The 54,917-nt window shown below is 72.6% G+C and carries 62 protein-coding genes and 1 pseudogene (1 of these 63 running past the window's edge); 53 read left to right on the forward strand and 10 right to left on the reverse strand.

The window, feature by feature from the left end:
- From H1W00_RS13145 to H1W00_RS13310, 34 genes and pseudogenes are all read left to right on the forward strand, one after another.
- Positions 1–266 (forward strand): annotated as a pseudogene (locus H1W00_RS13145) (tetratricopeptide repeat protein); the annotation flags it as partial.
- Between the two features lie 91 nt (positions 267–357).
- The gene (locus tag H1W00_RS13150) at positions 358–705 is read left to right on the forward strand and encodes a single-stranded DNA-binding protein (protein ID WP_181756301.1); all 348 of its coding nucleotides are present in this window, start codon (positions 358–360) and stop codon (positions 703–705) included.
- The gene (locus H1W00_RS13155) at positions 702–1,697 is read left to right on the forward strand and encodes an HAD-IIA family hydrolase (RefSeq protein WP_181756302.1); all 996 of its coding nucleotides are present in this window, start codon (positions 702–704) and stop codon (positions 1,695–1,697) included. The genes H1W00_RS13150 and H1W00_RS13155 overlap by 4 nt, the downstream gene beginning before the upstream one ends.
- The gene (locus H1W00_RS13160) at positions 1,694–1,873 is read left to right on the forward strand and encodes a hypothetical protein (protein WP_181756303.1); all 180 of its coding nucleotides are present in this window, start codon (positions 1,694–1,696) and stop codon (positions 1,871–1,873) included. Before H1W00_RS13155 ends, H1W00_RS13160 begins: the two co-directional genes overlap by 4 nt.
- Positions 1,874–1,877: 4 nt before the next feature.
- Positions 1,878–2,714 (forward strand): TlyA family rRNA (cytidine-2'-O)-methyltransferase, encoded by an 837-nt coding sequence (locus H1W00_RS13165; protein ID WP_181756304.1) that lies wholly within the window; start codon positions 1,878–1,880, stop codon positions 2,712–2,714.
- Positions 2,711–3,634, forward strand: coding sequence for an NAD kinase (locus tag H1W00_RS13170; protein WP_181756305.1), 924 nt, complete (start codon positions 2,711–2,713; stop codon positions 3,632–3,634). The genes H1W00_RS13165 and H1W00_RS13170 overlap by 4 nt, the downstream gene beginning before the upstream one ends.
- Positions 3,634–5,298: a DNA repair protein RecN gene (gene recN / locus H1W00_RS13175; RefSeq protein WP_181756306.1), complete on the forward strand. Its 1,665-nt coding sequence runs from the start codon at positions 3,634–3,636 to the stop codon at positions 5,296–5,298. The genes H1W00_RS13170 and recN overlap by 1 nt, the downstream gene beginning before the upstream one ends.
- A 74-nt stretch (positions 5,299–5,372) precedes the next feature.
- Positions 5,373–6,539 (forward strand): putative cytokinetic ring protein SteA, encoded by a 1,167-nt coding sequence (gene steA, locus H1W00_RS13180; RefSeq protein ID WP_181756307.1) that lies wholly within the window; start codon positions 5,373–5,375, stop codon positions 6,537–6,539.
- The gene (locus tag H1W00_RS13185; RefSeq protein WP_181756308.1) at positions 6,536–7,402 is read left to right on the forward strand and encodes a copper transporter; all 867 of its coding nucleotides are present in this window, start codon (positions 6,536–6,538) and stop codon (positions 7,400–7,402) included. Before steA ends, H1W00_RS13185 begins: the two co-directional genes overlap by 4 nt.
- Before the next feature lie 176 nt (positions 7,403–7,578).
- Positions 7,579–9,243 (forward strand): CTP synthase, encoded by a 1,665-nt coding sequence (locus H1W00_RS13190; protein WP_181756309.1) that lies wholly within the window; start codon positions 7,579–7,581, stop codon positions 9,241–9,243.
- Complete coding sequence (locus H1W00_RS16635) at positions 9,240–9,836, forward strand: NUDIX domain-containing protein (protein WP_206680077.1); 597 nt, start codon at positions 9,240–9,242, stop codon at positions 9,834–9,836. Before H1W00_RS13190 ends, H1W00_RS16635 begins: the two co-directional genes overlap by 4 nt.
- Positions 9,833–10,765 carry a site-specific tyrosine recombinase XerD gene (gene xerD, locus H1W00_RS13200; protein WP_338072906.1) on the forward strand — a complete coding sequence of 311 codons (933 nt, stop codon included), beginning with the start codon at positions 9,833–9,835 and terminating at the stop codon, positions 10,763–10,765. The genes H1W00_RS16635 and xerD overlap by 4 nt, the downstream gene beginning before the upstream one ends.
- 17 nt (positions 10,766–10,782) lie before the next feature.
- A complete protein-coding gene (locus H1W00_RS13205; protein WP_181756310.1) occupies positions 10,783–11,634 on the forward strand; it encodes a ParA family protein in 852 nt (283 codons plus the stop codon).
- Complete coding sequence (locus H1W00_RS13210) at positions 11,619–11,933, forward strand: hypothetical protein (RefSeq protein WP_181756311.1); 315 nt, start codon at positions 11,619–11,621, stop codon at positions 11,931–11,933. Before H1W00_RS13205 ends, H1W00_RS13210 begins: the two co-directional genes overlap by 16 nt.
- Before the next feature lie 14 nt (positions 11,934–11,947).
- The gene (locus tag H1W00_RS13215; RefSeq protein WP_376785935.1) at positions 11,948–12,826 is read left to right on the forward strand and encodes a segregation and condensation protein A; all 879 of its coding nucleotides are present in this window, start codon (positions 11,948–11,950) and stop codon (positions 12,824–12,826) included.
- Positions 12,813–13,514: an SMC-Scp complex subunit ScpB gene (gene scpB / locus H1W00_RS13220; protein WP_181756313.1), complete on the forward strand. Its 702-nt coding sequence runs from the start codon at positions 12,813–12,815 to the stop codon at positions 13,512–13,514. The genes H1W00_RS13215 and scpB overlap by 14 nt, the downstream gene beginning before the upstream one ends.
- Positions 13,507–14,235: a pseudouridine synthase gene (locus H1W00_RS13225; protein ID WP_181756314.1), complete on the forward strand. Its 729-nt coding sequence runs from the start codon at positions 13,507–13,509 to the stop codon at positions 14,233–14,235. The genes scpB and H1W00_RS13225 overlap by 8 nt, the downstream gene beginning before the upstream one ends.
- Entirely contained in the window at positions 14,232–15,296 is a 1,065-nt protein-coding gene (locus H1W00_RS13230; RefSeq protein ID WP_181756315.1) for a prephenate dehydrogenase, read from the forward strand. The genes H1W00_RS13225 and H1W00_RS13230 overlap by 4 nt, the downstream gene beginning before the upstream one ends.
- A gap of 8 nt (positions 15,297–15,304) precedes the next feature.
- Complete coding sequence (gene cmk, locus H1W00_RS13235; RefSeq protein ID WP_181756316.1) at positions 15,305–15,958, forward strand: (d)CMP kinase; 654 nt, start codon at positions 15,305–15,307, stop codon at positions 15,956–15,958.
- Positions 15,959–16,142: 184 nt separating this feature from the next.
- Positions 16,143–16,607 (forward strand): 30S ribosomal protein S16, encoded by a 465-nt coding sequence (rpsP, locus tag H1W00_RS13240; protein WP_181756317.1) that lies wholly within the window; start codon positions 16,143–16,145, stop codon positions 16,605–16,607.
- A gap of 2 nt (positions 16,608–16,609) precedes the next feature.
- On the forward strand, positions 16,610–16,861 hold the full coding sequence (locus H1W00_RS13245) for an RNA-binding protein (RefSeq protein WP_181756318.1): 252 nt from the start codon (positions 16,610–16,612) through the stop codon (positions 16,859–16,861).
- 7 nt (positions 16,862–16,868) lie between these two features.
- Entirely contained in the window at positions 16,869–17,384 is a 516-nt protein-coding gene (rimM, locus tag H1W00_RS13250; RefSeq protein ID WP_181756319.1) for a ribosome maturation factor RimM, read from the forward strand.
- Entirely contained in the window at positions 17,384–18,073 is a 690-nt protein-coding gene (trmD, locus tag H1W00_RS13255) for a tRNA (guanosine(37)-N1)-methyltransferase TrmD (protein ID WP_181756320.1), read from the forward strand. Before rimM ends, trmD begins: the two co-directional genes overlap by 1 nt.
- Before the next feature lie 118 nt (positions 18,074–18,191).
- Positions 18,192–19,418 (forward strand): ammonium transporter, encoded by a 1,227-nt coding sequence (locus H1W00_RS13260; RefSeq protein WP_181756321.1) that lies wholly within the window; start codon positions 18,192–18,194, stop codon positions 19,416–19,418.
- Between the two features lie 263 nt (positions 19,419–19,681).
- Positions 19,682–20,032: a 50S ribosomal protein L19 gene (gene rplS / locus H1W00_RS13265; RefSeq protein ID WP_181756322.1), complete on the forward strand. Its 351-nt coding sequence runs from the start codon at positions 19,682–19,684 to the stop codon at positions 20,030–20,032.
- 74 nt (positions 20,033–20,106) lie between these two features.
- Complete coding sequence (gene lepB, locus H1W00_RS13270; RefSeq protein ID WP_181756323.1) at positions 20,107–20,772, forward strand: signal peptidase I; 666 nt, start codon at positions 20,107–20,109, stop codon at positions 20,770–20,772.
- A 49-nt stretch (positions 20,773–20,821) separates the two neighbouring features.
- On the forward strand, positions 20,822–21,475 hold the full coding sequence (lepB, locus tag H1W00_RS13275) for a signal peptidase I (RefSeq protein ID WP_181756324.1): 654 nt from the start codon (positions 20,822–20,824) through the stop codon (positions 21,473–21,475).
- Positions 21,472–22,182, forward strand: coding sequence for a ribonuclease HII (locus tag H1W00_RS13280; protein WP_338072907.1), 711 nt, complete (start codon positions 21,472–21,474; stop codon positions 22,180–22,182). The genes lepB (H1W00_RS13275) and H1W00_RS13280 overlap by 4 nt, the downstream gene beginning before the upstream one ends.
- Entirely contained in the window at positions 22,179–22,487 is a 309-nt protein-coding gene (locus H1W00_RS13285) for a DUF2469 domain-containing protein (protein WP_078700258.1), read from the forward strand. Before H1W00_RS13280 ends, H1W00_RS13285 begins: the two co-directional genes overlap by 4 nt.
- 6 nt (positions 22,488–22,493) lie before the next feature.
- Complete coding sequence (locus tag H1W00_RS13290) at positions 22,494–23,846, forward strand: MFS transporter (RefSeq protein WP_181756326.1); 1,353 nt, start codon at positions 22,494–22,496, stop codon at positions 23,844–23,846.
- A 93-nt stretch (positions 23,847–23,939) separates the two neighbouring features.
- Positions 23,940–24,302, forward strand: coding sequence for a YraN family protein (locus tag H1W00_RS13295; protein WP_181756327.1), 363 nt, complete (start codon positions 23,940–23,942; stop codon positions 24,300–24,302).
- The gene (locus tag H1W00_RS13300; protein ID WP_181756328.1) at positions 24,302–25,876 is read left to right on the forward strand and encodes a YifB family Mg chelatase-like AAA ATPase; all 1,575 of its coding nucleotides are present in this window, start codon (positions 24,302–24,304) and stop codon (positions 25,874–25,876) included. The genes H1W00_RS13295 and H1W00_RS13300 overlap by 1 nt, the downstream gene beginning before the upstream one ends.
- Complete coding sequence (gene dprA, locus H1W00_RS13305) at positions 25,873–26,988, forward strand: DNA-processing protein DprA (protein WP_206680078.1); 1,116 nt, start codon at positions 25,873–25,875, stop codon at positions 26,986–26,988. Before H1W00_RS13300 ends, dprA begins: the two co-directional genes overlap by 4 nt.
- A gap of 5 nt (positions 26,989–26,993) precedes the next feature.
- Complete coding sequence (locus tag H1W00_RS13310) at positions 26,994–27,659, forward strand: methyltransferase domain-containing protein (protein WP_206680079.1); 666 nt, start codon at positions 26,994–26,996, stop codon at positions 27,657–27,659.
- A 7-nt stretch (positions 27,660–27,666) separates the two neighbouring features.
- Here the strand turns inward: H1W00_RS13310 and H1W00_RS13315 are convergent, their stop codons facing one another.
- Genes H1W00_RS13315 through H1W00_RS13325 form a run of 3 tightly spaced genes read right to left on the reverse strand, consistent with a single transcriptional unit; the run spans position 27,667 to position 29,877 of the window.
- Entirely contained in the window at positions 27,667–28,173 is a 507-nt protein-coding gene (locus tag H1W00_RS13315; RefSeq protein ID WP_181756329.1) for a MogA/MoaB family molybdenum cofactor biosynthesis protein, read from the reverse strand.
- Positions 28,166–28,657, reverse strand: coding sequence for a cyclic pyranopterin monophosphate synthase MoaC (gene moaC, locus H1W00_RS13320; RefSeq protein WP_181756330.1), 492 nt, complete (start codon positions 28,655–28,657; stop codon positions 28,166–28,168). The genes H1W00_RS13315 and moaC overlap by 8 nt, the downstream gene beginning before the upstream one ends.
- Positions 28,654–29,877 (reverse strand): molybdopterin molybdotransferase MoeA, encoded by a 1,224-nt coding sequence (locus tag H1W00_RS13325; RefSeq protein WP_181756331.1) that lies wholly within the window; start codon positions 29,875–29,877, stop codon positions 28,654–28,656. Before H1W00_RS13325 ends, moaC begins: the two co-directional genes overlap by 4 nt.
- Before the next feature lie 45 nt (positions 29,878–29,922).
- Here H1W00_RS13325 and H1W00_RS13330 point away from each other — a divergent pair, with 45 nt between their 5' ends.
- From H1W00_RS13330 to H1W00_RS13350, 5 genes are read left to right on the forward strand one after another with little or no spacing between them, the layout of a single operon-like run.
- Positions 29,923–30,327: a TOBE domain-containing protein gene (locus H1W00_RS13330; protein ID WP_181756332.1), complete on the forward strand. Its 405-nt coding sequence runs from the start codon at positions 29,923–29,925 to the stop codon at positions 30,325–30,327.
- Positions 30,324–31,076, forward strand: a complete 753-nt coding sequence (gene modA, locus H1W00_RS13335) for a molybdate ABC transporter substrate-binding protein (RefSeq protein ID WP_181756333.1) — start codon at positions 30,324–30,326, stop codon at positions 31,074–31,076. Before H1W00_RS13330 ends, modA begins: the two co-directional genes overlap by 4 nt.
- Entirely contained in the window at positions 31,073–31,858 is a 786-nt protein-coding gene (locus tag H1W00_RS13340) for an ABC transporter permease (protein ID WP_181756334.1), read from the forward strand. The genes modA and H1W00_RS13340 overlap by 4 nt, the downstream gene beginning before the upstream one ends.
- Positions 31,855–32,883 (forward strand): ATP-binding cassette domain-containing protein, encoded by a 1,029-nt coding sequence (locus H1W00_RS13345; RefSeq protein ID WP_181756335.1) that lies wholly within the window; start codon positions 31,855–31,857, stop codon positions 32,881–32,883. Before H1W00_RS13340 ends, H1W00_RS13345 begins: the two co-directional genes overlap by 4 nt.
- A gap of 44 nt (positions 32,884–32,927) precedes the next feature.
- Positions 32,928–33,848: a tyrosine recombinase XerC gene (locus H1W00_RS13350; protein ID WP_338072908.1), complete on the forward strand. Its 921-nt coding sequence runs from the start codon at positions 32,928–32,930 to the stop codon at positions 33,846–33,848.
- Between the two features lie 5 nt (positions 33,849–33,853).
- On the opposite strand, the gene H1W00_RS17185 is transcribed toward H1W00_RS13350, so the two are convergent.
- Positions 33,854–34,729 carry a peptidoglycan DD-metalloendopeptidase family protein gene (locus H1W00_RS17185; RefSeq protein ID WP_181756337.1) on the reverse strand — a complete coding sequence of 292 codons (876 nt, stop codon included), beginning with the start codon at positions 34,727–34,729 and terminating at the stop codon, positions 33,854–33,856.
- 311 nt (positions 34,730–35,040) lie between these two features.
- On the opposite strand from H1W00_RS17185, the gene rpsB reads away from it, so the two are divergent.
- Together rpsB and tsf are read left to right on the forward strand one after the other, a co-directional pair.
- Positions 35,041–36,018, forward strand: coding sequence for a 30S ribosomal protein S2 (rpsB, locus tag H1W00_RS13360; protein WP_181756338.1), 978 nt, complete (start codon positions 35,041–35,043; stop codon positions 36,016–36,018).
- A 67-nt stretch (positions 36,019–36,085) separates the two neighbouring features.
- On the forward strand, positions 36,086–36,901 hold the full coding sequence (tsf, locus tag H1W00_RS13365; protein WP_181756339.1) for a translation elongation factor Ts: 816 nt from the start codon (positions 36,086–36,088) through the stop codon (positions 36,899–36,901).
- A gap of 73 nt (positions 36,902–36,974) precedes the next feature.
- Here the strand turns inward: tsf and H1W00_RS13370 are convergent, their stop codons facing one another.
- A complete protein-coding gene (locus tag H1W00_RS13370) occupies positions 36,975–37,781 on the reverse strand; it encodes a DNA-formamidopyrimidine glycosylase family protein (RefSeq protein ID WP_181756340.1) in 807 nt (268 codons plus the stop codon).
- A complete protein-coding gene (locus tag H1W00_RS13375; protein WP_338072909.1) occupies positions 37,774–42,309 on the reverse strand; it encodes an ATP-dependent helicase in 4,536 nt (1,511 codons plus the stop codon). Before H1W00_RS13375 ends, H1W00_RS13370 begins: the two co-directional genes overlap by 8 nt.
- A 111-nt stretch (positions 42,310–42,420) precedes the next feature.
- Here H1W00_RS13375 and H1W00_RS13380 point away from each other — a divergent pair, with 111 nt between their 5' ends.
- The gene (locus tag H1W00_RS13380) at positions 42,421–43,410 is read left to right on the forward strand and encodes a DUF3048 domain-containing protein (RefSeq protein WP_181756342.1); all 990 of its coding nucleotides are present in this window, start codon (positions 42,421–42,423) and stop codon (positions 43,408–43,410) included.
- Positions 43,411–43,416: 6 nt separating this feature from the next.
- On the opposite strand, the gene H1W00_RS13385 is transcribed toward H1W00_RS13380, so the two are convergent.
- Complete coding sequence (locus H1W00_RS13385) at positions 43,417–44,181, reverse strand: MerR family transcriptional regulator (RefSeq protein ID WP_181756343.1); 765 nt, start codon at positions 44,179–44,181, stop codon at positions 43,417–43,419.
- 48 nt (positions 44,182–44,229) lie between these two features.
- On the opposite strand from H1W00_RS13385, the gene H1W00_RS13390 reads away from it, so the two are divergent.
- From H1W00_RS13390 to H1W00_RS13410, 5 genes are read left to right on the forward strand one after another with little or no spacing between them, the layout of a single operon-like run.
- A complete protein-coding gene (locus tag H1W00_RS13390; protein WP_181756344.1) occupies positions 44,230–44,781 on the forward strand; it encodes a YqgE/AlgH family protein in 552 nt (183 codons plus the stop codon).
- A gap of 54 nt (positions 44,782–44,835) precedes the next feature.
- On the forward strand, positions 44,836–45,111 hold the full coding sequence (locus H1W00_RS13395) for a DUF3039 domain-containing protein (protein ID WP_078700277.1): 276 nt from the start codon (positions 44,836–44,838) through the stop codon (positions 45,109–45,111).
- Entirely contained in the window at positions 45,108–46,799 is a 1,692-nt protein-coding gene (locus H1W00_RS13400; RefSeq protein WP_181756345.1) for a DEAD/DEAH box helicase family protein, read from the forward strand. Before H1W00_RS13395 ends, H1W00_RS13400 begins: the two co-directional genes overlap by 4 nt.
- Before the next feature lie 46 nt (positions 46,800–46,845).
- On the forward strand, positions 46,846–47,811 hold the full coding sequence (locus tag H1W00_RS13405; protein ID WP_181756346.1) for an alpha/beta hydrolase fold domain-containing protein: 966 nt from the start codon (positions 46,846–46,848) through the stop codon (positions 47,809–47,811).
- Positions 47,808–48,635 carry an oxygenase MpaB family protein gene (locus H1W00_RS13410; protein WP_181756347.1) on the forward strand — a complete coding sequence of 276 codons (828 nt, stop codon included), beginning with the start codon at positions 47,808–47,810 and terminating at the stop codon, positions 48,633–48,635. Before H1W00_RS13405 ends, H1W00_RS13410 begins: the two co-directional genes overlap by 4 nt.
- Positions 48,636–48,729: 94 nt before the next feature.
- Here the strand turns inward: H1W00_RS13410 and H1W00_RS13415 are convergent, their stop codons facing one another.
- Positions 48,730–49,761, reverse strand: coding sequence for an aminotransferase class V-fold PLP-dependent enzyme (locus H1W00_RS13415; RefSeq protein WP_181756348.1), 1,032 nt, complete (start codon positions 49,759–49,761; stop codon positions 48,730–48,732).
- A gap of 56 nt (positions 49,762–49,817) precedes the next feature.
- Here H1W00_RS13415 and H1W00_RS13420 point away from each other — a divergent pair, with 56 nt between their 5' ends.
- Positions 49,818–50,846: an MsnO8 family LLM class oxidoreductase gene (locus H1W00_RS13420; protein WP_181756349.1), complete on the forward strand. Its 1,029-nt coding sequence runs from the start codon at positions 49,818–49,820 to the stop codon at positions 50,844–50,846.
- Between the two features lie 163 nt (positions 50,847–51,009).
- Here the strand turns inward: H1W00_RS13420 and H1W00_RS13425 are convergent, their stop codons facing one another.
- Entirely contained in the window at positions 51,010–51,582 is a 573-nt protein-coding gene (locus H1W00_RS13425; protein WP_181756350.1) for an isochorismatase family protein, read from the reverse strand.
- Positions 51,583–51,587: 5 nt separating this feature from the next.
- On the reverse strand, positions 51,588–52,880 hold the full coding sequence (locus H1W00_RS13430; RefSeq protein ID WP_181756351.1) for a nicotinate phosphoribosyltransferase: 1,293 nt from the start codon (positions 52,878–52,880) through the stop codon (positions 51,588–51,590).
- Between the two features lie 62 nt (positions 52,881–52,942).
- On the opposite strand from H1W00_RS13430, the gene clpS reads away from it, so the two are divergent.
- The 5 genes from clpS to H1W00_RS13455 all read left to right on the forward strand — a co-directional run.
- Positions 52,943–53,239 (forward strand): ATP-dependent Clp protease adapter ClpS, encoded by a 297-nt coding sequence (gene clpS / locus H1W00_RS16185; RefSeq protein ID WP_078700284.1) that lies wholly within the window; start codon positions 52,943–52,945, stop codon positions 53,237–53,239.
- Complete coding sequence (locus H1W00_RS13440; RefSeq protein ID WP_181756352.1) at positions 53,236–53,799, forward strand: DUF2017 family protein; 564 nt, start codon at positions 53,236–53,238, stop codon at positions 53,797–53,799. Before clpS ends, H1W00_RS13440 begins: the two co-directional genes overlap by 4 nt.
- 137 nt (positions 53,800–53,936) lie before the next feature.
- Positions 53,937–54,416, forward strand: coding sequence for a Mov34/MPN/PAD-1 family protein (locus H1W00_RS13445; RefSeq protein WP_181756353.1), 480 nt, complete (start codon positions 53,937–53,939; stop codon positions 54,414–54,416).
- Entirely contained in the window at positions 54,416–54,694 is a 279-nt protein-coding gene (locus H1W00_RS13450) for a MoaD family protein (protein WP_078700287.1), read from the forward strand. The genes H1W00_RS13445 and H1W00_RS13450 overlap by 1 nt, the downstream gene beginning before the upstream one ends.
- Before the next feature lie 2 nt (positions 54,695–54,696).
- Positions 54,697–54,917, forward strand: partial view of a PLP-dependent cysteine synthase family protein gene (locus H1W00_RS13455; protein WP_181756354.1) — the start only. It continues 727 nt past the right edge of the window; 221 of the gene's 948 nt are visible here — the first part of the coding sequence; its start codon is at positions 54,697–54,699; the stop codon falls past the right edge of the window.

Here is a 54,917-nt window from a genome sequence, read left to right on the forward strand (position 1 = left end):
CCGGCAACACCGAACTGTCCATCGTCATCGCCGGCGCCCGCCGCGACCTCGGACACCTCGACGCCGCCCTCCAAATCCTCGAATCCGAACCCCTCACCACCAAAGGCCGCGCCGACTGGGTCACCCGACTCCGCTACGCCTACGCCGACACCCTCCTCGCCGCCGGACGCAAAGACGAAGCCATCACCTGGTTCCACCGCGTCGCCGGCACCGACGCCAACAAACTCACCGACGTCGAGGAGCGGCTCGCCGCTCTCGAAGGCTGATCGTCCACAGCAGCTCCAGGGCCACGCGCGCCGTCCACAGGCTGCGCGCGGGCCCTGTCGTCGTTGTCCCCGAACGCGGGACGCTGGCGCCATGAACGACGCCGACAACCGGGTCCTGCTCCGCGGGCGCGTGGCCGATGCCGCCGAGACCCGGACCCTGCCCAGTGGGGACGAGCTCGTCTCCTTCCGACTCATCGTCGAGCGCAGCGCCGCCGCGCGGCGCCGGTCACGCCAGCTCGTCGACACCTTCGACTGCTCGGCCTGGACCTCCCGCCTCCGCGGCAAGGCCCTGCGCCTCAATCCCGGTGACCGCGTCGAGGTCAGCGGTGAGCTCCGCCGCCTCTTCTCCAGTAAGGGCGGCGGGGTGTCCAGCCGGGTCTACGTCGATCTCGGGTCCCTCACTCGGCTCCCCGAACCCCCGGTAGCCTCGAGCGCATGACGCTGGCAGCCACCGACACCCCACTCGTCGCGTCGCACGATGCGGTGCTGCTCGACCTCGACGGCGTGGTCTACCGCGGCGGTGAAGCGGTGCCGGGTGCCGTCGAGGCGCTCGGTGAGGTCAGCGAGGCGCGTCTGGCCTACCTCACGAACAACGCGAATCGCCCGCCCGAGGCGGTGGCCGACCACCTGGCCCGCCTCGGGCTCGCACCCTCGATCGAGGACATCGTCACCTCCGCGCAGGCGATCGCCGGGGTGATGTCCCACGACCTCGCTCCCGGTGCTGTCGTGCTGGCCGTCGGCGGAGACGGACTGCGCGAGGCCCTCCGGGCCCGCGGACTCGTGCCCACCGACGACCGGCACGCCGCCGGGCTCGCCGCCGTGGTCCAGGGCTACACGCCCGACCTGGGTTGGCGGGACCTCGCCGAGGCCGCCTACGCGGTGCAGTCGGGTCTGCCCTGGTACGCCAGCAACACCGACCTCACGATCCCGACCGCCGAGGGGATCGCGCCCGGGAACGGCGCCCTCGTCCACGCCGTCCGCCTGGCCACCGGGCAGGAGCCCGTCGTCGCGGGCAAGCCCTACGCGCCCTTGTTCGAGGAGACGATGGAGCGCCTCGCGCCCACCTCGCCGCTGATGGTGGGGGACCGGCTCGACACCGACATCCTCGGTGCTCGCCGCGCCGGCGTCACCTCCCTGTTCGTGCTCACGGGCGTCAACACCCTCACCGATGTGGTCAACGCCGTCGCGGACGAGCGCCCTGACTTCGTCGGGGCCGATCTGGCCGCTCTGCACGACCCCCACCCCGCCGTGGTCGTCTCCGGCGGGGCGGCCGAGTGCGGGGGTGCGCGGGTGGAGCTGCGCGACCGGACCCTCTCCGTCGTGACCAAGGGCACCTCCACCGAGACGCTCCGCGCGATCGTCGGACTCGGCTGGGCGTGCCGGGCCGAATCGGACGTACGGCTGAGTGTCGATGAGACAATCGACGCATGACCGCAGAACCCACCGCCGACGCCACCGTGCAGCCCGAGCCGGCCACGATCGAGGAGGCCGAGGCGCTGCTCGGCACGCTCGCCGATCTCGACGTCGCCGAGCACCCGCGGGTGTTCGAGGCGGTTCACCGGGTGCTGCGGGACCAGCTGGCCGGCTCGTCCGGGACCCGCGGGTGAGTCGGTGAGCCGCCGGGTGCGGCTCGACGCCGAGCTCGTGCGCCGTGGGCTCGCCAGGTCGCGGGACCACGCCGCGACGATCATCGGCGAGGGGCGCGTGCTGGTCGGCGGGAATGCCGCGACCAAGCCGGCCACCCAGATCACGACCGACCAAGCCATCGTCGTCCGCGAGGGCGACGACCCCGGCTGGGCGTCGCGCGGCGCCCACAAGCTGCTCGGGGCCCTCGAGGTCTTCGAGCCGCAGGGGCTGACCGTCCACGGGCGGCGCGCCCTCGACGCGGGAGCCTCCACCGGCGGCTTCACCGACGTCCTGCTGCGCCGCGAGGTGGCCGAGGTCGTCGCCGTCGACGTCGGCTACGGCCAGCTCGTCTGGGCGCTGCAGTCCGACCCTCGCGTCCGCGTCTTCGACCGCACCAACGTCCGCTCCATCGACACCGAGCTCATCGGCGGACCGGTCGACCTGGTCGTGTCCGACCTGTCGTTCATCTCGTTGACCATCGTGCTTCCGGCGCTCATGTCGGTGTGCCGTCCTGACGGCGACCTGGTCCTCATGGTCAAGCCACAGTTCGAGGTGGGGCGCGAGAACCTCGGCAAGAACGGCGTCGTCCGTGATCCCGACCTGCACGCCGCCGCGGTCCACGGCGTCACCACCGCGGCCTGGGCCGGTGGCTGGGGAACGCGTGCCCTCGCCCCCAGTCCGCTCCCTGGCCCCGCCGGGAATGTCGAGTACTTTTGTTGGCTGAGGGCCGACGCGCCGGCTCCGGACGAGGAGATGGCGCGAGCCGTCGTCGCGGCCGGACCCCTCGCCGCGCGACACCCGACGGAAGGAAGCGACTCATGAGGAGTGTGCTGCTCGCGGTCCACGCGCTGCGCAACGGCGCTCCCCGGATCGCCGCCGACTTCGCCGCGTCCCTCCAGGGGGCCGGGATCGAGGTCCGTGTCCTCGAGGGCGAGGAGGCCGAGGCGCTCGCCGGAGCCGGAGCCGTGGACCTGGTGACCGTCCCCGCGGAGCCGGGCGCCGCCCGCGACTGCGAGCTGACGGTCGTCTTCGGCGGCGACGGCACGATCCTGCGCGCGGCCGAGCTGTGCCGCGGCACCGGGACGCCCCTGCTCGGCGTCAACCTCGGACACGTCGGCTTCCTCGCCGAGGCCGACGAGGAGGACCTCGACCTGGTGGCCCGGCGGGTGATCGCTGGTGACCTCACGGTCGAGGAGCGCCTGACCGTCGACGTGCTGGTCCTGCAGGACGGCGAGGTCGTCGCCACGAACTGGGCGCTGAACGAGGCGTCCGTGGAGAAGGCCTCCCGCGAGCGGATGCTCGAGGTCGTCGTGGAGATCGACGGCCGTCCGGTGTCGAGGATGGGCTGCGACGGCGTCGTGTGCGCGACCCCCACCGGCTCGACCGCCTACAACTTCAGCGCTGGTGGTCCCGTCGTGTGGCCCGAGGTCTCGGCGCTGCTCATGGTGCCGATCAGCGCGCACGCCCTGTTCGCCCGTCCCATGGTGGTCTCGCCCGAGTCGACGCTCGCCGTCGAGGTGGTGGGCGCGTCGGCCACGGGTGTGCTGTGGTGCGACGGCCGGCGGGCCTCCGACCTGCCCCTCGGCGCTCGCGTGGAGGTGCGACGTGGTGTCGAGCCCGTGCGGCTCGCGCGGGTGCACCCGGCCTCCTTCGCCGACCGCCTCGTGCGCAAGTTCGAGCTGCCCGTGTCGGGGTGGCGCGGCTCGTCCGAGGCCTCCCGTCGGGCCGCGGGGGAGCGCTGATGTGGCACTCCCTTCGCCTCGCCTCGCTCGGCGTGATCGAGGAGGCCGAGCTCGACCTGGGCCCCGGCTTCACCGTCATCACCGGCGAGACCGGTGCCGGCAAGACCATGGTCGTCACGGCTCTGGGACTCCTGCGCGGTGAGCGCGCCGACTCGGCCCTCGTGCGCCGGGGCGCCGACCGGGCGCGCATCGAGGCGTCGGTCGTGGCCACGCCCGAGGTCACGGCGCTCGTCGAGGAGGCCGGCGGCCAGGTCGACGACGACCTCGTGCTGGCCCGGATCCTGACCAGCCAAGGGCGCAGTCGCGCGCTCGCCGGGGGCGCCACCGTTCCGGCCGGCCTGCTGTCCCGGCTGGCCGACTCGCTCGTCGCCGTGCACGGCCAGTCCGACCAGCAGCGTCTCGTCCGTCCCCAGGAGCAGCGCGGGGCGCTCGACCGCTACGCCGGAGCCGAGGTCTCCGACCTGCTCGCCGAGTACCAGCCCGACTACCAGCGCCTGCGCGACGTGAAGGCCCGGTTGCACGACCTGCGCACCCACGCGGGGGAGCGGCTGCAGCGGCTCGACCTGCTGCGGCACGCCCTCGACGAGATCGACGCGGTCGACCCGCAGCCCGGCGAGGACGAGGAGCTCGTCCAGCGCGAGAACCGGCTGGCGCACGCCGAGTCCCTGGCGGCGGCCGCCGCCGGCGCGTCGGTCGCGCTGTCGGAGGACGAGCACTCCGCGGCGGCCGCCCTCGCCGCCGCCCGGGCCGTGGTCGAGCCGGTGGCGGGGAACGCCCCCCGCCTCGAGGCGCTGGGCGACCGGCTCAAGCGGGCGGCGATCGATCTGACGGACATCGCCTCGGAGCTCGCGGCCTACGCCTCCGACGTCGATCTCGACCCGGCCGGCCTGGCCGCCGTCCAGGATCGTCGCGCGGCGCTGACGGCGCTGCAGCGCAGGTACGGTCCCGGGCTCGACGAGGTCATCGCGTGGGCGGACCGCGCCCGCGCGGAGGTCCTCGAGCTCGACCTCGACGACACCGCGATCGAGCGGCTGGAGGCCGAGGCCGACGCCGTGCGCACTCGCGTCGTCGCGCTCGCCGGCCGGCTCACCGCCGCCCGGACGAAGGCCGCCGAGCAGCTGGCCGAGGAGGTCGGGCGCGAGCTGGCCGACCTGGCCCTGCCGTCGGCCCACCTGGACATCCGGGTGGTGCCCGGCGACCCCGGTGCCCACGGAGCGGACGACGTCGAGATCTGGTTCGCCGCCAACAGCGGTGCGGAGCCGCGCCCCCTGGCCAGGGCCGCCAGCGGCGGTGAGCTCTCGCGCCTCATGCTCGCCATCGAGGTGGTGCTGGCCGGGCGCGACCCGGTGCCCACGCTCGTCTTCGACGAGGTCGACGCCGGCATCGGCGGCCGCACGGCCGTGGAGGTGGGCCGCCGGTTGGCGCGCCTGGCCAAGCACGCCCAGGTGATCGCCGTGACCCACCTGCCGCAGGTGGCCGCGTTCGCCGACGCCCACTTCGTGGTCAGCAAGTCCGACGACGGCACCGTCACCAGCAGCAGCGTGCTGCGCCTCGAGCACCAGGGGCGGGTCGACGAGCTGGCCCGGATGCTGGCCGGACTGGACGACTCGTCCGCCGCGCAGGAGCATGCGCGCGAGCTGCTCGAGCTCGCCAGCACTCCCTGAGTTCGTCACATTCGGGGCCGGACCGGCGTGTCGGGGGTGAATCCTCATGGAACGCAGGTTGCATGGAAGGCATCATGCCCATCTTGAAGCGCAAGCATCGCGACCTTCCCGAAGGCCCCGGCGTCGTCGGCCCGGCACGGTTGTGCCGCCACGGTGCCGACCTGTCGTCGGTGCGTTCGGGCGACGTCGTCGTCGTGGACGTCACCGATCTCGGTGCCGACACCGCCCAGGCGCTGGTGGAGAAGGGTGTCGCGGCCGTCCTGAACGTGTCCTCGTCCTCCACGGGGCGCTACCCCAACCTCGGGCCGCAGGTCCTGGCCGGTGCCGGCATCCCGCTGGTCGACCGGGTCGGCGAGTCCGTGTGGCAGACCCTGCGCAGCGGCGACGTCGTGCGCGTCGACGGCGGCGCGGTCCACCTCGGCGACACCGCGGTGGCCACCGGCGTCGAGATGACCGAGTCGCGCGTGCGCGACCAGCTGGACGAGGCCTCCTCGGGACTGTCGAGCCAGCTCGACTCGATCGTCACCAACGCCGCCGACACCCTGCGCCGCGACCGGGCCATGCTGCTCGAGGGCGCCGGGATCCCCGCCGTCTCGACCGACATGAAGGGCCGGCCCGTCGTGGTCGTGACCGACGGCCCCGACGCCGCCGGCGACCTCAAGTCGATCCGCTCGTTCGTGCGCGACCACGACCCGGTGCTCATCGGCGTGGCCGGCGGGGCCGAGCTGCTGATCTCCGCGGGCCTGCGTCCCCACCTGCTTGTCGGCCGTGGCGACGAGTTCTCCGGACGCATGATCGAGCGCTCCGGGGAGGTCGTTATCGTCTCGCCGTCGGGCCGGCTCGACCGTCCGGAGCAGTTCGAGGCCCACGGCCGCCAGCCCGTGATCTTCACCGCCACCGGCACGCCGGACAACCTCGCGGTGCTCCTGGCCGACCAGAACGAGGCCGCCGTCATCGTGCTCGTGGGCGGGCCGACGCGCCTCGTCGACCTCGTCGACGGGGACACCGCGGACGCCGCCGGCACCTTCATCGCCCGGCTCCGCGCCGGCTCGCGCGTCGTCGACGCCCAGGCCGTGCGCTGGTTCGCCCGCCAGCGCCTCAGCTGGTTCACGCCCCTGCTGCTGCTCGTCGCGGGCATCGTCGCCGTCGTGGCGGCGGTGGCCACCACCCCTCTCGGTCATGAGTGGCTCGCGCCCGTGGCCGATCGTGTCACCTCCTGGACCGAAGGACTTCTCCCGTGATCAACCTGCGCTACCACGTCATCTCCCTCGCGGCCGTGCTGCTGGCGCTCGCCGCCGGCATCGCCGTGGGCGCCGGTCTGCTCGACGAGAGCGACGCGGCCACGGTCTCGGACTCCTCCGACACCGCCGAGATCAGCCCCGCGCTCGCCGGCTTCGACGCCGGCTACGCGTCCATGACCGCTCCCAGCCTGCTCCGCGACAAGCTCAAGAACCGCACGGTCCTGCTGCTCACGACGCCCGGGGCGCGTGACAACGAGGTCGACTCGCTGATCGAGAACCTGACCACCGCCGGGGCACGCGTAACCGGCCAGGTCGAGCTCACCGGCAAGCTGCTCTCGCCGTCGAACCGCCAGTTCGCCGAGGGCGTGGCCACCCAGTCCGATCCCGACGCGGCCGCCGCCGAGAGCGACTACGGCAAGGTCGGTGCCGCCCTGGCCCGCGGCTACCTGACGCAGGGCGACGGCTCGCTCGACGAGACCGCCCGCACGATCCGCTCGGCCTTCACCGAAGGTGGCCTGCTCGACGCCGAGCAGGATCCCGAGGTCTCGGCGCAGCTCGTCCTGGTCGTCTCCGGCCCGGCGGGCGCGGCGGCAGGCGGCGAGGGCACGGTCGTGTCCAGCATGGTCGCCGGTCTCGACGCCGGCAGCCAGGGCGTGGCCGTCGTCGGCCCCGTCTCCTCCGGGGAGAACGGCGTCGTCAACGCCGTCCGCGGCAGCGACGCCGCGGCGAACGTCTCGACGATCGACGTCACCGACACCGGGACCGGCCGCGTCAACGCCGTGCTCGGCCTCGTCCGCGAGGCCGCGGGCCAGTCGGGCGCCTGGGGCACCTCGCGCGCGGCCGACGGCCCGGTCCCGAACTGAGTCGGACCACGCCGCCGGGTGGATGCGCCCGGATGGTCTCGGCCGCTGCGTCGCGATGGTAGGCTGGAGTTCCGTGGAACCCCGAGTCGAACCGATCCCGCGCGACGGTTCCTCGACCCCCGGACGCTGCCGCAGGCACCGCCCGGTTCCGCATCCGAACCGGACCCACGGGAGTCATGTTGGCAACTAACGCCGTCACCAAGCACGTTTTCGTCACCGGTGGAGTCGTGTCCTCCCTCGGCAAGGGCCTGACCGCCTCCAGCCTGGGCCGACTGCTCAAGTCACGCGGCCTGCGCGTCACGATGCAGAAGCTCGATCCGTACCTCAACGTGGACCCGGGCACGATGAACCCGTTCCAGCACGGTGAGGTCTTCGTCACCGACGACGGCGCCGAGACCGACCTCGACATCGGCCACTACGAGCGCTTCCTCGACGAGGACCTCGTCGGTCGCGCCAACGTGACGACCGGCCAGGTCTACTCCGACGTGATCGCCCGCGAGCGCCGCGGCGACTACCTCGGCGACACCGTGCAGGTCATCCCGCACATCACGAACGAGATCAAGGACCGGATGCTGTCGATGGGCGGCCCCGGCGTCGACGTGGTGATCCACGAGATCGGCGGCACGGTGGGCGACATCGAGAGCCAGCCGTTCCTGGAGTCGGCCCGCCAGGTCCGCCAGGAGGTGGGGCGCGGCAACGTCTTCTTCCTGCACGTCTCGCTCATCCCGTACATCGGTCCCGCCGGTGAGCTCAAGACGAAGCCCACGCAGCACTCGGTCGCGGCGCTGCGCTCGATCGGCATCCAGCCCGACGCGATCGTGTGCCGCTCCGACCGCCCCGTCCCGGCCGGCGTGAAGCGCAAGATCTCGCTCATGTGCGACGTCGACGAGGACGCGGTCGTCACGGCCATCGACGCCCCCTCGATCTACGACATCCCCAAGGTGCTGCACTCCGAGGGCCTGGACGCCTACGTCGTCCGCCGCCTCGACCTGCCGTTCCGTGACGTCGACTGGACCGAGTGGGACGCCCTGCTGCGCCGCGTGCACGACCCGGCCGAGGACGTCACGATCGCCCTCGTCGGCAAGTACATCGACCTGCCCGACGCCTACCTGTCGGTGGCCGAGGCGCTGCGCGCCGGTGGCTTCGCCAACGACGTGAAGGTCCACCTGCGGTGGGTCCCGTCGGACGAGTGCGCCACCGAGGCCGGCGCCGCCGAGCACCTCGGCGACGTCGACGGCATCTGCGTGCCCGGCGGGTTCGGCATCCGCGGCATCGAGGGCAAGCTCGGCGCCCTGACCTACGCGCGCAAGCAGCAGGTGCCCGTGCTGGGTCTGTGCCTGGGCCTGCAGTGCATGGTCATCGAGTACGCGCGCACCGAGCTGGGCATCGAGGACGCGAGCTCCTCGGAGTTCGACCCCTCCACCGAGCACCCCGTCATCGCGACGATGGCCGAGCAGCAGGAGTTCGTCGAGGGAGCGGGCGACCTGGGCGGCACCATGCGCCTGGGCCTGTACCCGGCCAGCCTCAAGCCCGGCAGCATCGTCAACGAGCTCTACGGCAGCGACAAGGTCGAGGAGCGTCACCGCCACCGGTACGAGGTCAACAACGCCTACCGCGAGCAGCTGGAGGAGGCGGGCCTGGTCTTCTCCGGGACGTCGCCCGACTCGACCCTGGTCGAGTTCGTCGAGCTGCCGCGCGAGGTGCACCCGTTCTACGTGGCCACGCAGGCGCACCCGGAGCTGCGGTCGCGTCCGACGCGCTCGCACCCGCTGTTCTCCGGCCTGATCGGGGCCTCGCTCAAGCGCAAGCTCGAGATGCGGCTGCCGGTCGAGGGCGCGTGACCGCCCATCCGCGGCTGCCGGGCCGGCTCGCGGAGCGCGTCGAGGCCGGCCCCGGCAGCTGGCCGCAGGTCGGCTCCGAGGTCGGGTTCCAGAACGGCTACCTGACGCTCACGGTCGACACGATCGAGGCGCCGGACGGCGACACGCACCCGCGGGTCGTCGTGCGGCCCCGCCGCGCCGTGGGCGTGGCCGCGGTCGACGAGGAGGGTCGGATCCTGCTCGTCGAGCAGTACCGCCACCCCATGGGCCGCCGGATGCTCGAGATCCCGGCCGGGCTGATGGACATCGAGGGCGAGGAGCCGCAGCAGACGGCCGCGCGCGAGCTCGCGGAGGAGACCGACCTCGTCGCCCGCGACTGGCGCGAGCTGGTGCAGATCGCGCCCACGGTCGGGTACTCGACCGAGACCATCACGATCTTCCAGGCCTCCGGGCTGGAGCCGGTCGCCGACACCGATCGCACCGAGCGCGAGGCCGAGGAGGCCGACATGGCGCACTGGTGGGTGAGTCCGGACGACGCCGTGGCGGCCTGCCTGGACGGCAGGATCACCGACGCCAAGAGCGTCGTCGCGATCCTCGCGGTGGCCCGGACGTGACCGACGGCGGTGCGGTCGAGCGGGTCGTGGCCGAGTACCTGTCCCACCTCGCGGTGGAACGCGGTCTCGCCGAGAACACGCTCGCGTCGTACCGCCGCGACCTGCGTCGCTACACCGAGTTCCTGCAGGGCGCGGGCGTCCCCGATCCCGCCTCGATCACCGAGGACCACGTCACGGCCTTCGCGGCCGCCCTGCGCGCCGGCGACGAGGACCACCAGGGCCTCGGCACGTCGAGCGTCGCGCGCACCGTCGTGGCGGTCCGCGGCTTCCACAAGTTCTGCCTGCGCGAGCAGCTCGTCACCAACGACGTCACGGCGGCCGTGCGACCGCCGCGGCCGGCGTCGCGGCTGCCCAAGGCACTCCCGCTGGAGGACGTCGAGGCGCTGCTGACGGCGGCGGGGGAGCCGGGCACGGCACTGGCCCTGCGCGACCGGGCGCTGCTGGAGATCCTCTACGGCACCGGCGCCCGCATCTCCGAGGCGGTGGGCCTCGACGTGGACGACATCGACCTCGAGCAGTCCTCCGTCCTGCTCACCGGCAAGGGCTCGAAGCAGCGGATCGTGCCGCTCGGCTCCTTCGCCCGCGACGCGATCGAGGCCTACCTCACGAAGGCCCGGCCCCACCTGACGTCGGCCGTCGGCAGCGGCCCCGCCGTGTTCCCCAACGCGCGCGGCGGCCGGCTGTCGCGCCAGCGCGCGGGGACCGTGCTGACCAAGGCCGCCCGCCGTGCCGGACTCACGGTCGACGTCTCGCCTCACACCCTGCGGCACTCCTTCGCCACCCACCTGCTCGACGGCGGCGCCGACGTGCGCGTGGTGCAGGAACTGCTCGGTCACGCCTCCGTGACGACCACCCAGATCTACACCCTCGTGACGATCGACAAGTTGCGCGAGACCTACGCGGCGTCCCATCCCCGGGCGCTGAAGTGAGCGGTACAGTGGCCGACATGCCCAGTTCGGAACTCGGACCCACCGGTCGCCCCCTCCCCGACCTCCCCGAACCCGGACCCCGCAGCACGCAGGCCCCTGCCGTCGTCCTGTCGATGTGCAACCAGAAGGGCGGCGTGGGCAAGACCACCACCACGATCAACCTCGGCGCCGCGCTGGCCGAGCTCGGCCGCCGCGTCCTGCTCGTCGACTTCGACCCGCAGGGCTCGATGACGGTCGGCCTGGGCTACAACGCCCACGAGATCGAGCAGAGCATCTACCACGTGCTGATGGACCGCGAGCTCTCGATGAAGGAGATCATCCTCGGCACCTCGGTCGAGAACCTCGACCTGGTCCCGGCGAACATCGACCTCTCGGCCGCCGAGATGCGTCTCGTCACCGAGGTGGGCCGCGAGCAGGTCCTGGCCCGCTCGCTGCGCGACGTGCGCCACGACTACGACGTCATCCTCATCGACTGCCAGCCCTCGCTGGGCCTGCTCACCGTGAACGCGCTGACCGCGTCCGACGGCGTGATCATCCCGCTCGAGTGCGAGTACTTCGCCCTGCGTGGCGTGGCGCTGCTCAACGAGACGATCGAGAAGGTCCGCGACCGCACGAACTTCGACCTGCGCGTCATCGGTCTGCTCGGCACGATGTTCGACGGCCGCACGCTGCACGGCCGAGAGGTGCTGCAGACGCTCGTCGACGGCTGGGGCGACTCGGTCTTCCACACCGTCATCCGGCGCACCGTGAAGTTCTCCGACTCCACCGTCGCGGGCGAGCCCATCACCGAGTACGCCTCCTCGTCGCCCGGCGCCGAGGCCTACCGCCAGTTGGCCAGGGAAGTGCTGCAGCGGTGTCCCGACGCGTGAACTTGCCGGGTGCGGACGAGCTGTTCAGGTCGACCGCCCCCAGCAGCCCCCGAAACGACGACGCCCCCGCCGTGCCCGCGTCCGGCAGCGGCCGGGTCAAGCACGACGAGAAGATGACGGTCTACCTGACCAGCGACGAGCTGCTCGCGATCGAGAAGGCACGCCTCGAGCTGCGATCGGTCCTCGGTCGCAAGGTCGACCGCGGCCGCCTCGTCCGCGCGGCGATCGCCGGTGCGCTGGCCGACCTGGAGACCCGCGGGGCCGACAGCGAGCTCGCCCGCCGGCTCGGCGAGGAATGAGCGCCGCGGTGTCCGTGACCGAACCGGCACCCGCGCAGGCGCCCGACGCCGGCTTCTCCGTCTCGCTGGGCAACTTCGAGGGCCCGTTCGACCTGCTGCTGCAGCTGATCTCCAAGCACCAGCTCGACATCACCGAGGTCGCCCTGTCGGTGGTCACCTCGGACTTCATCGCCTACACCCGCGAGCTCGAGGACGACCTCGAGCAGACGACGCACTTCCTGCTGATCGCGGCCACGCTGCTCGACCTCAAGACCGCCCGGCTGCTGCCGCAGGCCGAGGTCGAGGACGAGGAGGACCTGGCCCTGCTCGAGGCGCGCGACCTGCTCTTCGCGCGGCTCATGCAGTACCGCGCCTTCAAGACGGTCGCGGCGATCCTGGCCGAGCGCTTCGAGAACTCGCAGCTGCGCCACCCCCGCGCCGCGACGCTCGAGCCGCGCTTCGCGACGCTGCTGCCCGAGGTGGAGATCCGCGCGACCGCGCAGGACCTGGCCGAGCTCGCCGCCGGCGCGCTCGCGCCGAAGCTCCCGCCGCTGGTCTCGCTGACCCACCTGCACGCACCCGCCGTGAGCGTGCGCGAGCAGGCCCATCTCGTGGTCGACCGGCTGCGCCGCGAGGGGAGTCTGACCTTCCGGGCGATCGTCGCCGACGCGCCCGACGGGCAGACGAAGGTGGCGCGGTTCCTGTCGCTGCTGGAGCTGTTCCGCGAGGGCATGCTGTCGTTCGAGCAGGCCGTGCCCCTGGGTGAGCTGACGGTGCGCTGGACCGGCACCGACGACGGCGACATCGACGTGGGCGACGAGTTCGACGAGCCGACCCTGACCGACGAGGGCCTCGATGCGGCGCAGGACGCCCCGACGGCCGAACCCACCGGAAGTGACGATGACCGAGACTGACGACCAGCTGCCCGCCGAGCCCGACGCGGGGGAGTCCGCGGCCGACGAGCGGCCTCCGGTCGACCTGCGTCCCGCCCTCGAGGCGGTGCTGATGATCGCCGACGAGCCGTTGGACCACCTCGTGCTGGCCCAGGCAGTGGGGCACCCGCCGGCCGAGGTCGAGCAGGCGCTGCGCGACCTCGCGGACGAGTACACCGAGCAGGGTCGCGGCTTCGAGCTGCGCGAGCTCGCCGGTGGCTGGCGCTTCTACAGCCGCGAGGAGTACGCCGACGTCGTGTCCGCCTTCGTGCTGGAGGGCCAGCAGGCCAAGCTCAGCCAGGCGGCGCTGGAGACGCTCGCCGTGGTGGCGTACCGCCAGCCGGTCAGCCGCTCGCGCATCTCGGCCATCCGCGGCGTCAACGTGGACGGCGTGGTCCGCACGCTCGTCACCCGCGGGCTGATCGTCGAGCTCGGCAACGACGCCGAGTCGGGCGCGATCCTCTACGGGACGACCAACTACTTCCTCGAGCGCATGGGCCTGAGCGGGCTCGACGAGCTGCCGGAGCTGGCGCCGATGCTGCCCGACCTGGAGGACCTCGACAGCGAGCTCGAGCGCGTCGCGCAGCAGACCGCCGATCGTGAGGCACCCGTGGACGAGGCGCAGCCCACCGGCGACGACACGCAGCCGACCGGGGACGCCGATGTCTGAGGGGATCCGCCTGCAGAAGGTGCTGGCCTCGGCAGGCGTGGCCAGCCGGCGTCGCTGCGAGGAGCTGATGGCCACCGGCCGCGTCGAGGTGAACGGCGAGATCGTCACCCAGATGGGTGCCCGCGTCGACCCCGCGAACGACGTCATCCGCGTCGACGGCGCGCGCATCCCGCCGCCGTCCGACCACGCGTACGTCCTGCTCAACAAGCCGCGCGGCGTCGTGAGCTCGATGGCCGACGAGCAGGGCCGGCCCGACCTCTCGGGGCTGCTCGCCGATCGTGAGGACCGGCTCTTCCACGTGGGCCGGCTCGACACCGACACCTCGGGCCTGCTCATCCTCACGAACGACGGCGACCTCGCGCACCAGCTGGCGCACCCCTCGTTCGAGGTCACGAAGACCTACGTCGCGCTCGTGGAGGGCACGGTCGCCGCGGCGATCGGCCGCCAGCTGCTCGCGGGGGTGGAGCTCGACGACGGCGTCACCGCGGTCGACCGCTTCGTCGTGCGCGACCGCAGCCGCGGCCGCAGCCTCGTCGAGCTTGACCTGCACAGCGGCAAGAACCGCATCGTGCGCCGTCTCCTGGACGCCGTCGGTCACCCCGTGATCGAGCTCACCCGGACCGCGTTCGGGCCGCTGCGGCTGGGCGACCTGCGCTCCGGGGCGATGCGGGACCTGTCGCGCGAGGAGCTCGGAGCGCTCTTCGATAGCGTGGGGGCATGACCGCCGCCCTGCCCGATGCTGTCGTGCCCGGGCCGGTCCTGGTCATCGGCTGCGGCCTCATCGGCACCTCGGTGGCGCTCGGACTGCGCGATCTGGGCGTGCAGGTACATCTGCGGGACGCCCGTCCGTCGAACGTCGAGCTGGCCGCCTCCCTGGGCGCCGGGACGGCCGATCCGGTCGAGGTGCCGGCGCTGGTCGTCGTCGCCGTGCCGCCCGCCGCGGTCGTCGAGACCGCCCGGGCCGCGCTCGCCGAGTTTCCCTCCGCCGTTGTCACCGATGTGGCCAGCGTCAAGGGATCGGTCTGCGAGGCGCTCACCGACCCGCGCTTCGTCGGCGGTCACCCGATGGCCGGCAAGGAGCGCTCTGGCCCGATGGCCGCCTCGGCGCTGCTGTTCGAGGGCCGGGCCTGGGCCGTCGTGCCCGCCGACGGCACCGACCTCGGCGCGATCGCCCTGGTCGAGCAGGTGGCCACGGCCCTCGGCTCGGTCGTCCGCCGCATGGACGCCGCGTCCCACGACCGGGCCGTCGCGCTCGTCTCGCACGTGCCCCACCTGGTCTCGGCCCTGACCGCCGGACTGCTCACGCAGGCGGACGGCGACGACCTGGCGCTGGCCGGACAGGGCCTGCGCGACGTCATCCGGATCGCCGGCAGCGACCGGGGCCTGTGGGTCGACATCATCGGCAGCAACGCGGGCCAGGTCGGGGCCATCCTCGACGACCTCGCGGTCCGGCTCGACGACCTGCGGTCCGCGGTCCACCGTGCCGACGGCTCCGTGGCCGAGCACCTCGACCGCGGTCGCGCCGGCGTCGCCCGGGTTCCCGGCAAGCACGGCGAGCAGCCGGCCGCGCTCGCCAGCGTCTTCGTCTCCATCGACGACACTCCAGGCGAGCTGTCGCGGCTCTTCGCCGCGATCGGCGACGCGGGGGTCAACATCGAGGACATGCGCATCGACCACGAGCTCGGGCGCCTCGTCGGCGTCGTCGAGGTCGTGGTGCAGGCCGGCGTCGCCGAGCACCTGCACACCGCCCTGACCGAACGCGGCTGGGCCGCCTTCCGCTGAGGAGATCCATGACCGACGTCATCGCCATCGACGGGCCCTCGGGCTCGGGCAAGTCCAGCACCTCGCGGGGAGTGGCCTCGCGGCTGGGCTACGCCTACCTGGACACGGGTGCGATGTACCGCGCGATGACGTGGGCGCTGCTCCAGCGGGGCGTCGACGTGCACGATTCCGCGGCCGTGGCGGCCGCGTCGAGCGAGGTCGTGCTGACCTCCGGCACCGATCCCGAAAAGCCCACGATCGCCGCCGACGGGGTCGACGTCTCCGATCCGATCCGCGGCGACGCCGTCACCGCCGCGGTCAGCCCGGTCGCCACGGTCCCGGAGGTGCGGAGCCAGCTCGTCGCGCTGCAGCGCGCCGCCATCGCGCAGTCCACGGGCGGCATCGTGGTCGAGGGCCGCGACATCGGCACGGTCGTCGCGCCCGACGCCTCGCTGAAGATCTACCTCGTCGCCGACCCCGTGGCGCGCGCCCGCCGCCGCGCCCTGGAGCTGGGCGTGGAGGACGCCGAGGCGATGCGCGAGGCCCTCGCCCGGCGCGACGCGATCGACTCCAACCGCGCCGCCTCGCCACTGGCCCAGGCCGACGACGCCGTGGTCGTCGACGGCACCGACCTGAGCCTCGACGAGGTCATCGAGCGCATCGTGGCGCTCGCCCGCCCCTGAGGTTCGTCCCGGGACGCGAGGCGGATTGGAACGCGGCTGCCGGTTCTGGCAGAATGGGCGCTTGCGTCCGGAATCGGTGCGGCCCTCTCTCCCGCCGAGCCCGGCCCCTCGACCAAGACCGGGCATGCCCCACACGCCGGGTCCGCGTCACCACAGTTCGACACCTCAAGGAGACACCACACTCGTGGCAGTCAAGATTCGCCTCAAGCGGATGGGCAAGATCCGCACGCCGTTCTACCGCATCGTCGTTGCCGACAGCCGCACCAAGCGTGACGGCCGCGTCATCGAGGAGATCGGCACGTACAACCCCAAGACCGATCCGTCGACCATCAACGTCGACTCCGATCGCGCCCAGTACTGGCTCGGCGTCGGCGCGCAGCCGACCGAGGCCGTCGCGGCGATCCTCAAGCTCACCGGTGACATCGGTGGCGAGTCGACCCTCAAGCAGCCCGAGCCCAAGGCCGACAAGGCCGAGCTCTTCAACGCCGCGCTGAAGGACCTGCACGCCGAGCCCAAGAAGTCGGCCACCACCAAGGCCAAGAAGTCCGAGGAGCCCAAGGCCGAGGAGACCCCGGCCGAGGAGCCCAAGGCTGAGGAGCCCAAGGCCGAGGAGTCCCCGGCCGAGGACACGAAGGCCGACGAGGCCTGATCATGGCCGCTCCCATGCAGGAGGTCGTCGAGCACCTCGTCGCCGGCATCGTCGACAACCCCGACGAGGTATCGGTCCGCGCCAAGCAGACCCGGCGCGGCGAGCTGTTCGAGGTTCGGGTCAACCCGACCGACCTCGGCAAGGTCATCGGTCGCCAGGGCCGCACGGCCACGGCGATCCGCACCGTCGCATCGGCCATCGCCGGTGCCGACGGCGCGCGGATCGACTTCGTGGACGTCGACCGGCGTCGCTGAGCCGACCATGCGCGTCGTCGTCGGCCGGATCGGCCGTGCCCACGGCATCCGCGGCGACCTCTCCGTCGATCCCAGGACCGACGAGCCCGAACGGCGTTTCGCCGTGGGCTCGTCGGTCCTGTGTCGTGACGGGGAGCTGACCATCACCTCCAGCCGTCCCCACTCGGGCAAGTGGCTGGTCCACTTCGCGGAGGTTCCCGACCGCACCGCGGCCGAGCGGTTCCACGGCGCGGTCCTCGCGGTCGAGGTCGATCCCGACGAGGTCCCCGAGGACGACGACGCCTTCTACGACCACCAGCTCGTCGGGCTGACCGTCACGGTCGGCGGCACGTCGCGCGGTCGCGTCCTCGACGTGATGCACCTGCCCGCCCACGACTCCCTGCTGGTCGAGGTCGACGGGCGACGCGTCCAGGTGCCGTTCGTCGAGGCGCTCGTGCCCGAGGTCGACCTCGAGGCCGGCACCGTCACGATCGAGGACCGCCCGGGGCTGCTGAACCCCGAGGAAGCGGACGAGGTGCGCTAGTGCGCATCGACGCCCTCTCGATCTTCCCCGACTACTTCGCTCCGCTGGAGCTGTCCCTGCCGGGCAAGGCGCGCCGCGCCGGCCTGGTCGACTTCCACGCGCACGACCTGCGCGACTGGGCCCACGACCGTCACCGCACGGTCGACGACACGCCCTACGGCGGTGGCGCCGGCATGGTGATGAAGCCCGAGCCGTGGGGCGAGGCCCTGGACACCGTCTGCACCGACGCGGCGGTCGTCATCGTCCCGAGCCCTTCGGGGGCTCCGTTCACGCACGCCGAGGCGGTGCGGCTGTCCGGCGCCGAGCAGCTCGTGTTCGCGTGCGGGCGCTACGAGGGCATCGACCAGCGCGTGCTCGACCACGCCGCCACCCGCTGGCAGGTCCGCGAGATCTCCCTGGGCGACTTCGTCGTCAACGGGGGAGAGGTCGCTGCCCTGGCGATCATCGAGGCGGTCGTGCGGCTGCTGCCCGGCTTCATGGGCAACCCCGAGAGCCTCGCGGAGGAGTCGCACGCCGACGGCCTCCTGGAGTACCCCGTCTACACCAAGCCCGCCTCGTGGCGCGGGCTCGACGTCCCGCCGATCCTCCTGTCGGGCGATCACGGGCGGATCGCGGACTGGCGGCGGGAGCAGTCCCGCCTGCGCACGCAGCAGCGTCGTCCCGATTTAACACGCGACCTCAGTGAGTAACACGTTCGTAACGGCTCCGGCGGCCCTCCGTAATCGGCCTTGAGCAGGATCGTTGCAGCGCCGCGGCAAGGGAGCTCGGGCGCAGCACACGTGAACTACCTACTGCGAAGAGGTTGATATGGAACCCGGGACGATCTGGCTGCTCATCTGCGCGGCCCTAGTGCTTTTCATGACGCCCGGTCTGGCGTTCTTCTACGGCGGACTCGTCAAGGCCCAGAGCGTCATCTCGATGATGATGCTCAGCTTCGGTGCGATGGGCCTGGTCTTCGTGCTGTGGATCCTCTACGGCTACAACATGGGCTCGGCCGGCTCGTCCGACCTCATCGACGGCTGGCTCGCCAACCCCTTCTCCGACTTCGCCCTGCAGGACCTGGCCACCGGTGACGGCGCCGCCGGTCTCGCCGGCGTGGCGTTCGGCTCCACGTTCGCCGTGATCACGACCGCGCTGATCTCGGGCGCCGTCGCGGACCGTGCGCGCTTCTTCCCCTGGATGCTCTTCTCCGGCCTGTGGGCCACGATCGTCTACTTCCCGTCGCAGGGTTGGGTCTGGGGCTTCGACGACGAAGGTCTGACGGGCTGGATCGGCACGCTCACCATCGGTGACGCCGTCCCGATCGACTGGGCCGGTGGCACGGTCGTCCACATCAGCGCCGGCGCCGCGGCGTTCGCCCTGGCCCTCGTGCTCGGCAAGCGCACGGTCGGCTTCAGCAAGGAGGCCGCCGAGCCGCACAACGTCCCGCTGGTCCTCATCGGTGCCGCCATCCTGTGGTTCGGCTGGTTCGGCTTCAACACCGGCGCGGCGACCGAGAGCGGCCTGGGTGCGCTCATCTTCCTGAACACGATCGCCGCTCCGGCGGCCGGCGTCCTGGGCTACATCGTCGTCGAGCACTTCAAGGACGGGAAGCCGACCGCGGTCGGCGCCGCCTCGGGCATCGTCGCCGGTCTCGTCGCGATCACTCCCTCGGCCGCCAACCTGACGCCGTTCTGGGCGATCGTCCTGGGCCTCCTGGCCGGTGCGGTCTGCTGCTTCGCGATCGACCTCAAGTACAAGCTCGGCTACGACGACTCGCTCGACGTGGTCGGCCTGCACCTGGTCGCCGGCTTCATCGGCTGCCTGTACCTGGGCTTCTTCGCCACGGACACGGGCCTGTTCACCGGTGGCAACATCGACCAGCTGATCGCCCAGATCATCCCGTCGGTGTTCGTCGCGGCCTACTCCTTCGCCGTCGCCTTCGGCCTCGGCAAGGCGATCGACGCCACGGTCGGCTTCCGCGTGACCGAGGACGAGGAGGTCGCCGGCCTGGACAACGTCCTGCACGGCGGCGCCGCGTACAAGTTCGACTGACCGAGGGCCGAGGGCGCTCGCGCCCGACCGCTCGAGGTGGTTGAGGTGCGAGGCGCTCTGCGCCGAAGCCTCGAAGCCCGGCCGCCGAACAGCAGCCTTACAGCGCCCCGTCCCCGATTTCTCCGGGGGCGGGGCGCTGTGGCATCATGGACTGTTGGTGCAGGACGGCTCTGCCACGAGGGAGCTTCCACGCAGCACCACCCGAAACTTCGAGCAACACCGACATTCCGCAGGTGACTTGTGGCACCCGGCGAGGAGAGACCATGACGAACGTCATCGACCAGATCGCAGCGCAGAGCAAGCGTGACGACATCCCGCAGTTCCGTGCCGGCGACACCCTCAAGGTGCACGTCAACATCGTCGAGGGCAACCGCTCCCGTGTGCAGCTGTTCCAGGGCGTCTGCATCAAGGTGCAGGGCTCGGGCATCGGCCGCACGTTCACCGTCCGCAAGGTGAGCTTCGGCGTCGGCGTCGAGCGTACGTTCCCGGTCCACTCGCCGGTCATCGAGAAGATCGAGGTCGCCACCCGTGGCGACGTCCGTCGCGCCAAGCTGTACTACCTGCGCAACCTGCGCGGCAAGGCCGCCAAGATCAAGGAGAAGCGCGAGATCTGATCTCGACCGCTCCGCGACGACCCCGCACCCTCATGGGTGCGGGGTCGTGGCATGTCCGGGGCTAGGATCCCGGGGTGACCGACGAGCCCCGAGCCCAGCGCCGGCGCCGGCCGTGGTGGCTCTCCGCGATGGTCTACGTGTCCGCGACGCTCGCGCTCGCGCTGGCCGTGACGACGTTCGTCGTCCAGCCCTTCGTCATCCCCTCGAGCTCGATGGTCCCGGCCCTGGCGAAGGGCGACCGCATCCTCGTGCAGAAGTGGACCTATCGCGGCGGTGAGCCCCAGCGGGGCGACGTGGTCGTGTTCCGGGACCCGGGCGGGTGGCTGGGCGAGCTCGACGACCCGTCCGCGTTCCAGCGCGGCCTGCGCGCCGTCGGCCTCGCTCCGCAGGGCGGCTACCTCGTGAAGCGCGTCGTCGGCGTGGCCGGCGACGAGGTGCGCTGCTGCGACGAGGCGGGCCGCCCCCTCGTCAACGGGCACGCGATCGACGAGCCGTACCTGGCCGACGTGAGTGCGAACGCGGCGCGGACGTTCCAGGCGACGGTGCCGCGCGGCATGCTCTGGGTCGAGGGGGACAACCGGGGCGACTCACGCGACTCCCGGGCCATGCAGGACGAGCCCGGCGAGGGCTTCGTCCCCGCCGATTCGGTCGTCGGCCGGGTCTGGGCGCGGGCCTGGCCGACCGATCGGACCGGGCCCCTCCGACCGACCGACGCGTTCGCCGACGTGCCGTCGCCCTGACCCGACACCGATGCGCGGTTCGCCCGGGGCCAGCCGGTAGGCTCATCGGGTGTCCGAGGAGAAACGTCAACTGCCGCTGTGGCAGGAGTCCCTCCTCCTCGTGGCGACAGCCCTCGTCCTGGCGCTGATCGTCAAGACCTTCTTCTTCCAGGCCTTCTACATCCCGTCGGACTCGATGGTCCCGACGATGGTCAAGAACGACAAGCTGCTCGTGCAGAAGTGGTCCTACTGGAGCGGTGGGCCCGAGCGCGGCGACATCGTCGTCTTCCGCGATCCCGGCAACTGGCTCGGACCCGACGTCGACGAGTCGTCGAACGCCGTCCAGCGCGGTCTCGAGCTGGTCGGGCTGTTCCCATCGGGCGGGCACCTCATCAAGCGCGTCATCGGCACCGGCGGCGACCGCGTGGTCTGCTGCGACGCCGAGGGCCGCACCACGGTCAACGGCGAGCCGATCGACGAGCCTTACCTGGCCGACCCGTCGGTCAACGCCGACCAGACCTTCGACGTGAAGGTCCCGAAGGGCTACCTGTGGGTCCAGGGCGACAACCGCGGCAACTCGGCCGACTCGCGGGCCCACCTCGGCGAGCCCGGGGGAGGATTCATCGCTGACGAGGACGTGGTCGGCAAGGCATGGTTGAGGGTGTGGCCGCTCAACCGCTTCGGCACGATCGAGGGCACCGACGCGTTCGACGAGGTCCCGTGAGCCCGGCGCCTTCGCTGCGCGTCGAGCGCCAGCTCCTGCGCGCGGGGCGCACCGCCCTGGCCTGCAGCGACGAGGTCGGTCGCGGCGCCCTGAGCGGGCCCGTCACGATCGGCATGGTCCTGGTGACCGAGCAGACCCGCACGGCGCCGCAGGGCGTGCGCGACAGCAAGCTGCTCACCCCCGCGGCGCGCGAGGCGCTGGTGCCGAAGATCCGCCGGTGGGCGCCCGTCCACGGCGTCGGCCACGCGAGCCCTGCCGAGATCGACCAGTACGGGATCATCGCCGCGATGCGGCTGGCCGGCCACCGAGCGCTCGCGCAGCTGACGGTGCGCCCCGACGCGGTGCTGCTCGACGGCAACCACGACTACCTGAGCGTGCCCGAGCAGTCGGCCCTCTTCGGCCCGCCCGACCTGTCCGACGACGTGCCGCCGGTGACCACGATGATCAAGGCCGACCTGCGCTGCGCCGCGGTCGCCGCTGCCAGCATCCTGGCCAAGACGACCCGTGACGCCCTGATGGTCGAGCTCGCCTTGCAGCATCCTCAGTACGGCTGGGAGCTCAACAAGGGATACTCGGCACCGGAGCACATCGCGGCCCTCGCGCAGCACGGTCCGTCGGTCCATCACCGGCGCTCGTGGTCGCTGCCGGGCTGCGGGTCCGGGACGACGGTCGAGATCGACGAGACGCGAGAGGTGGTGGCCGGATGAGCGCCGAGGATCTCGAGCGGTACGAGAACGAGATGGAGCTCTCGCTCTACCGCGAGTACCGCGACGTCGTCGGCATCTTCAAGTACGTCGTCGAGACCGACCGCCGCCTGTACCTGTGCAACGCGGTCGACGTGAAGGTGCGCTCCGAGTCCGGTGACGCCTACTTCGAGGTGACGATGGCCGACGCCTGGGTCTGGGACATCTACCGTCCCGCGCGCTTCGCCAAGAACGTCAAGGTGCTGACGTTCAAGGACGTGAACGTCGAGGAGCTGCAGGACTCCGACGTCAAGCTGCCACCGGCCTGACCGGCGATGACGCCCGATCCCGCCGTGTCCCGCGACGGAGCGCGGACGTTCGCGCACGTCCTGGTCAACACCCTCGTCGCCAACGTCACCACGAGCTTCCTGTGGTTCGCGCTGACCTTCTGGGTCTACCTGGAGACGCGCTCGGTCCTGGCCACCGGCGTCGTCGGCGGCGCCTACATGCTCATGCTGGCGCTGTTCGCGATGCTGTTCGGCACGCTCGTCGACCGCCATCGCAAGCGCGACGTGCTGGTCGGGTCGAGCCTCGCCACGGCGGCGTCCTTCCTGGTCGCCGGTGTGCTCTACGCCGTGCTGGGACCCGGGGCGATCGTCGACATGACCGGTCCGTGGTTCTGGCTCTTCTCGGGCATCGTCCTGTTCGGCTCGGTCGTGGAGAGCCTGCGCAACATCGCGCTGTCGACCCTGGTGACCCTGCTCATCCCGGCCGACCGCCGTGACCGGGCGAACGGGCTGGTCGGCACGGTGCAGGGCCTGGCGTTCATCGTCACCAGCGTCTTCAGCGGGCTCGCGATCGGCCAGCTCGGCATGGGGTGGACGCTCGTCATCGCCAACGTCCTCACGGTGTGCACGGTCGTTCACCTGCTCTTCGTGCGGATCGCGGAGGAGCAGCCGGCCGCCGGCGAGGACGGGAAGCGCCCGACGGTCGACGTCCGGGGAGCCCTCGCCGCGATCGCGCTGGTGCCGGGGCTGTTCGCGCTCATCATCCTCACGACGTTCAACAACCTCGTCTCGGGCGTGTTCATCGCGCTCGTCGACCCCTACGGGCTGACGCTCTTCACCGTCGAGGAGTGGGGCCTGGTCTTCGGCGTGGCGTCCACGGGCTTCATCCTCGGCGGTCTCGTGATCGCCCGGTGGGGCCTGGGCGCCAACCCGCTCCGCACGATGCTGTGGGTGCTGGCCGCGATGGGCGTGATCAACGCGACCTTCACGCTGCGCGAGTCGGCCTGGCTGTGCATCGCTGGGATCTGGCTGTTCCTGCTGATCGTGCCCGCCGTGGAGGCGGCCGAGCAGACCGTGATCCAGCGCGTCGTGCCGTTCACCAGCCAAGGACGGGTCTTCGGGTTCGCCCAGGCCTTCGAGGCGGCTGCGGCTCCCGTCACCGCCTTCCTCGTCGCCCCCATCGCGGAGTTCTGGGTGATCCCGATGATGGAGTCCGAGGCCGGCGCGCAGCGGTGGGCGTGGCTGGTGGGGTACGGCGACGCGCGCGGCATCGCGCTGATCTTCTTCTTCGCCGGACTGGTGATGGTGGTGATCTCCCTGGCGGCGTTCGGGACGCGCTCCTACCGCGTGCTGTCCGACCGCTACCGCGACGACGCGGTGTCCGGCGTGACCGCGGGCTGACGCTCGTCCACAGGCCGCGGCGGCCGGCCGGCGTCGTCCACAGGCCTGCCGCGGGACCTTCTCCCCGGCGCTGTGGGCCGGGAGGCTCGACCCATGACCTACGCGCGCAACCAGGCCCTCGGCGCCTACGGCGAACGGATCGCCGCCGACCACCTGCGAAGCCTCGGGATGGTGATCCTCGCCCGCAACTGGACCTGCCAGCACGGAGAGATCGACATCGTCGCGCGCGACGGCGACACCCTCGTGGTGTGCGAGGTCAAGACCCGCACCAGCACCACCCACGGCACGGCCCTGGAGTCGGTGTCCGATCGCAAGGTCACGATCCTGCGCCGGTCGCTGGCGCGCTGGCTCGACGTCCACGGCGTGAGCCCCGACGGCGTGCGCATCGACGTCGTCACGGTGTGGGTCCCGCGCAGCGGGGGTCCGCGGGTCGAGCGGATCGCGGGGGTGGCGTGATGGCCGCCGTGCACTCGATCGCGCTCGACGGCCTCACGGGACGGCCGGTCGAGGTGGAGGTCGACATCGCCTCGGGGCTCTCGGCCACCGTGGTGGTCGGACTGGCGGACGCCACGGTCAGCGAGGCCCGCAACCGGGTGCGGTCGGCGGTGGTGAATTCGGGGACCTCGTGGCCCGACACCCGCGTCACGATCAACCTTGCGCCGTCCAGCCTGCCCAAGAGCGGTCCCCACTACGACCTGGCCATGGGGCTCGGAGTGTTCGCGGCGAAGGCCGTGGTCCCGGTCGAGACGTTGGCGGGCACCGTCTTCCTCGGCGAGCTGGCCCTCGACGGTCGCCTGCGGCCCGTGCGCGGCGTCCTGCCCGCCACCCTCGCCGCAGCCGAAGCCGGCTTCGAGCGCGTCGTGGTCCCCGAGTCGAACGTGAACGAGGCGCGGCTGGTGCCGTCGATCGCGGTGGTCGGCGTGCGGTCGTTGCGCCAGGTCGTCGCGATGCTGCGCGGCGAGGAGGAGCCCGAGGATCCGCCCGTGCCGCCGTTGAGCGAGGCGGGGGACGGCTGGAGCGGGGTGGCGCCCAGCGGCGAGCTGGACCTCACCGACGTCGTCGGCCAGGACGACGCGTGCCTGGCCACGGTGATCGCCGCCAGTGGTGGTCACCACCTGCTGCTCACGGGCCCGCCCGGCGTCGGCAAGACGATGCTCGCGCAGCGCCTGCCCGCGCTGCTGCCCGACCTGGACCCGAACGACTCGCTCGAGGTCAGTGCCCTGCACTCCCTCGCCGGAGTCCTTCCGTCGGACCTGCCGATGCTGGTGCGACCGCCGTTCCTCGAGCCGCACCACACCGCCAGTGCCGCCGCGGTGGTCGGTGGCGGCAGCCGGGTGGTGCGGCCCGGCGCAATGTCGCTGGCCCACCACGGCGTGCTCTTCCTCGACGAGGCGCCCGAGTTCGCGAGCAACGTCCTCGAGGCCCTGAGGCAGCCGCTGGAGAGCGGGCAGGTGGTGGTGTCACGGGCCGCGCAGACGGCCGTGTTCCCCGCACGATTCCAGCTGGTCCTCGCCACGAATCCGTGCCCGTGCGGTCACGCCGGCTCGGTGATGCAGCGGTGCGAGTGCCCTGCGGCCACGCGGCGGCGCTACGCCGACCGGCTGTCCGGACCGATCCGCGACCGCATCGACATCCACCGCACCCTGGTGGAGCCGTCGCGTCGCGATCTCGCGCACGGGCTGATCGCCCGGCCCAGCACCGGAGAGCTGGCCGAGCGGGTGGCACAGGCTCGTCACCGCCAGCGACGGCGCCTCGTGGACACGCCCTGGCGCGTCAACGCGGCCGTGCCGGGGGTGGAGCTGCGCAAGGTCTGGCCCGCCCACGACGACGGCAGCCGGTTGCTCGAGCAGCAGGTGCGCGGGCACAAGGTCACCCCGCGATCGGCCGATCGCGTGCTGCGGCTCGCGTGGAGCATCGCCGACCTCTGCGGGCACGACCGGCCCACGATCGACGACGTGCAGGCCGCGCTCGACCTGCGACGGGGCAGTGCCATCGGCGGCGAGCTCCTCGGCCTGCTGGGGGCGGCATGACCCGGAGTCAGTCCCGCACCCGACTGCTGCTCTCGCTCGTGGTCGAGGCCGGCGACCCCCGCCTCGTGGCCTGGCGCGAGCGATGCGACCCCGTCGAGCTCTGGCACGCGGTCGTCCGGGGCGGTCCCGAGATCCCCGGGCCGTGGCACGAGGCCGCCGCGGAGGCCCCGCGCCGAGCCGATCAGGCGCTGCGGAGGGCGGAGGAGGCCGGCGGTCGCTGGGTCGTCCCCGGCTCGTCGGCGTGGCCCGTGGCCCTCGACGACCTCGACCAGATCGACGGCATCGGTCAGGTGGCCGGCGCCCCGCTCGGGCTCTGGGTGCGCGGCGGCGGCGACCTGTCCTCGATCGCGGCCGCGCCGGTGGCCGTGGTCGGCGCGCGGGGCTGCACGACCTACGGGGCCGAGGCCGCCAGCGACATCGCCGCCGACTGTGCCGACCAGGGCCACGCCGTCGTCAGTGGCGCGGCGTTCGGGATCGACGCCTGCGCCCACCGCGGGGCCCTGCTCGCGGGTGGGCCCACGGTGGCGGTGCTGGCGTGCGGCGTCGACGTCGACTACCCCAAGGCCCACGCGGCCCTGCTGCGCCGCATCGGCGAGGAGGGACTGGTGATCAGCGAGTTCGCGCCCGGTGCCGAGCCGCAACGTCACCGCTTCCTGGTGCGCAACCGGCTCATCGCAGCGTTGAGCGTCGGCGTGGTGGTCGTCGAGGCGGCCCGCCGCAGCGGGTCCCTCAACACCCTGCACTGGGCCGACCAGCTGGGGCGCACCACGATGGTCGTGCCCGGTCCGATCACGTCGCAGGCCTCGTGCGGCACCCACCTCGCGGTTCGCGACGGCAAGGCGCTGCTGGTCACCTCCGGCCGTGACGTCGTGGCCGACACCTTCGGCGTCATCGACGCCGACGTGCCGGCGATCAGCCCGGCGGCGCGGCGGGTCTGGCTGCGGCTCGGAGCCGAGCCGCAACCGGCCGAGCAGGTGGCGGCCGCGCTGCGCCTCAGCCCCGTCCCGGTGCTGCGCGCGCTGCGCGAGCTCGAGCGTCACGCGGTGGTCGTGGGCGACGGGAACGGGTGGCGTCGCGACCGGGTCCCCGGTGGCGCGCAGGGGGTAGGTTGAACCGGGTGAACCACTCCGAGGCCATGGATCCCGAGCAGGCCGACGAGGTCTTCGCCCACTGGGAGGACAAGTACGGCACCAGCGACGGTGTGTGGTCGGGGCACGTCAACACCGCCCTGGCGCAGATCGCCGCCGACCTCCCCGCCGGCTCGGCGCTCGATCTCGGCGCAGGAGAGGGCGGGGACGCCCTGTGGCTGGCCGAGCGTGGCTGGTCCGTCATGGGCATCGACATCTCGCCGACGGCCCTCGCTCGCGCCGAGTCCGCGGCGGAGCGCGCCGGGCTGAGCGAGCGGGTCACGTGGGTGGCCGCCGACCTCGACACCTGGTCGTCCACGCAGGCGTTCGACCTCGTCACGGCGTCGTTCCTGCAGTCGCCCGTCGCTCTCGACCGGGCCCGGATCCTGAGGACGGGAGCCGATCGCGTCGCGGTGGACGGGCACCTGCTCGTCATCGCCCACGCCGAGGCGCCCCCGTGGGCCCACGCGCACGACCACGACCACCTGCAGGAGATGGACTTCCCCACGCCGGAGTCGGACCTGGCGATGCTCGACCTCCCGGCCGATGACTGGCGCACGGTCGTCGCGGAGGTGCGTGACCGCACCGCGTTCGCGCCCACCGGCGAGCAGGTCGTGCTGCGCGACGGGGTCCTGCTGCTGCAGCGCCTCGCCTGAGGCGCCGTCAGGTGTGCAGCGGGCGGTCGCTCGGCCTGCCGTGACCGAGCTGGTCCAGTGCGTGATCGACGATCTCGCCGAGCACCTCGAGGCCCTCGCGCACCCCTCCGGTGGATCCGGGCAGGTTCACCAGCAGGGTGTGCCCGCTGATGCCTGCCACGCCGCGCGAGAGTGCGGCGTGCGGCGTCGTGCGCAGGCCACGGGCGCGCAGGGCCTCCGCGATGCCCGGGGCCGGACGGTCGATGAGTGCGGAGGTCGCCTCCGGCGTGTGGTCGTCGTCGGTGAACCCCGTGCCACCCGTGGTCACGACCAGCGCACAGCCCTGGTCGACGAGCCGGCGCAGGACGTCGGCGACCTCGGGCCCGTCGGGCACGACGTGCGGGCCCGACACCTCGAAGCCCCGGTCGCGTCCCCACTGGGCGATGCGAGGTCCGGTGAGGTCCTCCCGGCTGCCGGCGGCCGCGCGTGTGGAGCAGACGACGACGCCGAGGGCACGGCGGTCCTGATCACTCATCGCGGGTCCAGTCGTGGGTCCCGCCGGTCTTCGCCTCGACCTGGACGGCGTCGATCCGCGCGGTGTGGTCGACCGCCTTCACCATGTCGAAGAGCGTCAGGGCGGCCACACTGACCGCGGTCAGCGCCTCCATCTCGACGCCGGTGGGGCCGGTCGTGGCCACGGTCGCCTCGATGCGCACGGCGTCGTCGAGGGCGCGGAAGTCGACGGTGATCGCCGCGAGGGACAACGGATGGCACATCGGCACGAGGAAGGGGGTCTGCTTCGCAGCGAGGATGCCCGCGATGCGCGCGGTGGCCAGGGCCTCGCCCTTGGGCAGGTCGCCGGTCATGATCCGCTCGACCACGTCGGCCCGCGTGCGCAGGAGGCCGGAGGCGGTGGCCTCCCGCCGGGTGGTCGCCTTCGCCGAGACGTCGACCATGTGGGCGCTGCCGTCGGCGCGGTAGTGCGACAGGTCCTTCTCGTCGCCCGGTCCGGTGCTCATGCGATCCTCCACCACTCCACGGTATCGCCGGCCTCGAGTGCCGTGACGTGTTCGGGGACGAGGACGAGGACGTCCGCCCGGGCGTAGGACACCGCGAGGTGGGAGCCGGCCGCGCCCACCAGGCTGATGGTGCCGTCGGCCTGCAAGGTGCCGCGACGCGCCTGCAGGCGTCCGGCGGGGGAGGCCAACGGCTCCGCGAGGGGCGCTGATCCGGACGGCCGCTGGGCCACGCGTCCTGCCGCGCGGGCGAGGGGCGCTCGGAGGAACAGCTCGAAGGAGACCAGGACACTGACGGGATTGCCGGGCAGGCACACCACGGGGACCTCGCGGTCGCCGGCGAGCACCGAGGCCAGGCCCTGCGGGCCGCCGGGCTGCACCGCCACGTGGTCGAACCACGCGCCCGGCGTTCCCTCCAGGGTCTGACGGACGACCTCACGCGTACCCGCGCTCACCCCGCCGGTCGTGATGACGAGGTCGTGGCCGGCGGCCAGCTGTGCGAGCACGTCGCCCAGCAGATCCGGGTCGTCGGGCACCACGTGTGTGGTCACGGGGAGTCCGAGCTCGCGGGCGTGGGCGGCCAGCGCCCGCGAGTTCGAGTCGGGGACCGCGCCGCTCACCAGCTCCGCGCCGGTGCCCACCACGGCCAGCCTCAGCGGCGGCGCGACCTCGACCGACTCGACGCCCGCCACGACGAGGGCGCCGATCGCCGCCGGGTGCAGGGGAGCACCGGCCTCGAGAACCGTCGCGCCGGAGGTCACGTCGGCACCGACGGTGCGCACGAACGTCCCCGGCTGAACGGGCTCACGGAACTCGATCAGCGCCCCGCCGCCGACCGGGCCGAACTCGCCCGCGCCGGTGCGCTCCACGGGGACGACGGCGTCGGCGCCGAGCGGGATGGGGGCGCCCGTCATGATCGGCGCGGCGGAGCCCGGGTCGAGTCGGGGCGGGTGGGCGCCGCCGGCCACCACGTGCGCCACGGTGGGCAGCGTCACCAGCGCGATGTCGGCGCGGGCGAGATCAGCGGCATGGACGGCGAACCCGTCCATCTGGCTGTTGTCGAAGCCGGGGACGTCCAGTCGCGCGACGGCGGGCGCGGCGAGTCGGCCGGTGAGCTCCTCGGTCACCGGTCGTCGGACGGCCTGGTCCTGGGCGCGTCGTTGAGCGGCGCGCCGGATCACCTCGGCCACCGCGTGGACGTGTTCCTCGACGGATCTGCTCATCCTTGCTCCTGCCCGAGTCGCATCTGAGCCGCTAGTATCGCCTTCATGTCTCAAGTGCGTGTTGCTGATGCCGCTGACTTCCTCGGAGTCAGCACCGACACCGTACGCCGCCTGATCTCTTCCGGGCGGCTCGCCGCGGACAAGGACGGCTCCGGACGGACTGTGGTCGACGGGCGCGCCCTCGCCGACTACGTGCGGGTCGAGGGCAGATCGGCTCCGGACCCGACCGCCGTCGGGCGCTCGGCACGCAACCGGTTCGTCGGCATCGTGACCGAGGTCCTCAGCGATCGCGTCATGTCGCAGGTCGAGCTGCAGTGCGGCGCTCACCGGGTCGTGTCGCTCATCAGCACGGAGTCGGTCCGTGAGCTCGGCCTCGAGCCCGGCGTCGTCGCGGTGGCCGTGGTCAAGGCCACGAACGTGGCGATCGAGATCCCCAAGGACCAGGCGTGAGGCGTGGGGGTGCCGCCACCCTTGCGCTGGTCGCCTTGCTGACGGCCGCCGGATGCAGCAGCGACGACGGTGAGGGGGGTGGGCAGCGCACGCTGACGGTGTTCGCGGCGGCGTCGCTCACGTCCACGTTCACCGAGCTGGCGGAGCGCTTCGAGGCCGAGCACGACGGCGTGGAGGTCAGGCTCTCGTTCGGTGGCTCGTCCGATCTTGCGGCCCAGATCGCCGAGGGCGCCCCGGCGGACGTGTTCGCCTCGGCGGACGAGCAGACCATGGCCCGGGTGACCGGTGCATCCGACACGGCCCTCGCCCCCGAGGTCTTCGCGACGAACACGCTGCAGATCGTCACGCCGGCCGATGACGCGGTTCGCGTGGATGCCCTCGCCGACCTGGCGGATCCGGGCGTGAAGGTGGTCCTGTGCGCTCCCCAGGTGCCGTGCGGCGCGGCCACCCGCACCCTGCTGGCGAAGAGCGCGCTGGACGTGGACCCGGTCAGCGAGGAGCAGTCGGTGACCGACGTGCTGGGGAAGGTCACCAGCGGTGAGGCCGACGCGGGGATCGTCTACCGCACCGACGTGATCGGTGCGGGTGACGCCGTGCGAGGCGTCGACGCGGCGGGCGCGGGCGAGGTCGTCAACCGCTACCCGGTCGTGGCACTGGAGGCCGACGAGTCGGCGGATGCGTTCGTCCGGTTCGTCACGAGCGAGGCGGGACGCGAGGTCCTCGCGGCCGCCGGCTTCGGCGCGCCGTGACGGGCCGGTCCGACGTCCCACGCTGGATCGCCCTTCCGGCGCTCGTCGGGCTGGCACTGCTGGCGCTGCCGCTGGCCGGACTGGTGTTGCGCGTGGAGTGGGGCGACTTCCTGGGCCTCGTGACGAGCGAGTCGTCCCGGGCGGCGCTGGGGCTCAGCCTGCGGACGGCGGCCGTCAGCACGGTGCTGTGCCTCCTGCTCGGCGTGCCGCTGTCGCTGTCGCTCGCCCGGTCCTCGGGGCACTGGTCATCGGTGGTCCGTGCCGTGGTCCTGGTGCCGCTGGTGCTGCCACCCGTGGTCGGCGGCATCGCGCTGCTGGCCACGTTCGGGCGGCGCGGCTGGCTGGGCCAGCACCTGGAGGCGTTCGGCGTCGAGATCGCCTTCACGACGGTGGCCGTGGTGCTGGCCCAGACGTTCGTGTCGCTCCCGTTCCTCGTCATCACCCTCGAGGGCGCGCTGCGTGCTGCCGACCCGGGTTACGCGGACGTCGCGGCAACGCTCGGCGCCGCTCCCGGCCGGGTGCTGGGCCGGGTGACCCTGCCCCTGGTGGCGCCCGGTCTCGTGGCCGGAACCGTCCTGTCCTTCGCGCGGGCGCTCGGGGAGTTCGGCGCCACGGTCACGTTCGCCGGCAGCCTGCAAGGGGTGACGCGCGCACTGCCGACCGAGATCTACCTGCAGCGCGAGGTCGACCCCGATGCGGCCGCGGCCCTGGCGTTCCTGCTGGTCGCGGTGGCGGTCGTCGTGATCGCGGTCGTCCACCGTCCGGGGCGATCGCCGTGGTGAGCCTCGCGGCGCGCGTGCGCGATCCCGCCCGCGGGGTCGACCTGCGGTTCCATGTGGCTTCCGGCGAGACGGTGGCGCTCATGGGGCCGAACGGAGCCGGGAAGTCGACCGTCCTGGCCACCGTCGCCGGCCTCCTGCGGCCGGCAGAGGCGCACGTCCGTGTCGGTGACCGGGTCCTGGCGGGGGGGGGGCAGTGGGTGCCGCCCCACCGCCGATCCGTGGCGCTGCTGGGACAGCAGCCCCGGCTGTTCCCCCACCTCACGGTGCGTGAGAACGTCGCGTTCGGTCCGCGCAGCGTCGGTCGCGACGCCGGTCTCGCCGATCACTGGCTGGACCCGGTGGGGGCGTCGGCGCTGGCCGACCGTCGTCCGCGTCAACTGTCGGGCGGCCAGGCCCAGCGGGTGGCGATCGCCCGGGCCCTGGCGGTGGAACCCGACGTGGTGCTGCTGGACGAGCCGCTGGCGGCGCTGGACGTCGAAGCGGTGCCCGAGGTGCGGCGAGTCCTGCGCCGGGTCCTGGCCGGGACCGCGACGGTGCTCGTGACCCACGACCCCCTCGACGCGATGACCCTGGCCGACCGCGCGGTGATCGTGGAGGCGGGACGTGTCGTCCACGAGGGCACGGCGCGTGACGTGCTGACGCACCCGCGCAGTGCGTTCGGCGCCGCCCTGGCCGGGGTGAACCTCGTGGAGGGCGTGGCCACGGGACCGGATCACCTCCGCAGTGCGGACGGTCGCGAGCTCGCGGGGATCCCGCGCCGCACGCTGGACGTGGGCGCCGCCGCGATCGCCACCTTCGCGCCCAGCGCCGTGGCGATCCATCGGGAGCGGCCGGGAGGGAGCCCGCGCAATGTGCTGCCCGGGGTGGTCACCGGGATCGAGGTCCGCGGGGCGGCCTGTCGGGTGGAGATCTCGGGATGGCTCGCCGACGTGACCACCGCCGCCGCCGCAGAGCTGGAGCTCGAGCCGGGACGCGACGTCTGGATGGGCATCAAGGCCACCGAGGTCCGGCTCGACCCGGCCTGACGGCCTCCCGCGATTCACCGATCGCCGGTGCGAGAGTGGGACGCGTGACTGACTGCTCCGAGGCGTGGGCCCGCACGCTGGCCGACTACGAGCATCACCTGTGCCAGGAACGCGATCTCTCGGACCACACGGTCCGTGCCTACCTGACCGACCTCGGCAGCCTGGCCGCGCACGCCACCCTGCTGCACGTCGAGGACCCGGCGGACCTGACGATCCGCACCCTGCGCAGCTGGCTGGCGAACCTGCAGACGCGAGGACGGGCGCGCACGACGATGGCGCGCCGCTCGACCGCCGCGCGGGTCTTCACCGCGTGGCTCGAGCGCACCGGCCGCGCGCCGACGGACGCCGGGGCCCTGCTGGCCGCCCCGAAGGCGCACCGCACCCTGCCGCCGGCGCTGAGCCAGTCCGACATGCGCGGCGTCATCGACGCGATCGTCGATTCGATCGAGGACGACGGTCCGACGGGCCTGCGCGACCTCGCGGTGATCGAGCTGCTGTGGGCGACGGGCATCCGTGTGGGCGAGCTGGTGGGCGCTGACGTGGACGACCTCGACACCTCCCGCCGGGTGCTGCGGGTCATGGGCAAGGGCTCGAAGGAGCGGATGGTCCCGTACGGCGTGCCGGCCCAGGAGGCCGTCGCGGCGTGGCTCGAACGGGGACGCCCGGCCCTCGCGGTGGCCGGCAGCGGGCCTGCCCTGTTCCTGGGTGCCCGGGGCGGCCGCATCGACGCGCGGGTCGTCCGCCGCATCGTCCACGAGCGCGTGGGCGCCGTGCCGGACGCGCCCGACGTGGGACCTCACGGACTGCGCCACACCGCCGCCACGCACCTGCTCGAGGGCGGCGCGGACCTGCGGTCGGTGCAGGAGCTGCTCGGTCACGCCTCGCTCGGCACGACCCAGATCTACACGCACGTCAGCGCCGACCGCCTGCGCGCCGCCTTCACGCAGGCCCACCCGCGCGCCTGACGACCTCACCGCTTGCCCAGGGGATCGACCGGCCGCCCGTCGACGAGCCGCATGAAGTGCAGGTGGCACCCCGTGGAGAACCCGGTCGACCCGACGCGGCCCACGACGTCGCCGGTGACCACCCGCTGGCCGCGGTGCACCGCGACCGAGCCGAGGTGGGCGTAGGACGTGGCGATCCCGCCGCCGTGTTCGATCTGGACCTGCAGCCCGTAAGCCCCGCTGGCTCCGGCGCGCCCGACCCGGCCGGCTCCCGCGGCAGGGACCGGGGTCCCGCACGCGGAGCCGATGTCGACGCCGTCGTGCAGCTTGCGCACGCCGGTGACGGGATGGACCCGCATCCCGAACGCCGAGGTCACGGAGCCGTCGAGAGGAAGGTCCCCGGCACCCGCGCCGGGCGGCTCCGGCGGCGAGCCGTCGGGATCGATCAGCCGGTAGGCCCCTGAGGTCGCGAGCAGCGCGGCGGGATCGAGGTACTCGTCGCCGCGCAGCCGGCCGAGGTTGAGGCACGTCCGGCGGCACGAGGGATGGCCGCCGAGGAGCCGGCCGACGGGCTGGCCGGCGGTCACGGCGTCGCCGACCCGGACGGTGGGGGAGACGGGTTGGTAGGTCGATCGCTCGGGGCCGTGGTCGATCGTGATCGTCCAGACGCCGGCGACGCGACCCGCGAACGTGACCCGCCCGACGGCCACGGCGCGGACCGTCTGGCCCACCCGCCCAGGAATGTCCACTCCGCGGTGGCCGGCCCCGTAGTCGGACTGGGGTGGGTCGAACGGGCGGTCGATCCGGTGCTCGCCGATCGGCCACGTCCAGGGCGCGGCAGCGGCGGGAGCGACGGAGGCGGCGAGCAGGGTCGTCACGAGCAGGAGCAGGGCACGGCGCATGTCCCGAGCCAAGCGATCCGCGGCTGCGAGCGGAACCGGCTCGCGGAACCCTGTGGACGGGTGGTCAGGCCTCGCAGGCGCCTGTGGAGACCGGCCGTTCGGCCCACCGTGGCACCGATTTCCTCCGGCGCGGGCCGGTGCACTAGACTGGGCACATCCGTCCTCTGGGCGGAAATTCGCGTGTCCTCTCCCGTGACGTGTTGCACCGAACGGGGCGCGATCCAGGTCCCATCCACGATGGGTGGCCCGCGTCGGACACCAGGGCATCGCCGCCGGCGATGCGTCAACTTGGTTTGAAAGGAAGTACGGCCATGGCCGTCGTCACCATGCGTCAGCTGCTCGAGAGCGGCGTGCACTTCGGGCACCAGACCCGTCGTTGGAACCCGAAGATGAAGCGCTTCATCATGACCGAGCGCAACGGCATCTACATCATCGACCTGCAGCAGTCGCTGTCCTACATCGACTCGGCGTACGAGTTCGTCAAGAGCACCGTCGCCCGCGGCGGCTCGATCCTGTTCGTCGGCACCAAGCGCCAGGCGCAGGAGCCCGTCGAGGAGCAGGCCAAGCGCGTCGGCATGCCCTACGTCAACCAGCGTTGGCTCGGCGGCATGCTCACGAACTACACCACGATGTCCGATCGTCTCCAGCGCATGAAGGAGCTCGAGGAGATCGACTTCGACGACGTCGCGGGCTCCAACCGCACGAAGAAGGAACTCCTTCAGATGCGTCGCGAGTACACCAAGCTCAACCGCACCCTCGGCGGCATCCGCGACATGGGCCGCGTGCCCAACGCCGTGTGGATCGTCGACACGAAGAAGGAGCACCTCGCGGTCGACGAGGCCAAGAAGCTCAACATCCCGATCGTCGCGATCCTGGACACCAACTGCGATCCCGATGACGTCGACTACCCGATCCCGGGCAACGACGACGCCATCCGCTCGGTGGGCCTGCTGACGCGCGTCATCGCCGACGCCGTCGCCGACGGCCTCATGTCGCGCGGTGGCGCCAAGACGGGCGAGGAGGCCCCGGGCCAGGAGCTCGGCGCCGAGGAGCCCATGGCCGACTGGGAGAAGGAGCTGCTCGCGTCGAAGGCCGCGGAGTCCGCTGAGGCCCCCGCCGCTGAGGCGCCTGCCGCCGAGGCCCCGGCTGCCGAGACGGCTGAGGCGCCTGCCGCCGACGCTCCCGCTGCCGAGACCGCTGAGGCGCCTGCCGCCGAGGCCCCCGCTGCCGAGACCGCTGAGGCGCCTGCCGCCGAGGCCCCCGCTGCCGAGACTCCTGCCGAGTCCTGAGCCACTCTGACCACTGGCCGGCCCGACGCGATCCGTCGGGCCGGCCCCACCAGAACCGAGGTTGAACATGGCAATCACTGCTGCCGATGTGAAGAAGCTCCGCGACGCCACGGGCGCGGGCATGATGGACGCCAAGAAGGCCCTCACCGAGGCCGACGGCGACTTCGACAAGGCCGTCGAGGTCCTGCGGATCTCGGGCGCGGCCAAGGCCGCCAAGCGCGGCGCTGAGCGCGAGGCCTCCTCGGGCCTGGTCGCCAACGCCGGCTCCGCCCTGGTCGAGCTCAACTCCGAGACCGACTTCGTCGCGAAGAACGACCAGTTCATCGCGCTCGCCGAGCGTCTCGCCGTCGCGGCCGACGCCGCCAAGCCGGCCGACGCCGAGGAGTTCGCGAAGGTCCAGCTCGACGACGGCAAGACCGTCGCCGAGACGATCAGCGCGCTCGCCGCGGTCATCGGCGAGAAGCTCGAGCTCGGTCGCGTGAGCGCCCGTTCGGGCCAGGTCGCCACCTACATGCACCGTCGTGCCAGCGACCTGCCGCCGGCTGTCGGCGTGCTCGTCGAGTACGACGGCGACAACCTGGACGCCGCGCGTTCGGTCGCGATGCAGATCGCGGCCATGCGACCGCGCTGGCTGACCCGCGAGGACGTGCCCGCCGACATCGTCGCCAAGGAGCGCGAGATCGCCGAGGCCACGGCCAAGGAGGAGGGCAAGCCCGAGCAGGCTCTGCCCAAGATCGTCGAGGGTCGTGTCAACGGCTTCTTCAAGGAGAACGTGCTGCTCGAGCAGTCGAGCGTCACCGACAACAAGAAGACCGTCAAGGCGGTCGCCGAGGAAGCCGGCATCACCGTCAAGGGCTTCAGCCACATCGAGGTCGGCGCCTGAGCCGCACCACCGATCGACGAGGGCCCCGTGGAGCGATCCGCGGGGCCCTCGTGCATTCCCCGGCGGTGACCGGTCAGTCGCGCGGGGCGCCCTGGCAGTTCGGGCACCAGTAGACGCGCCGCTGCTGGGTGGCCACGCGCCCCAGGGCGTCCTCGCGGATGGTGGTGCCGCAGCGCAGGCACGGCCGGTCGGTGCGGCCGAACACCCAGTGCAGCTCGCCGGCTCGCAGGCTGCCGGTGAAGGACCGCTCGATGCGATCGCGATTGAGCCGGATCAGCTTCACGCCGCGGTCGACGATGCGGCCGAGGTCGGCCACACCCACCGGCGTGTGCGGGTCTACCGCCGACAGGAACAGCATCTCGTTCACGAACTCGTTTCCGAACCCGGCGAGGTTCCGCTGGTCGTGCAGGGCGACGAAGATCGGCACCTCGGGGTCGTGCGCGAGGTTGGCGAGAGCGACGTCGCGGTCGAAGTCGGGATCGAGGACGTCGGGACCGAGGTGGCCCACGACCGAGTCCTCGTCCTCGCGCCGCAGCACCTCGACGATGCCGAGGCTGAAGCCGACGGCCACCCACTCGTCGGTGCTGACGATCGCCCGGACCGTATGGGCCGGCCGCCGCAGGCCCCGACCGCCGCGGCGCAGGGTGGCCGGGCGGTAGAGGTGCCACGAGCCCTCCATCTTGAGGTGCGAGTGGATCGTCCACGCGTCGGTGCGCATCAGCAGGTGCTTGCCGCGCGGCACGACCTCGTGCAGCACCTCGCCGGCCAGGTCGGTGGTGGCGTACCTCGGCACCCGGAACTCGGTGGCGGTGAGGACCCGGCCCGCCAGCGCCTCGTGCAGGTGGTGGGCGGCCCGCCAGACGGTGTCGCCCTCAGGCATCGAGCCGCAGCCCCTTCAGGTGGGCCTCGAACCCCGCCGCGGCGAGCGCCTCGCCCAGGGGCGTGGAGGCGACGGGCTCTCCGTCGGCCGTCTGCACCGTGACCCGTCCGAGTCGTCCTCGCCGCACCGTCTGCACGAGGGAGGCGGCGGCGGCCGCGAGGGCGGTGGCGTCGTCGGTGAAGGTGAGCGCCGACCTGCCGCCGCGCTCGAGGTAGACCACGGGACGGCCGTCGTGGACGACCACGAGCGATCCGGCCTTGCGGGCGGGGCGGTGGCCGTCGGAGCCGCGGTCGGGCCACGGCAAGGCCGCGCCGAAGGGGTTCGCCGGGTCGGTGGCCGCGAGGGTGACGGCGGGTGCCTCGGCCGGCTCGTCGGAGTCGCGCACGAAGGACCGCAGCCGATCCACGACGCCGGGCGCGGCGAACTGGGCGGCGCCGAGCGAGTCGACGAAGTAGCCGCGCAGCGCCGTGCCGTTCTGCTCCATCTCGCGCAGCACGCGATAGGCGGCCGCGAAGCCGCCGGGGGTCTGCTCGGCCTGGACCGATCCGCGGGTGACGACGCCGTAGCGGTTCAGGAGGGTCTCGGCGCGGGCGACGTGCTCGGCCGTGGTCTGACCGCCCAGCGGGACGGAGAACCACCGGCCCGAGGCGATGGGGGGCACGACCGCGCGCGGCGCCCGCATCCGCCCGCCCACCATCCGGGCGCGCGGCGCCTGGCGGCGGGTGCGGTGGGTGCCGCCCCCGGCCACGAGGCTGCGCACGGGCGCGAAGGTGTCGTTGCTGACCTGACCGCTCCAGACCAGCTCCCACAGCCCCTCGACGAGGCCCTCGCGCTCGGTGTCCTCGACGCGGGCCGCCAGCTCGCCGAAGAGCCAGGCGCCGGAGTCGCCGAGCACCTCGAGCAGGCGGCCGGCGGCGGTGTCGGAGCCCGCCGCGACGAGGTCACCGGTGGCCGGTGCCGGGGTGTCCCCGGGCAGCAGGCGGATCCATCCGTCGCGCCCGGGAAGCGTGCCGGCGCCGGTCCACGTGATCTCGCCCGCGGTGGTGAGCTCGTCGAGCATCGCCGGGGAGTAGTCGGTGACCCGGGCGGGCAGCACGAGGCTCTCCCACGCGCTGGCGGGCAGCGCGGCCCCGGCCAGCTGGTCGACGACGGTGAGGACGCCGTCGACGCCGCGCAGTCGCGAGCCGACGTGCTGCCACGCAGGCAGGAAGCGCGCGAACGCCGCCGAGTCGACGGGCTCGACCTGCTTGCGAGCCGCCGCGAGCGAGCGGTTGCGGAGCCGGCGGAGCACCTCGGAGTCGACCCACTCGGCCTCGCCGGAGGCCACCGGCAGGAACTCACCGCGGGTGACCCGGCCCGCCTCGCTCAGGCGTTGGAGGGCGTCGCGCACCACCGCGGGGCCGAGCGCGAGGCGCCGCGAGACGTCCTCGCCCGTGAAGGGGCCGTGGGTGCGGGCGTAGCGGGAGACGAGCTCGCCGAGGGGGTCGTTCCCCGTGGCCAGGTGCGCGTCCGCGATGCCGAGCGGGAGCGCGGTGCCCAGCGCCTCGCGCAGGCGTCCTGCGTCCTCGATCGCGGCCCACCGGGCCTGGCCGCCGACCTGCACCTCGATGGCACGGCGCGACTCGCGCAGCTCCTTGAGCCAGGCGCCCGCCTCCAGCCGTGCGTCCTCGCGGGTGCGCTCGGCGACCTCGTCGACGGAGAGCGGGCCGAGCAGCCGCAGCAGGTCGGACACTCCCTCGATGTCCTTGGCCTGCCGCTCGGGCACGAGGCGCTGGAGCTCGGCCTCGGTCAGGGTGACGACCTCGGGATCGAGCAGCTCGCGCAGGTCGGCCCGGCCCAGCAGCTGGCCCAGCAGCTCGGGGTCGAGGGTGAGCGCCGCGGCGCGCCGCTCGGCCAGGGGCAGGTCGCCGTCGTAGAGGAAGGCGCCGACGTAGCCGAACAGCAGGCGCTGGGCGAACGGCGAGGCGGCATCGGTGCCGACCTCGACGAGGGCGACCTCGCGCGAGCGGATCCGGCGGGCGAGGGTGACGAGCGCGGGCAGGTCGTACACGTCCTGCAGCACCTCGCGCGCCGTCTCGAGCAGGATCGGGAAGTCGGGGTACTTGCGGGCGACGTCGAGCAGCATCGCGGCACGGCGTCGCTGCTGCCACAGCGGCGCGCGGGCCCCGGGGTTGCGCCGGGGCAGCAGCAGGGCCCGGGCGGCGCACTCGCGGAAGCGCGCCGCGAACAGGGCGGACCCGCCCACGAGATCGGTGATCTGGGGCTCGAGGTCCTCGGGGTCCTCGAGGTCGAACAGGTCGGCGCCCGGCGGCTCGCCGGTGACATCGGGGACCCGCACGACGATGCCGTCGTCGGACGCCACGACCGCACCGTCGACGCCGAACCGCTGCTCGATCCGCCGGCCCACCAGCAGCGCCCACGGAGCGTGCACGGCCCGCCCGTAGGGCGACAGCAGGACGAGCCGCCAGTCGCCGACCTCGTCCCGGAAGCGCTCGACCACGAGCGTCGTGTCGGTGGGCAGCTGGCGGGTGGCCTCGTACTGGTCCTTGACGAGCGCCGAGAGGTTGCCGACGGCATTCGCGTCGAGGCCCACCTGCTCGACGCGCGCACGCTGCTTGGCGGGGGAGAGGGCGCTCAGCTCGCGCAGGAACGCGCCCATCGCCTCACCGAGCTCGTAGGGGCGCCCCATCGCGTCGCCGCGCCAGAACGGGAGCCGAGCGGGCTGGCCGAACGCGGGCACGACGATGACCCGGTCGGACGTGATCTCGAGGATCCTCCAGCTGGTGGCGCCGAGCGCGATGACGTCGTTGATGCGCGACTCGTAGACCATCTCCTCGTCGAGCTCGCCGACGCGGCGGCCCGCGGTGCCCTCCTCGCCGGCCAGGACCACCGAGAACATGCCGCGATCGGGGATCGTGCCGCCGCTGGTGACGGCGAGCCGCTGGGCCCCCGGCCGGCCGGTGAGCGTGCCGGCCTGCCGGTCCCAGACCGCCCGGGGACGCAGCTCGGCGAACTCGTCGGAGGGGTAGCGCCCGGCGACGAGGTCGAGCGTGGCCTCGAACGCCGAGTGGGGCAGCGTGGCGAACGGTGCGGACCGCCGCAGCGTCTCGAACCAGGCCTCGACGTCGATCGGCTCGAGGGCGCACGCGGCAATGGTCTGCTGGGCGAGGATGTCGAGAGGATTCGCGGGCACGGCGAGCCGCTCGATGCGGCCGGCGAGCATGCGCTCGACGGTGACCGTGGTGGACAGCAGGTCGTGGCGGCCGGTGGGGAACACCAGCCCGCGCGAGACCTCGCCGACCTGGTGGCCGGCGCGGCCCACGCGCTGCAGCCCCGAGGCGACCGACGGCGGAGCGGAGACCTGGATGACGAGGTCGACCGCGCCCATGTCGATGCCGAGCTCGAGGCTGGAGGTGGCCACGACGCACCGCAGGCGACCGGACTTCAGGTCGTCCTCGATGATCGCCCGCTGCTCCTTGCTGACCGAGCCGTGGTGGGCGCGCGCGAGCACCGGCTCGGCGCCCGAGGACAACCCGGAGAGGCCGCCCATGTGGGCCGGCTGGCGGTTCGCCGGCTCGGGCCGGTAGCCCGTCTCGCGCTCGACCCAGACCTCGTTCAGCCGCTGGGTGAGCCGCTCGGCCACCCCGCGGCTGTTGGCGAAGACGATCGTGGTGCGCGCCTGCTGGATCGCGTCGACGATCGCCTCCTCGACATGGGGCCAGATCGTGCCGCCGCCCTCCTGCGGCCGCGACTCGTCGAGCCCGCGCGCGGCGCTGCCCTCCCGGGGCCCCTCGTGGCGTGGTGGCATCTCGGTGAGGTCCTCCACGGGAACCCGCACCGACAGCTCGAGCCGCGAGGGGGCGTCCGGAGCGACGACCTCGACCGGGGCGCGGCCGCCGAGGAAGCGGGCCACCTCGTCGTGCGGGCTGACGGTGGCCGAGAGGCCGATCCGCTGGGCGGGGGAGTCGAGCATGTCGTCGAGCCGCTCCAGGGAGATCGCCAGGTGCGCCCCGCGCTTGGTGCCCGCGACGGCGTGGACCTCGTCGACGATCACCGTGTGGACGCCGCGCAGCATGGCGCGCGAGGCCGACGTGAGGAGTAGGAAGAGCGACTCGGGCGTGGTGATGAGCACGTCGGGTGGATGGGACTGGAGCCGGCGCCGCTCCGCCGGCGGCGTGTCGCCCGTGCGGACGCCCACCGACACGGGAGCCAGCTCGTGACCGAGCCGCGCCGCCACTCCGGAGATGCCGACGAGGGGTGACCGCAGGTTGCGCTCGACGTCGACGGCGAGGGCCTTCAGCGGCGAGATGTACAGCACCGAGGTGCCCTGCGTCTCGACCGCGGGATCGCGGTGCAGCAGGCCGTCGATGGCCGACAGGAACGCCGCGAGGGTCTTGCCCGATCCCGTGGGGGCGACCACGAGGGTGTGGCGGCCCTTCTCGATCGCGTCCCACGCGCCGGTCTGGGCGGACGTGGGCGCGCTGAAGGACTCGTCGAACCACGTGGCGGTCGCGGGGCCGAAGGACATGGAACCCATCGTGGCACCGGACTCCGACAGTGGCGCTGCGACAGCGACCACGCCCGGAATTCCGGCGTGCCGGGGTCGGGGCGCCAGTGGCCCTCAGGCATGCTTGAGGCCATGAAGTTGCGGATGCTGTCGGTGACCTGTGCCCTCGTGCTGACCCTGGGCGCGTGCTCGGACGGGGAGAAGAAGCAGGCCCCCGACCCCAAGGAGCCGAACAAGACCACCGCGGCGAAGATCACGCCGATCAACCCGCTGACCGGTGGGCAGCTCAAGGAGACGCCCGCGAACCCCGTGTTCGTGGTCAAGGTCGACAACACCCCGGCCTCCGCTCCCCAGACGAACATCGACCGGGCCGATCTCGTCGTCGAGCAGACGGTGGAGGGTGGCATCACCCGGCTCGCCGCCCTCTACTACACGGCGACCCCCTCGACCGTGGGCCACGTCCGCTCCATGCGTGCCACCGACATCGGCATCGCGAAGCCGGTCAACGGCCAGATCGTGGCCTCCGGCGGCGCCGGCAAGACGATCTCGCGCATCAAGGACGCGGGCATCCCGATCCACTCGCAGGACGCCGGCTCGGCCGGGATGTCGCGCGACGGCGGCTACGCGCCGTACAACGTCGTCGTCGACCTCGGCGAGCTCGCCAAGGACGTCAAGAACACGCAGCCCGAGCGCTCCTACTTCCAGTGGGCCGGCGCCGGCGCCGCGGCGCCGAAGGGCCCGCAGGTCACGTCCGCGACCGTGAAGTTCTCGCGCAGCCACACCACGTCGTGGAAGTTCAACAGCAAGGCGTGGAAGCGCACGAACGGCACCAGCGACAAGGAGTTCGGCGCGAGGAACCTCGTCGTGCTGTGGGCCGACGAGAAGAGCGCGGGCTACACCGACCCGGCCGGCAACCCCGTGCCCGAGACCACGTTCCAGGGCGGCGGCAAGGCCGTCGTGTTCGTGGGCGGCACCCGGGTGAACGCGAAGTGGAAGAAGGCGAACAACGCCTCCACGATCGTGCTGACGACCCGCGACGGCCAGCCGATGAAGCTGCCCCGCGGCAAGACGTGGATCGAGCTGCTCAGCAAGGGCGAGTCCACGGCGCTCAGCGCCCGGTAGCCCGGATCAGGCGGACGGCTGGTCGCCCTCGGCGGCCAGCTCCTCCAGCTTGTGGCCGATCTCGACCTCGATCGCCTCGCGCAGCACGCTGCGGAACATCGCCACCACGACCTGGCTGGCGATCGGGATCAGCTGGTCGATCTTCTCGAAGACGGCCGGCCACTCCTCCTGCGGCAGACCCGCGTCGAGGAACGGCTGCGCGACGTCGCGGCTGACGTGGTGGACGAACCGGTCGGAGATCTGCTCGAGGTGCTCGCGCATGTGCGGCACGATGTCGACCACGCTGTCGGGGTTCAGCCCGATGGCGACGGACGCCGCGCCGGGGCGCACGACGCTGGGCTCGAGCATCCGCACCGAGTCGTCGTCGACCTGCTCGAGCAGCCCCACCTCGATCATCTGGTCGATGAGCTTGTGGTCGGGGGGCAGCCCCGAGAGCGAGGCCAGCTCGGCGCGGCTGATGATCTCGCTGGGGTCCTGCGCGTCGTCGACCTCGAAGATGTTGAGCAGGTCCAGCGCCACGTTGGACGCGGTGGACGGGGACTTCAGGATGGCGTCCTCGATGGCCGCGAGGGTAAAGCCCCGGCCCAGCAGCGTGCGGATGAGGATGAGGCGCTGGAGGTGCTTCTGGGTGTAGTACCCGGTGCGGCCCTCGAGCCGCGGCGGATCGATCAGTCCGCGGGTGGAGTAGGCGCGCACGTTGCGCACCGTCATCGCGGCCCGCTCGGCGAGCACGTCGACGGTGAACTCCTCCTCGCGCCGGGCGTCCACCATGCCCGCAAGTCTAGGGGTGCGCGACCCAGGATCGGGCATCATGGGGGTATGGCAATGGTGCGAGGCCGCTTGTTGGTCGCCACCTCGGCGATCCAGTCAGGGCCCTTCTGGCGCAGCGTCGTGTACGTGCTCGACCACGACGAGGACGGCGCGCTGGGCGTCATCGTCAACCACCCGCTGGAGTCGGACGTCGACGAGGTCCTTCCCGAGTGGGCCGACTGCGTCAACGCCCCCGGCTGCCTCTTCGAGGGTGGGCCCGTCGCGATGGACTCCGCGCTCGCGGTGGGCGTCGTCAGCGACGTCACCAGCGGCCCGCCCGGCTGGCGTCAGATGGCTGGGCGCGTGGGCCTGGTCGACCTAGAGGGCCCCCTGCCCGAAGGCGGCGAGCTGCTCGGCCTGCGGGTGTTCGCGGGGTACGCCGGATGGACGCCCGGACAGCTCGAGGCCGAGATCGAGGAGGGCGCCTGGCTCGTGCTGCCGGCCGAGGAGGGTGACCTCATCTCGCCCGTGCCCGACCGGCTCTGGAGCGACGTGCTGCGCCGTCAGCCGGGGGAGACCCGATTCTGGGCGAACCTGCCGGTCGACCCGGCCCAGAACTGAGCGCGTCGGCGTGGACCCGTCCTCGGTGTCGGCTCCGTCGCCTACGATGGGGTCGTGGGATTCTTCGGCCGCGGCACCCAGACCGTCCATGACGAGCGCACCGAGCAGCGCACCGACAACGGCGATCACGAGCGCTTCAGCCACTACGTGCCGAAGGACAAGCTGACCGAGGCCATGGTCATGGGCACCCCCGTCGTCGCGCTGTGCGGCAAGGTGTGGGTCCCCAGCCGCGACCCGCAGCGCTTCCCGGTCTGCCCCGAGTGCAAGCAGATCTGGGAGGACTTCAACCCCGGTGACGACGAGGACTCCGGGAGTGACTCCGACCAGTGAGCTCGGCCCAGTCACTCCGGGCCTGGCAGCGTGAGGCGTTCGACCAGTACGCCCGCACGCAACCGGCCGACTTCCTCACGGTCGCCACGCCCGGCGCCGGCAAGACCACGTTCGCGCTGACGATCGCCGCCGACCTCCTGCACCGCAGGATCATCGAGCGCGTCGTCGTCGTGGCGCCCACCGAGCACCTGAAGAGCCAGTGGGCCCAGTCGGCCGCGCGCTCGGGGATCGCGCTCGAGCCGAACCTCACGGGTGCGCTCGGCGCCCGCTTCGACGGCTACTGCGTCACCTACGCGGGCCTGGCCACGAACCCGGTCGGCCACCGCGTCCGGATCGAGCGCAGCCGCACGCTGGTCATCCTCGACGAGATCCACCACGCCGGCGACGCGATGAGCTGGGGCGACGCCGTGCTCGAGGCCTGCGAGCCGGCTGTGCGCCGCCTGGCCCTCACCGGCACGCCGTTCCGCTCCGACGACAACCCGATCCCGTTCGTCACGTACGCCCCGGTCGGCGACGGCTCGATCTCCAGCGTCGCCGACTACGCCTACGGTTACGGGTCGGCGCTCAAGGAGGGCGTCGTCCGCCCCGTGCTGTTCATGGCGTACTCCGGCGAGATGCAGTGGCGCACGAGTGCCGGCGACGAGGTGTCCAGCCGGCTCGGCGAGCCGCTCACGAAGGACCAGACCGCCCAGGCGCTGCGCACCGCGCTCGACCCCAACGGCTCGTGGGTCCCGGCCGTCCTGGAGGCCGCGCACAAGCGCCTGCTCGAGGTGCGTCGCGACATCCACGACGCCGGCGGGCTCGTGATCGCCAGCGACCAGAACTCCGCCCGCGCCTACGCGAAGCTGCTCAAGGAGCTCACGGGCGTCGAGCCCACCCTCGTGCTCTCCGACGAGGCGGGCTCGAGCGCCCGGATCGCGGAGTTCTCGGCCGGCACCGACCCGTGGATGGTGGCCGTGCGCATGGTCAGCGAGGGCGTCGACGTGCCCCGCCTCGCGGTGGGCGTCTACGCCACCACGGTCGCCACGCCGCTGTACTTCGCGCAGGCGATCGGCCGCTTCGTGCGAGCCCGCCGCCGTGGCGAGACAGCGTCCGTCTTCCTGCCCAGCGTCCCCGGCCTGCTGAAGCTGGCCGCCGACCTCGAGGCCGAGCGCGACCACGTGATCGGCCGCCCGGTGCACGACGAGGGCGACCTGTTCGCTGCCGAGGACCTGCTGATGGCGCAGGCCAACGCGTCCGAGGCGGCGAGCGACGAGCTGGGCAACCAGTACGCCGCCATCGGCAGCGAGGCCTCGTTCGACCGCGTCCTCTTCGACGGCCACGAGTTCGCGCCGATCGACTACGAGATGGTCGCCGGCGACAGCGACGAGCTCGACTTCCTCGGCATCCCGGGCCTGCTCGAGCGCGACCAGGTGGCCGAGCTGCTGCGCAGCGCGCGCACCCGCAAGCGCGAGGTGGCGCCGGCCCGCGCCGAGGCCGACGTCGAGTACGAGCGCCGCGCCGAGCTGCGCCGCGAGCTGAACTCGCTGGTCGCTGCGTGGCACCACCGCACGGGGTCGCCGCACGGCGTCACCCACAACCGGCTGCGTCACGAGTGCGGGGGCCCGCCCGCCGCCCAGGCCACCACCGATCAGCTGAAGCGCCGGATCGACACGCTCCGCGACTGGGCCCTGCGCGCCTCGGGCTGACCCGATCGTGTGACGCAGATCGCGTCCGCACCCCTAGGCTGTGCGCGTGAGTGCCCCACTGCCCCCGCGCACCCGACTGTTCGCCGCGATCCTCGAGCGGACCGCCACGCCCGTCGAGGAGGCCACCGACTACGCCGAGCTGCGGGCCCAGCGCCTGAAGCTGATGAGGTCGGCGCCCGGCCGGATGGTCTTCGGCACGCCGGACCGCCGCGCCCGCGCCGAGACGATCGAGATCCCGCTGAAGGGGCGCACGCTGCGCGCGCTGGTCCACCGGCCCACGGGCGTCGGCGGGCCGCGACCCGTGATCGTGAACTTCCATGGCGGTGGCTGGGTGCAGGGCTCGCCCGAGCAGTCGGCCTGGCTGACGTCGCGCGTCGCCGCCGGCACGGGTGCGACCGTGATCTCGCCGTCCTACCGGCTGGCGCCGGAGCACCCGTTCCCGGCGGCGGTCGACGACACGTGGGAGGCGCTCGCCTGGATCGCCGAGCATGCCGAGGTTCTCGGGATCGACGTCGAGCGGATGGGGGTCATGGGCGACAGCGCCGGCGGCAACCTCGCCGCGGTCGCCGCCCAGCGCTCGGTGACGGAGGGCGGGCCCCGGTTGCGCGCGCAGGTGCTGATCTACCCCGCGGTCGAGATGTACGACAAGTTCGCGTCCGAGCTGCGGATGCCGCGCGAGCCGGTGCTCTCCTCGGCGAACATGTCGGCGTTCGCCCACCTCTACATGGGCGACGCCTACGGCACGGAGGACCCGCTGGCCTCGCCGCTGCGCGCCAAGTCGTTCGACGACCTGCCGCCGGCCTTCATCCTGACCGCCGACCACGACCCGCTGCTGGACAATGGCGACCACTACCGTGAGGCGCTGCAGCGCGCGGGGGTGCCCGTGCGGTACCGCGAGTACCCCGGCACCGTGCACGGGTTCATGAGCCTGCCCGGGGTGTCGCCGGGAGCCGCCGACGCAGTCTCGGACATCGTCGACTTCGTCGCCGCCCGGGTGGTCCTTCCGCAATGAGCCGGCGGATCCGGTCGGCCGGGCTCGATCCGACGGTGGACTACGAGGAGATCTCGCGGCTGTTCGGCCAGTACGACTTCCCGTGGGACCTCGAGCAGTCGCTGAGCTTCGCCCTCTTCCGGACCTACGCCGTGCCCTCGATCGGGCGCCTGCTGTACGAGACGGGCCAGTTCACCACCGACACGCAGCGCCGCCACGACGACACCGCGCTGCTGCTGGGGGAGATCGTCGACCAGGGCCTGGAGAGCGATCCCGGCCGGGCCGCGATCCGCCGGATGAACCAGATGCACGGCCGGTACGGCATCAGCAACGACGACATGAGGTACGTGCTCGCGACGTTCGTCGTGATGCCGAACCGCTGGGTGAACCGCTACGGCTGGCGGCGCACCACGCCGGTGGAGGACGTGGCCGGCGTCAACTACTACTTACGGCTGGGGCGGTTGATGGGGATCCGCGACCTGCCGGGCGACCTCGCCGGGTTCGAGCGCCTCCTCGACGCGTACGAGGCCGAGCACTTCAGGTTCGACCCCCGCTCGCGCGCCGTGGCCGACGCGACCCTCGACCTGTTGACCACGTTCTACCCGCGCCCTCTGGCCCCGGCGGTGCGGCGCTTCAGCGTCGCGATCATGGATCCGCACCTGCGCACCGCGTTCGGCTACGACCACCCGCCGGCCTGGTTCGAGCGCCTGTGCCACGGCGCCCTGCGCGGCCGCGGCCGGGTGGTCCGGTTCATGCCCGAGCGCCGGGAGCCGCGTCGCGTCCGGGACTCCCGGCGGATCCGGAGCTACCCCGGCGGCTTCCTCATCGAGGAGCTCGGCACGTGAAAAGTCGCGCGAGCGCGAAAGTTGTGCGAACGTACCACTAAGGGTTCCTCTGGGAAGTGATGCCCGGCCCGGCGCTCCCTCGCCGGGCCGGGTGTCACGTACGGAGGGCCTCCACGACGCGGTCGAGGTCGTCCTGGTCGTTGTAGAGGTGGAACCCGACGCGGGCCGCCCCCTGGCGCACCGAGGCCCGCAGCCCGGCGTCCTGCAGCCGCGCGGCCGCGTGCTCCATCGGGATCGAGACGATCGCCGAGTCGCGAGGAGGCAGGTCCAGCGCCTCGCGCGCCCGTCCAGCCAGATCCAGGCAGTGGGCGGTCACCGCATCGAGGTCGAGGGTCGCCAGCCATGCGAGGCTCGCGGCCGCGCCCGCCACGGGGAACCACGAGGGGGAGATGTCGAACCGCCGGGCATCGGGGGCCAGGCGCAACGGCAGGCCGTACGTGGTTCGCCAGGGGTCGCCGCCCGCGTAGCGGTTGGCGTGGTGCGGGACGAGCCGGTCGGCCAGCCGGTCCGCGTAGGACGCCCACGCGATCCCCGTGGGCCCGAGCAGCCACTTGTACGTCGAGCTTGCCACGACATCGGCCCAGCCGAGGTCGAGACGCAGCCAGCCCAGCTGCTGGGTCGCGTCGAGGATCACGAGGGTCTCCGTGCCCTCGGTCGCGGCTCGCAGCGCGGCCAGGTCGACCCGCGCCCCGTCGGCCGACTGCACGGTGGACACCGCGACGGCGTCGTGGTCGCGGGCGAGCTCGGGAAGACGATCGAGCGGCGCCTCGGTGACCGAGACGCCACGGCCGTGGTGGGCGGCGAAGGGAAAGCTGACGGACGTGAACTCGCCCTCGGGCACCAGCACGCTGGCCCCGTCGGGCAGCGCCGAGGCCACGGGTCCCAGCAGGGCCGCGACCGAGGAGCCCATCGTCACCGACGCCGCCGGGACACCGGCGATCCGGGCGAAGGAGTGGCGGGCGGTGGCGATCTCGTCGTCGAAGTCCGGACCCGTCACGGTGCCCGCCGCCCAGCCGCGGTGGACCCGCTCGAGGGCGTCCACGGTGGACTGCGGCGGCAGCCCGTACGCGGGAGTGTTGAGGTACCCCTCGGGCCCGATGAACGTCGCTCCGAATGCCTCGCGCATGGTTCGACGCTAACCGGCTCGGGAATCGAACCGGCGTCGCCCCTGTTGACCTCGAAGTGAAGCTCTCGGTCCTGGATCTCGTCCCTGTTCGCACCGATCAGACCACCGGTGACGCCGTCGCCGCCGCCACGGAGCTGGCGCGCACGGCCGACCGGCTCGGGTTCGAGCGGTACTGGGTGGCGGAGCACCACAACATGCCCGCCGTCGCCGCCGCGTCGCCGCCGGTGCTGATCGCCCTCCTGGCCGCGGCCACCGAGCGCATCCGCGTGGGCTCCGGCGGTGTCATGCTGCCGAACCACGCGCCCCTGGCGGTGGCCGAGCAGTTCGCGCTGCTGGAGGCCGCCTTCCCGGGCCGCATCGACCTCGGCATCGGGCGCGCCCCCGGCTCGGACCCCGTGACGTCGTGGGCCCTGCGCGGCGCCGCGGGTCGCGACGACTCCGACATCGAGAACTTCCCGCGCTACCTCGACGACGTCGTGGCGCTCATGGACGGCCGCGGTGTGCGCGTGCCGATCCCGAACCAGCAGTACGTGCTGAAGGCGACGCCCGCCGCCGTGAGCGCTCCCGACCTGTGGCTGCTCGGCTCGTCGATGTACTCGGCCCACCTCGCCGCGGCGAAGGGCCTGCCCTACGTCTTCGCGCACCACTTCAGCGGTCAGGGCACGGCCGAGGCGCTCGAGGTCTACCGCAGCGAGTTCCGGCCCAGCGACGTGTGCGAGCGCCCCACCACGTTCCTGACGGTGAACATCGTCGTGGCCGACACCGCCGACGAGGCGACCGCGCTGGCCCTGCCGAACCTGCAGAACATGGCCCGGCTGCGCACCGGCAAGCCGCTCGCCCCGATCGATCTCGTCGAGGACGCCGAGGCGCTCGACCTCGACCCCGGGATGGACTCGCTCGTCGACTCGGGCCTCGCCCGCATGGTCGTGGGCGACCCGACCACGGCGCGCAAGGAGCTCGAGGAGCTCGCCGCGCAGTTCGACGTGGACGAGGTCATGCTCCACCCGGTCGCCTCGGCGCGCCGCGGCGCCGACCCTCGCACGACGCCCGGCCGCGTGCGCACCCTCGAGCTCGTCGCGGGCTGACGCGTCTGCGTGATCTCGATACACCGTCTCGCTTCGCTCGCCGGCACTCGATCACCGGCCCGGTGATCGAGTGGCACCGGGCGGGCGCGCCAGCCGGCGATCGAGTAGCTCGCGAGCGCAGCGAGCGGCGTATCGAGATCACGGTGAGGCAGACGCGGCGGCCTCAGTCCAGGTGCGGTGCCGTCGTCGAGACGCCGGCCGCCGCCCACTCCTGCTGCACGCGGTTGAGGTTCTCCGGCGAGACGGCGGCGGTCAGCTCCTGCAGCACCCGGACCGTGAAGCCCTCGGCCGCACCGTCGAGAGCCGTGGCGCGGACGCAGTGGTCGGTGGCGATGCCGCAGACGTCGATCTCCTCGACGCCGTGCTCGCGCAGGAAGTCCGCGAGGTCGCGACCCTCCTCGTCGGTGCCCTCGAAGCCCGAGTACGCGGCCGCGTAGGCGCCCTTGTCGAAGATCGCGGCGAACAGCTCCTCCTCCAGCGGCGGGTGCAGCTCGGCGCCGGGCGTGCCCACCACGCAGTGCGGCGGCCACGAGTCGACGTAGTCGGGGGTGTCGCTGAAGTGGTCGCCGGGATCGATGTGCGCGTCGCGGGTGGCCACGACGAGGTCGTAGTCGCCCTCGGCGATGAGGTCGGCCACGGCCTCGGCCACGGCGGCGCCACCGGTCACGGCCAGCGAGCCGCCCTCGCAGAAGTCCTTCTGGACGTCCACGACGACCAGCGTGCGGGGTCCGGGCATGTCAGTCAGTCCTCCTCGTAGATCGTCGGAATCGCGGGGTCGCCCTTCGAGAGTCGGCGGGCGGTGGAGGGCAGCTCGCGCAGGGACGCCTGCAGCCGCGCGCGTGACTCCTGCAGCGTCGCGTGGTCGACCCGCTTCCCGGCCTCGACCAGCGGCACCATGAGCTCGCGGTCGTCGCCGTCGTCGCGGGGGGCGATGTCGATGCCCACCACCTCGGCCTCGGCCACACCGGAGGCGCTGAGTCGGCGCATCGCCGTCTTGCGGCCGCCCACCGACGCCTTGTCCTTGCTCTTCTTGGCGACGCCGAGCATCGTGCCGTCCGCGGCCTCGCGGGCGACGAGCTTGTAGACGAACCCGCTGGTGGGGGAGCCCGACCCCGTGACCAGCGAGGTGCCGACGCCGTAGCCGTCCACCGGAGCGGCGGCCAGCGCGGCGATCGCGTACTCGTCGAGGTCGCTCGTGACCGTGATCCGGGTGTGGGTGTTCCCGGCCGCGTCGAGCTGGGCCCGCGTGGCGCGGGCGACGTCGCCGAGGTCGCCGGAGTCCAGCCGCACGCCGCCCAGCTGCGGCCCGGCCACCTCGATCGCCGCCGCGACGCCCTGCGGCACGTCGTACGTGTCGACGAGCAGGGTCGTGTCGTGGCCGAGGGACCGCACCTGCGAGGCGAACGCGTCGCGCTCGGTGTCGTGGACGAGGGTGAAGGCGTGGGCCGCGGTGCCGGCCGTGGGGATGCCGTGCCGGCGACCCGCCTCGAGGTTCGACGTGGCGGCGAAGCCGCAGATGTAGGCCGCCCGCGCCGACGCCACGGCCGCCTCCTCGTGGGTGCGCCGCGTGCCCATCTCGATGCAGGGCCGGTCGCCCGCGGCCATCGTCATGCGCGCGGCGGCCGAGGCGATCGCCGAGTCGTGGTTGAGGATCGACAGGATCAGGGTCTCGAGGATCACGCCCTCGCCGAACGAGGCGTCGACCCGCAGGATGGGCGACCCGGGGAACCACAGCTCACCCTCGGGGTAGCCCCAGATGTCGCCGGTGAAGCGGTAGTCGGCGAGCCAGTCGCACGTGGCGTCGTCGACGACCTTCGCCGAGCGCAGGAACTCGATCTCCTCGGGATCGAACCGGAAGTCGGCGAGCGCGTCCAGGACACGTCCGGTGCCGGCCACCACGCCGAATCGCCGGCCCCCGTTGAGCCGGCGCCCGAACACCTCGAAGACGCTGCGGCGGGAGGCGGTGCCGTCGGCCAGCGTGGCCTGCAGCATCGTCAGCTCGTAGTGGTCGGTCAGCAGCGCGGTCGACACCATGGGAACAGCGTAGGTCCACGGCGACCTTCGTGCGGGTGAGCCGGGGCAGGCACAATGGAGCCGTGACCACCCCCACCCCCGTCGAGACCGAGCAGCCGGAGGCCGACCTCGTCGTCCAGCTCGAGGACCCGTGGGTCACCATCGTCTGGAACGATCCGGTGAACCTCATGTCGTACGTCGCGTTCGTGTTCCGCACGTACTTCGGCTACACCGAGGAGAAGGCCACGCAGCTGATGCTCGCGGTGCACGAGGAAGGTCGCGCGATCGTCTCCAGCGGTCGCCGCGAGGAGCAGGAGCGCCACGTGCAGGCGATGCACGAGTACGGACTGTGGGCCACTCTCGAGCGGAGCGACGCGTGAAGCCCTTCCGCCGCCGGCGCCGCGGCACCGTCACGGCCACCTTCGAGCTCAACGAGGCCCAGCTGATGGTGAACCTCGCCAGCCAGGTGGTCGAGCTGCTCCAGGACCGCAACGGCCCCAGCGAGTCCGAGCCCGACCCGCTGGCCCAGCTGATCGGCATGGCCGGACCCGTCCAGCCGCCCGAGGACCCCGTGCTGGCCCGGCTGCTGCCCGACGCCTACCGCGACGACCCGGTGGAGGCCGCGGAGTTCCGCCGCTTCACCGAGCAGGCGCTGTCCGCCACCAAGGTCGGCAACGCCCGCGTCGTGATCGAGAGCCTCGAGGCCGGCGGGCTCGACGTGGGGGCCAAGAACGTCGAGGTCGAGCTCGACGAGGCGCAGGTCCTGGCCTGGCTGCGTGCGCTGACCGACATCCGGATGGCGCTGGCCGTCCGGCTCGGGATCGAGACCGAGGAGGACGCCGAGCGGCTGGCCGAGTCCGACGACGAGGCCACCGTCGCCATGGGCGACGTCTTCGACTGGCTCGGCTTCGTGCAGGAGACCCTCGTCCACGTCGCCTGACCCGCTGATCTCGATACGCGGCTCGTTCCTCGCCTGCTACTCGATCGGCGGGGCGCGGTGAGACGTCCTATCGAGATCCCGTCCGTCCACCGGATGGGTCACCCGCCCGTCGGGCGCCCTCGATAGACTCGGGAATCGTGTTGACCATCCTGCGCGACCACGTCGAGGCGATCGTCGCCCACGCGCGTCGCGACCACCCCGACGAGGCCTGCGGGGTCATCGCGGGGCCGATCGGCTCCGACCGCCCGGTGCGACTCATCCCGATGCTCAACGCCGCGATGTCGCCCACGTTCTACGAGTTCGACTCCGGCGACCTGCTGCGCCTCTACCGCGAGATGGACGACAACGACGAGGAGCCGGTCGTGATCTACCACTCGCACACGGCCACCGAGGCCTACCCGTCGCGCACCGACGTCAACCTCGCCGGCGAGCCCGGCGCCCATTACGTGCTCGTGTCCACCCGCGACGGTGCCCACGAGGCCGGTCCGGTCGACTTCCGCTCCTACCGGATCCTCGATGGCGAGATCACCGAGGAAGAAGTTCGCGTCGTGGACCGTTACACCGAAGACAGCACGACTGCCGCCGAGGCAGCCCCCCGAACCGAAGGTGACAACTGATGGCCGTCGAGGTCCGCATCCCCACGATCCTGCGCCCCTACACCGGGGGTGAGCGCGCCGTCGACGCCGAGGGCGCCACTCTCTCCGCCCTGATCGACGATCTCGAGGCGAACCACGAGGGCATCAAGGAGCGCCTGCTCGACGGCGCCGACCTGCGCCGCTTCGTGAACGTCTACGTCAACGACGAGGACGTCCGCTTCACCGGCGGCCTGCAGACCGAGCTGTCCGATGGCGACACGGTCGTCATCCTGCCCGCCGTCGCGGGCGGCGCGGCCTGAGCATGCGGTATGACTCGCTCATCGACTCGGTCGGTCACACGCCGCTGGTGGGCCTGCCGCACCTGTCTCCGAGCGACGACGTCCGGCTGTGGGCCAAGCTCGAGGACCGCAATCCCACGGGCTCGATCAAGGACCGTGCGGCGCTGTCGATGATCCTCGCGGCCGAGGCCGACGGATCCCTCACGCCGGGCTGCACGATCCTCGAGCCCACGAGCGGCAACAC

The organism is Aeromicrobium phoceense, from assembly GCF_013868155.1.
In the GTDB taxonomy this organism is placed as follows: domain Bacteria; phylum Actinomycetota; class Actinomycetes; order Propionibacteriales; family Nocardioidaceae; genus Aeromicrobium; species Aeromicrobium phoceense.

Bases quoted from the DNA above. Each gene is read 5' to 3' on its own strand.
- H1W00_RS13430 (WP_181756351.1), bottom strand. From the start codon at position 52,880: ATGGTGTCGACCGCGCTGCTGACCGACCACTACGAGCTGACGATGCTG.
- cmk (WP_181756316.1), top strand. From the start codon at position 15,305: ATGACCGACGTCATCGCCATCGACGGGCCCTCGGGCTCGGGCAAGTCC.
- H1W00_RS13155 (WP_181756302.1), top strand. From the start codon at position 702: ATGACGCTGGCAGCCACCGACACCCCACTCGTCGCGTCGCACGATGCG.
- steA (WP_181756307.1), top strand. From the start codon at position 5,373: ATGCCCATCTTGAAGCGCAAGCATCGCGACCTTCCCGAAGGCCCCGGC.
- H1W00_RS13370 (WP_181756340.1), bottom strand. From the start codon at position 37,781: ATGCCTGAGGGCGACACCGTCTGGCGGGCCGCCCACCACCTGCACGAG.
- H1W00_RS13325 (WP_181756331.1), bottom strand. From the start codon at position 29,877: ATGAGCAGATCCGTCGAGGAACACGTCCACGCGGTGGCCGAGGTGATC.
- recN (WP_181756306.1), top strand. From the start codon at position 3,634: ATGTGGCACTCCCTTCGCCTCGCCTCGCTCGGCGTGATCGAGGAGGCC.
- moaC (WP_181756330.1), bottom strand. From the start codon at position 28,657: ATGAGCACCGGACCGGGCGACGAGAAGGACCTGTCGCACTACCGCGCC.
- H1W00_RS13190 (WP_181756309.1), top strand. From the start codon at position 7,579: ATGTTGGCAACTAACGCCGTCACCAAGCACGTTTTCGTCACCGGTGGA.
- dprA (WP_206680078.1), top strand. From the start codon at position 25,873: ATGACCCGGAGTCAGTCCCGCACCCGACTGCTGCTCTCGCTCGTGGTC.
- H1W00_RS17185 (WP_181756337.1), bottom strand. From the start codon at position 34,729: ATGCGCCGTGCCCTGCTCCTGCTCGTGACGACCCTGCTCGCCGCCTCC.
- H1W00_RS13410 (WP_181756347.1), top strand. From the start codon at position 47,808: ATGAGCCGGCGGATCCGGTCGGCCGGGCTCGATCCGACGGTGGACTAC.
- H1W00_RS13205 (WP_181756310.1), top strand. From the start codon at position 10,783: ATGCCCAGTTCGGAACTCGGACCCACCGGTCGCCCCCTCCCCGACCTC.
- H1W00_RS13390 (WP_181756344.1), top strand. From the start codon at position 44,230: ATGGCAATGGTGCGAGGCCGCTTGTTGGTCGCCACCTCGGCGATCCAG.
- H1W00_RS13450 (WP_078700287.1), top strand. From the start codon at position 54,416: ATGGCCGTCGAGGTCCGCATCCCCACGATCCTGCGCCCCTACACCGGG.
- H1W00_RS13300 (WP_181756328.1), top strand. From the start codon at position 24,302: ATGGCCGCCGTGCACTCGATCGCGCTCGACGGCCTCACGGGACGGCCG.
- H1W00_RS13150 (WP_181756301.1), top strand. From the start codon at position 358: ATGAACGACGCCGACAACCGGGTCCTGCTCCGCGGGCGCGTGGCCGAT.
- rimM (WP_181756319.1), top strand. From the start codon at position 16,869: ATGCGCGTCGTCGTCGGCCGGATCGGCCGTGCCCACGGCATCCGCGGC.
- H1W00_RS13230 (WP_181756315.1), top strand. From the start codon at position 14,232: ATGACCGCCGCCCTGCCCGATGCTGTCGTGCCCGGGCCGGTCCTGGTC.
- rplS (WP_181756322.1), top strand. From the start codon at position 19,682: ATGACGAACGTCATCGACCAGATCGCAGCGCAGAGCAAGCGTGACGAC.
- H1W00_RS13290 (WP_181756326.1), top strand. From the start codon at position 22,494: ATGACGCCCGATCCCGCCGTGTCCCGCGACGGAGCGCGGACGTTCGCG.
- tsf (WP_181756339.1), top strand. From the start codon at position 36,086: ATGGCAATCACTGCTGCCGATGTGAAGAAGCTCCGCGACGCCACGGGC.
- H1W00_RS13245 (WP_181756318.1), top strand. From the start codon at position 16,610: ATGGCCGCTCCCATGCAGGAGGTCGTCGAGCACCTCGTCGCCGGCATC.
- H1W00_RS13330 (WP_181756332.1), top strand. From the start codon at position 29,923: ATGTCTCAAGTGCGTGTTGCTGATGCCGCTGACTTCCTCGGAGTCAGC.
- H1W00_RS13415 (WP_181756348.1), bottom strand. From the start codon at position 49,761: ATGCGCGAGGCATTCGGAGCGACGTTCATCGGGCCCGAGGGGTACCTC.
- H1W00_RS13225 (WP_181756314.1), top strand. From the start codon at position 13,507: ATGTCTGAGGGGATCCGCCTGCAGAAGGTGCTGGCCTCGGCAGGCGTG.
- H1W00_RS13295 (WP_181756327.1), top strand. From the start codon at position 23,940: ATGACCTACGCGCGCAACCAGGCCCTCGGCGCCTACGGCGAACGGATC.
- H1W00_RS13285 (WP_078700258.1), top strand. From the start codon at position 22,179: ATGAGCGCCGAGGATCTCGAGCGGTACGAGAACGAGATGGAGCTCTCG.
- H1W00_RS13160 (WP_181756303.1), top strand. From the start codon at position 1,694: ATGACCGCAGAACCCACCGCCGACGCCACCGTGCAGCCCGAGCCGGCC.
- H1W00_RS13375 (WP_338072909.1), bottom strand. From the start codon at position 42,309: ATGTCCTTCGGCCCCGCGACCGCCACGTGGTTCGACGAGTCCTTCAGC.
- H1W00_RS13260 (WP_181756321.1), top strand. From the start codon at position 18,192: ATGGAACCCGGGACGATCTGGCTGCTCATCTGCGCGGCCCTAGTGCTT.
- H1W00_RS13170 (WP_181756305.1), top strand. From the start codon at position 2,711: ATGAGGAGTGTGCTGCTCGCGGTCCACGCGCTGCGCAACGGCGCTCCC.
- H1W00_RS13385 (WP_181756343.1), bottom strand. From the start codon at position 44,181: ATGGTGGACGCCCGGCGCGAGGAGGAGTTCACCGTCGACGTGCTCGCC.
- H1W00_RS13315 (WP_181756329.1), bottom strand. From the start codon at position 28,173: ATGAGTGATCAGGACCGCCGTGCCCTCGGCGTCGTCGTCTGCTCCACA.
- rpsB (WP_181756338.1), top strand. From the start codon at position 35,041: ATGGCCGTCGTCACCATGCGTCAGCTGCTCGAGAGCGGCGTGCACTTC.
- scpB (WP_181756313.1), top strand. From the start codon at position 12,813: ATGACCGAGACTGACGACCAGCTGCCCGCCGAGCCCGACGCGGGGGAG.
- H1W00_RS13380 (WP_181756342.1), top strand. From the start codon at position 42,421: ATGAAGTTGCGGATGCTGTCGGTGACCTGTGCCCTCGTGCTGACCCTG.
- H1W00_RS13425 (WP_181756350.1), bottom strand. From the start codon at position 51,582: ATGCCCGGACCCCGCACGCTGGTCGTCGTGGACGTCCAGAAGGACTTC.